We start from the raw sequence: 57,671 nt of genomic DNA, 5'->3' as shown, positions 1-57,671 counted from the left end.
TATTCCGCCTTTGCTGCGGGTGGCAGATGTAGACTTGTTAGAGGTCATTGTCGTTCCTAGATGCTCTGGTTAGGTGTGTGCGCGGTGCTTCTTCTGTTATGCACCCATTCCATTGTTCTGGTACGCATGCTTTCAAATGCTGCATACAACGGCGGGATGAAAAAAATACCCACCATTGTAGAAGCCACCATGCCGGCAAACACTGTGGTACCGATGGACTGACGGCTTGCTGCACCTGCACCACCGGCGATAACCATGGGGAACACGCCGAGGATAAACGAGAACGCCGTCATCAGCACTGCACGGAAACGGATACGTGCGCCGGATGTTGCTGCTTCCATAATAGACGCACCTTCAAGCCGTTTGTCACGCGAAAACTCAACCATAAGAATCGCGTTTTTCGCCGCCAGACCGACCAGCAGAACCAGACCGATTTGTGCGTAGATGCTAAGCGGCATCCCGCCGATCATAAGCCCTGCCAGTGCGCCGCAGGCGGCAAACAGGATGGAGAGCATAACCGGAATCGGTGTTGTCCAGCTTTCGTACTGGGCTACAAGGAAAAGATACCCGAAGAGCAGCGCAAGTGCGATCAGCACGCCCGCTTGTCCCTGAGTCTGCTTTTCCTGATAGCTCTGTCCGGACCATTCATATGTATAGCCCTGAGGCAGATTCTTTTGTGCCAGTTCTTCAAACAGGTCCATAGCCTGACCGGAACTGAATCCGGGAACAGGAATCGCCATGATCTGCGCAGAAGGGAACTGGTTGTATCTTGCATAGCTCTGAGGGCCCAGAATAGACTCGACAGTTGCGATGCTGCCAAGCGGAACCATGCGGCCGTCGTTGCTGAGAACATGCAGCCGGCGGATATCTTCAAGCGCGTCGCGGTAGTTTGCCTCGGCCTGAATGTTTACCTGAAACGCACGGCCCAGCATGTTGAAGTCGTTAACATAACGCGAACCAAGCTGGGTTTGCAATGTTGCAAAGACGTTGCTTACCGCTACGCCCATGGTCTCGGCTTTTACACGGTCCAGCTTTATGTAAGCCTGTGGTACGTTGGCGGAGTATGAGCTGAATGCCGCCATGATGCGGGGGTCGCTGTTGGCTGCAATGAGCATGGCACGGACAGCCGCGCCGAGTTCCTGCGGGCTCTGGCCTTGTGTTGCCAGAATGCGGAAGTCAATACCGCCGGCCATGCCCAGCCCCGGAATTGGCGGGGGCAGCATGACGCGGGTGTTGGCGTAAGGGATGGAGTTAAACACCACATTCATTTTTGCCTGCAGGGAAGCAGCGTGCAGCGAAGAATCGCTACGGTCTTCCCACGGCTGCAATCGTGCAATGGCAAGGGCGGAGTTGGGGTTGCTGCCGCTCATGAAACTGAAGCCGTTGATGCCTACAACTTCTTTTACGCCTTCTGTTTCCTGCAGAATCTTGCTGATCTGGCTTACAACCCGTCCCGTTCTGGGCATGGCGGCAGCATCGGGCAGCTGGATGTCTACAAAGAATGCCCCCTGATCTTCATCAGGAACAAAGCTGCTGTTGATTTTGTCCATCATAAAGAACGTGGCAATGCCTACCAGTGCAAACAGAACGCCGGAGACCAGCATTTTGCGGATAAGCCACGCGGCACCGCCTACAAAGCGGTTACGGCACTTGTCCAGCAGTACGTTGAACATGCCAAGAGGGCCATGTTCGTGCATTTTTACCGGACGCAGCAGAATGGCGCACAGCGCAGGGCTGAGCGTAAGCGCGTTGATGGATGAAAATGCAACCGCGGTGGAAATGGTAACAGCGAATTGACGGTAAATGCTACCCGTAATGCCCGAAACAAAGCCGATGGGTACGAATACAGCCAGCAGAACCAGCGTGGTGGCAATAACCGGACCGGTAACCTGCCCCATGGCCTTGATGGTGGCTTCCGGTGCGGGGAGTTTTTCTTCTTCCATAATACGCTGGACGTTTTCCACCACGACGATGGCGTCGTCCACGACAACCCCGATAGCCAGAATAAGAGCAAACAGCGTAAAGGTGTTTGCACTGTAGCCCATCGCCATAAGTACCGAGAATGTACCCAGAAGGGATACAGGAATGGTCAACGTGGGAATGAGGGTCGCCCTGAAATCCTGCAGGAAGATATAGGTAACAGCCATAACCAGCGCGAAGGTAATGAACAGCGTAAGAACGATTTCCGAAAGCGCGGCACGCACGTAGTCTGTGGTGTCGTACATCAGGTTCCATTCCACATCGTCGGGGAAGAATTTGGACAGTCGTTCTAGTTCCTTATTCAGCCCTTCGATGGTGTCCAGCGCGTTGGCTGTAGGGCTCTGGTATACGCCCAGCGCGATGGAGGGCTGCCCGTTAAACGTTGCTTCGGAGCTGTACGACTTGGCGCCCAACTCAACACGCGCTACGTCTTTAAGACGCAGAACACCGCCCGACTCGTTACTGCGGATAACGATGTTACGGAATTCTTTTTCTGTCGTCAGTCTGCCTTTGGCGCGGACCGTGAATGTAAGCTGCTGCGTGTCTGCAGAAGGAGCTGCACCCACGCTGCCCGCTGCTGCCTGAATGTTCTGCGAGCTGATGGCGCGCACTACATCATCAGGGCTTACGTTAAGGGCCGCCATGCGGTCAGGGTCAAGCCATACACGCATGCTGTAGTCTTTGGCACCGAACACGGTAACGTCGCTGACGCCGTTGACGCGGGTAAGTGCATCTTTGATGTTGATGCTTACGTAGTTGCTCAGAAAGAGTGAGTCGTGCGACCCTTTGGGCGATGTAAAGGTATATACCGCCAGCATGTCAGAAGACTTTGTGCGGATTGACACGCCCTGCTGCTTTACTTCTGCTGGCAGCACTGGTTCGGCCAGAGCGACACGGTTCTGTACGTTAACCTGCGCGATGTCGGGATCGACGCCTGAGCCAAAAGTAACCGTAAGAGAGTAGTTACCGCTGTTATCGCTGCTGGAAGACATATATTCCATGCCTTCAACGCCGTTAACCTGCGATTCGATAGGTGCAGCTACCGTATCGGCCAGCACCTGTGCGCTGGCGCCGGGGTACCGTGCCGAGACAACAATTTCAGGCGGCGTGATCTGGGGGTACTGGGCGATGGGAATGCCCATCAGCGCCACCAGACCGGCTATGCTGATAACCAGCGATATAACCATCGCCAGTCTTGGACGATTAACAAAAAGCTTAGCAAGCATTCGTTACTCCTGACCGATGGTGGCGTCGAACTTGGGCTCGACAGGTTGACCGACACGGGCCTTTTGCAGACCGTAGACAATGATGGTTTCTCCGCCATCCAGTCCTTTTTCAACAATCCAGCTGGAGCCCATGGTTTCGGCTGTCACGATGCGGCGAATGGAAACTATGTTGTCCTCTCCCACCAGCAGTACGTAACGGCCTTCCTTATCTTCCTGTACGGCCGCCTGAGGCACGACAGGACGGGGCTTGGCTTTGGCTTCACTCAGCTCAACAGTGACATAGGCACCGGGTAGAAGCAGCTGTTTGGGGTTGTCGAATTCTGCACGGATGGCAATGGTTCCGGTCTGCGGGTCAATTTCGTTATCAACAAACGAAATACGCCCCTTCGCCTGATATTCTGAACCGTCAGAAAGCAGAAGGCGGGGTACAACAGCATCCGATACTTTAATCTCGCCAGTGGGGAGAGACGAAATATGACGGGACATCTTCAAATAGTCCTGTTCGTTCAGCGAAAAGACCACACGGATGGGGTCCACCTGAACAATGCGGGCAAGCTGGCCTGTGGCAGGGGTAACAAGGTTGCCGCGGGTTACCTGCACCTTACCTATACGACCGTGAATGGGGGCGCTGATGGTTGTGTACCCAAGGTTCAGTTTAGACTGCTCCAGTGCAGCCAGAGCTTCCTGTAACTGGGCCTTGGCCTGCAGTTCATCACTGACCGCTGCATCCATATCAGCCGCGGCAACACCGCTTTTGCGGGTGGAACGCAGCCGCTGGAGATACTTCCGGGCTCTTTCAAGCGATGCCCTTGCCTTGTCAACGGCTGCAGCGTCAGCGTTTACGCGTGCGCGATATGCTGTCTGCTCAATGGTGAACAGCAGGTCGCCCGCGTTTACCATGCCGCCTTCGGTTGCGTTAACCGTTTCAAGATATCCTTCGACACGGGGCTGTAGGTCTACTGTCTGGATGGCTTCAACTCTGCCTACATAGTCTGTAGCCGGGTTGGCATCCTTTATCAGCACCTTTTCCACTGTTACGGCAGGGGCAGGCCCTTTTGCTTCGGCAGGGGAAGCTGCGTGGGCAAAGGTTGCCATTACCATGGCAAGCAGAAACACCGAAGCGCAGAGCATGGTGCTGGATGCATGAAAGCAGGGGCGGGCTACGGCCGCTTGGATTTTGTGACTATGGGTGGTCGTTTGCATGTGCTTTCCAGTTTTTTACGTTGTGATTGTTATCTTTTTTATTTGTTCAATGACAAACTGGTGATGAGAATATCAACAGCTTCAGACCATGCACGCATACGCTCTGGTCCGATGGTTTCCGAAATTTCAGCCAACTTTTCGTCAAGCAGCTGGTCGGAAGCCATCAGGTAGCTCTGCAGCGAGGTTGAAAGCGAAATCCGGATTGCCCGTCTGTCCTGTGTACAGTTTCTACGCTCAAGAATACCCTTGCGTACAAGCATATTAACCATTGTCGATGCGGACGAAGGAGAAACTTCGGCTTGTTCTGCAAGCTCTTTCAGCAACATTCCGGGGCGGCCTTCTTCTGTATGCTCGCGTATGATCATTACCATACGTATCTGCTTTTGGGTAAGATTGCTGACGGGGTCATTGCCCAGCCGCCGTGAAAGTTCGCGGGTGCTGTAATCACCCAGCAAAGCGGCAGATTTGAAATGTCGCTTCCATATAGGGTTGCGTCGTTGATTATCCATGGGCGTACTCCTGCAAAAAATAGTTTGGAAGGCCGAAATATGTCTGTAGAGAAATAATGTCAATAATATTATTTCGACATGAATGTATGTTTATTTTGCATGAAATGTAATAGGTTATTCTGGCTGCACTTTTTTTGAAAAAAAAAGCGGGCCTTCCGGCCCGCTTTTTAATGCGTTTTTGTTTTTTTACTAGCTGCGGCTTCTGCGGTAGCCGGCAAATCCCAGCAAACCGAACCCGAGGCCCAGCAGCAGCATGGTTGAAGGCTCAGGAGTTGCCACGATGCGGATGTTGGTCAAACGCTCGTTGAGTTGCCCTTCGTTAGTTACCCAGCCTACAGCATTCGCTGCGAGCAAGGGGTCAACACCGTCATTGATCAGGACCTGCTGGTAAGCAGGGCTGATGGTGTCAAAGTTACCTTCAAACGATACGGTGTACCACTGGTTGCCGATTTTGAAGTCTTCAACCATCGCTTCGGGGTTCAACAGTACGAAGACGTCGTTAGGAGTCGCGGAGCTGTTCAGGGTTTCATAGAAAGCAAACTCAAGAACAGTTGAGAACGCGGGGAACGTCGGGTAACCCACAGGGGTAAGAGTCAACGTTGCGCGAACCTTGCCGCTGACAACCTGAATGCTGTCGGAGTTGATGGTCTGGTTGTCATGGAACAGGGTCATACCGTCTTCAGTGGGGCCGTTAGTTGTCATCGTGCCTGTGCCGGCAGTGATGAACAACGAACTCATGTTGGCATCGGGAATCGCGGCGCCTAACGTGGTGCCGTTCGTTCCGTCATATACATCACCCCAGGAAAGCTTATGGTAACCGTCCTGAGTGCCACCGGGCATGGGGAAACCCCAGTTCAGACTCACCGGATCTGAGCCTGTGATACCTGTCGCCGGTGCGAGAACAGTGCCTGTTGTACCGACAGTGGTATCCCATTCAACAAAAGCCCCGTCAACTGTGTAGTCAAAGCTGGGTATAATGGCTGCCGAGGCGCTAAAGGCCATGGTAGCCACCAGAATCAGTGCTGCACCTAACATTGTGGTAATACGGGTTTTCATAGTGCTACCCTCCTCGACATTTGCCTGTGTTTATAAATTTTTAATTGAAGTCTAATCTTCGAGAATTGTAATGCATTCGCTGTGCCAATAAAAAAAAAGCTATAAGTACGGTGTGTAAGCGTTGTTATGTCGATAGGATTACCCATGGGCATGTTAAAGAACTCGACACTAAAGGCCGTGCAAGCATGCTGTCTGACAAGTTGAAGAGCTCTGTATGTGTTTTTGTGCTGTTTTTATTGAGTTATTTTTTGTCTGTAGTGAAATTCAGATCTCCTGTAATGGATTTCGACACCGCTGCTGTTAACCTGAGCCCGCGTATTCGATTATAAAAAAACTATAATTCGTAGAAGACTACAAATAACTTTGAAGGAAAAGTGACTTTAAGGTTGCCAAAAAAAGACAAGCTGACATATGTTCAGAGCATGAACATATGTCGGTGTTTGTATGCGAGCTGTAAGCAGTGAAGAAAATGAAGTAACTGCAGTCTGGAAAAAATGATGGGTAATGCATACATGCCGCAGTAACTTGGCTGTCAGATACAGCTAGGGGTACAGTATGATTATGCAAAAGTATGCTTTTGTGCTTTTTTGTTCAGCTCTTACTGCTGCTGATGTGATTTTAGTCCCTGACCGGTTATGACCGGAACGGGGCTTTTTTGTTTTCCGGAATATAGCTGAGGGCATTGAGGGGCAGGCGTATTAAAAAGGCGGGTTTGATTGTGACAGACCATACCAACGAAGAGCGCGAACTGCTAAGCCGTATAGCGTGGGCGTATCATGCCAACGGCATGACGCAGGCGGAAGTTGCAGACTGGCTGGGCGTAAGCCGTGCTCGAATTGTCAGACTTCTGCAGGTCTGCCGCGATCAGGGGTATGTGCAGATCATCGTTAATACGGACAGGGCAGTCTGCCATGAAATGGAACGCCAGCTGGAAACTGTATTCGGACTGAGACGCGCCATCGTTATTCCTGCACCTGCCAACCCCAAACACCTGAACTACAATCTGGGGCAGGCTGCCTCGCACTATCTTTCTACTGCATTGCGCGACGGGAATTCGCTGGGTTTAGGCTGGGGAACCACCGTTGCTGCTGCGGCTTCCTCTGCTCCGGCTGATTCGGCAGACGGGTTAACCGTAGTTTCCATGTACGGCGGGTTGCCGTACAGCATCATCGTAAATCCTTATGAAATTGTGACTACGTTTTCACGCAGGTTAAAAGCCTCCCAGACATATTATATTGCCGCTCCCATGTTTGCTCCCAGCCCTGAATCATGCAGGCTGCTTAAGTCTCAGGAGCTTTTCCGCTCTGTGTATGCACGTGCCATTCAGGTAGATATTGCATTGGTCGGACTTGGAGAACTGGCGGTGAATGCAACCAACATCGTGCTGGGCGCAATAACCCGGCTGGAATTCAAATCGCTGGTGGATGCAGGTGCTGTCGGAGAGGTTTTCGGCGCTTTTGTGGATGCGGAAGGCAAACCTGTGACGCATCCGAAAAATGAATGTTTTATGGGGCCGACACTGGATGAAGTCCGCACAATTCCTTTGCGGATAGCGGCTGCAGGGGGGCCCAGCAAGACAGCTATTATCAGAGCTGCACTTCTGGGCGGATTTGCTGATGTACTTGTTACGGATGAAACAACGGCCGGAACGTTGCTCGCGGCTGAAACCGGAGGTGAAATATGAACAGGGAAACGTTGCTGAGCCGCCTGAAGGCGGACAAAGAGTATGATCTTCTGGTTGTAGGGGGCGGAGCAACAGGGTGCGGCGTCGCAGTGGATGCGGCGACACGGGGACTTGACGTGGCACTGGTGGAGCGGGCTGACTATGCATCAGGTACCAGCAGCAAAAGTACCAAACTGGTGCACGGCGGGGTGCGTTACCTTGAGAAAGCGGTGCTCAAGTTGGATAAAGAGCAGTTTGACCTTGTACGGGAAGGCTTGAAAGAACGCGGCCAGCTGCTGAAAAACGCACCGCATCTGGCCCATCCTCTGAAGCTGATCACCCCCGTGCATACCGTGCGTGAAGCAGGGTACATGTACGCCGGACTTGTTATGTACGATTTGCTTGCAGGCAAGCTGGGACTTGGGCGTAGTAAGCTGGTAAGCCGTAAAAAAGCGCAGCAGCTCTTTCCCACGTTGAATCTGGACGGGTACAAAGCAGCCGTCATTTATTATGATGGACAGTTTAATGATGCCCGCATGGCAGTTACGCTTGCCCGTACTGCCAACGAACACGGTGCAACCTGCCTTAACCATGTGGAAGTGACAGGGCTGGTACGCACTCAGGGAAAAGTCCGCGGTGCTCACGTGCGGGACAACCTGACCGGTGAAGAATGGACCATCCGGGCAAAAGGCGTTGTAAATGCCACAGGCCCCATGGCCGACACTTTGCGGCACATGGACGATCCGCAGCTTCCTGATATTCTGAAAGTCAGCTCCGGCATTCATATTATGCTGGACGCAAAATTCACCCCTCCTGATCTTTCTTTAATGATCCCGAGTACAGAAGACGGACGTGTGCTGTTTATGATTCCGTGGATGGGACATGTGGTGTTTGGCACTACTGATGAACCTGCCACGCCTGATCATGACCCCGTACCGGCAGAACAGGATATCGAATATCTGCTTAAGTACGCAGCGAAATATTTAAACCGTCCGGTAATGCGCAGTGATGTTCTCTCCGTCTGGAGCGGGCTGCGCCCGCTGGTTTTTGCTTCGGGCAAGTCCAGCACTCAGGAACTGGCAAGAACCCATGTTCTGGATGTTTCACCGGCAGGAGTGCTTACCATCACCGGTGGTAAATGGACCAGCTATCGCCGTATGGCTGAAGATACAGTGGACAGAGCGGATTCGTTATTCGGGTTCAATCTGCGTCGCCCGTGCGTGACTGATACGTTGAAAGTTCTGGGTTCACGAGGGTTTGTTCCCGGAGCGCATACAGAGATGGCACGCGAGTACGGCATATCAGAGGAGCTTGCGGAATCCCTGCACAAAACCTACGGCGATGAAGCTGCAAAGGTAGTGCAGGTGGCCCGCGAAACAGGATTGACAGAGCCTTTGCACCCCGAACATGCATATATCGGGGCAGAAGTTGTCTATCAGGCCCGTTATGAGATGGCATCCCGTGTCAGCGATGTACTTGTGCGACGCTTGCCGCTGGGATTGGTCAATCTTGCCCATGCCATTGAAGCTGCCCCCGTTGTGGCGGAAATCATGGGGAATGAACTGTGCTGGGAACCGGCCCGATGCAAGGAGGAGACAGAGGCCGCCACGGCAATGCTGCAGCGTTGGCTTAAACCTGACAGCAATAAGGGTAACAACGGGGAGTGAAGCGATAGGCCCAGTAACAGCGGTGTGATTACCGCGTAACGGTATGCAAGGAAGAGGAGGAAGCATGAAGGAGCTTTCACTTGGAAAAGAACTCATCTCTGAGTTCATGGGCACTATGGTACTTATTCTGTTCGGTACCGGTACAGTTGCAATGACGGTGCTCTTCGGCGAAGGGCTGGGCATTACCTGGACAAACATAACCATCGGCTGGGGTCTTGCAGTTCTTCTGGGCGTAATGGCGGGCCTGCCCTCCGGCGCTCACATCAACCCTGCGGTCACGTTCGGCCTTGCTGTGACCGGCCGCTTCCCTTGGCGCAAAGTTATTCCGTTCAGCCTTGCGCAGACTGCCGGTGCTTTTGTGGGCGCGGCAATTGTATTCATTGATTTTAAAGCCAAATGGCTGATGGTTGACCCTAACCTTGCCAGCACGGCAGGTATCTTCTGCACATTCCCGGCTATTCCGGATACCTTCCTGCCCGGCTTTATTGACCAGATTATCGGCACCGCCATTCTGTTGTTTGGCATTCTGGCTGCCGGTGACTTTGCAGCAAAAAACAATGTAGGCTGGACTGTGCCTTTCATCGTTGCTCTGCTTGTTACCGTTATCGGTATGGCACTGGGCGCTATGAACGGATATGCCATCAACCCCGCCCGTGACTTCGGACCGCGTATGTTTGCTCTGGTCTCCGGCTTTACACAGGGTAACCTGATGGATCTGTCGATTGTCCTTACACCTATCCTTGGCCCGCTTGTCGGCGGTGCCGTTGGTGCACTGGTTTACGACATGACCACTGGTGCTGTACACAAGGCTCAGGAATAACAACATCTAACCCCCGTTTGGAGGTCAATTATGAGCAAGTATATTCTGGCACTCGATCAGGGTACTACCAGTTCCCGCGCGATTTTGTTTACCCGCGAAGGGGATATCAAACAGATTGCCCAGAAAGAGTTCACTCAGATTTACCCCCAGCCCGGCTGGGTAGAGCATAATGCCAACGAAATATTCGATACGCAGTCGTGGGTTATGACTGATTGCCTGCAGCGTGCCGGTGTTAACGCCAGCGATGTAGCTGCCATCGGCATTACCAACCAGCGCGAAACCACTGTTGTATGGGATAAAAAGAGCGGCGCCCCCATCCATAACGCCATCGTATGGCAGGATCGTCGTACTGCTGGCATCTGCGATGATATGAAAAAACGCGGCCTTGCAGATACCATCCGCGAAAAAACCGGTCTGGTTATCGATGCCTACTTCTCCGGCACCAAGGTGAAGTGGATTCTGGACAATGTGCCCGGTGCACGCGAAAAGGCCGAGCGCGGTGAGCTGTGCTTCGGTACTATCGACACATGGGTTATCTGGAACCTGACCAAAGGCAAAGAGTTTGTCACTGACGAATCCAACGCCAGCCGGACAATGCTCTTTAACATCCACAAAGGCGACTGGGATGAAGAGCTGCTGAAGATTCTGGATGTGCCGCGTTCCATGCTGCCCCGTGTGGCCGGTTCTTCCGAAGTTGTCGGCGAGACGCATCCCGAGTTTCTCGGCAAGGCTCTGCCCATCGCCGGTATCGCCGGTGACCAGCAGGCCGCGACCTTCGGTAACGCCTGCCTTGCGGAAGGCATGGCAAAGAACACCTACGGTACCGGCTGCTTTATGCTGCTGAATACCGGAACGCAGGCCCACATCAGCAAAAACAACCTGCTGACCACCACCGGATGGAATACCCCCGGCGGACGTTATTACTGCCTTGAAGGCAGCGTATTCATTGCCGGTGCTGTTGTGCAGTGGTTGCGTGACGGCCTTGGCATTATCCAGAGTGCGCCTGAAGTTGAACAGCTGGCCCTGAGCGTGCCGGATAACGGCGGCGTGGTACTGGTTCCCGCATTTGCCGGTCTTGGTGCTCCGCACTGGGACCAGTATGCGCGTGGCACTATGGTGGGCGTGACCCGTGGCACAACCAAGGCGCACATCGCCCGTGCCGCTCTGGAATCCATTGCCCTGCAGACTCTTGATATTATGGATTGCATGCAGAAAGACGCCGGAATCAGCCTTGCTGCCCTGCGTGCTGACGGCGGTGCAACCCGTAACAACCTGCTGATGCAGTTCCAGGCTGACGTGTTAGGCGTACCTGTCGAACGTCCGAAAGTGACGGAAACCACAGCACTGGGTGCGGCCTACCTTGCCGGTCTTGCTGTCGGCTTCTGGAAGAGCGAAGAGGAAATCACTGCCATGTGGCAGTTGGACCGTCGTTTCGAGCCGAATATGAAGGCCGACGTACGCGAAAAACTGGTTTACAACTGGAAGCGCGCTGTTGAGCGTGCCAAGCAGTGGTCTGAAGACTAAACGAACGCATTGAACAAACTAAGGGCGCTCCGGTACCGGAGCGCCCTTTTTTGCGGGGAAAAGTCAGAAAAAGCTGGTCGGGGCGATAGTGCATTCTTTTTTGATAATTGAAGGATACTGTTGCCTGCCGGAATAGGTTAGCCGGATAGCATCGGGTGCAATGCGGCAAGGCGTAGCTATTCAGCCATCCCCTGCCAGTTGCAATCTGCCCGCCATGATTCGTCTGTTACAACATATCAGTCTCAACACAGGCTCTGTATTTGAAGCCTGCATGCAGTTTGGTAAAGGGCGTCAGTTGCCAACGGCCCTTTTTGTTATTCGTTGCGCAGGTACGGCGCCGGACGTTTGCCGAGGGCACTAACCGTTCCTGCCAGCCCGAAGAGAAGCGCAAACATCGCTCCGGCAACTATGGTCGCTATAATTGCTACAGGCTGAATACTGAAAGGCAGCTTCATCAGCAGGCTGACAGCAGCCCATGCGGCTACTGTTCCTGTAAAAGCGCTGAAGATGCCTGTGGCAAGGCCGGAAGCCAGAAACTCTGTAATCAGCGCAAGCATGATGTCTTTACGTGTTGCTCCGCACACTTTGTAGATGACGGCGTCATATATACGCTGGTTTCTGTCTGCCATTATGGCACCGGCAAGCACCATAAGGCCTGTTGCCAGCAGGACGGCTGCCATAGCGCGAAACACTATGCCCATCCGCTCCATGAGACCGCGTACATCAGCCAGAATTTCGCGCATACTGAACACGGTGACATTCGGATAGTCCGAAGTGACATTGCGGTACAGGCGATCCATATTTTCACCTTTGCCGTAAGCGGTTACGACCCATGTGACCGGTGCATTATCCAGCAGGCCGGGAGCAAAAAGCACCGCAAACTGCAGCTGGAATGTCATCCAGTCCACTTTGCGTATGTTGGCAATGGTTGCCTTGATTTCCCGCCCGAGAATGTTGAACGTCAGCGTGTCGCCCACCGTTACGCCAAAGCCTTTGGCAAGGTCTGCCGTCAATGAGATAATGGGCGGGCCGGAGTAGTTTTCCGGCCACCATTCCCCTGCTGTGATTTCGGTTTCCTGCGGTTGTGCTGCGGCCTGACTTAACCCTCTGTCTCCGCGCACGGCCCAGCGGACGTCAGGGGAGATCTCGGCGTCGGCAACAGGTACTCCGGCGATGCGTACTATACGACCGCGGACCATGGGGCCTTGTTCCATGCGGGTTGTGCCGTACTGTTCGCCAAGGGCTGTAAATTGCGGCCGTTGGTCGGGAAGCACATTGATAAAGAAAAATGCAGGGGCGTCACGGGACAGATCGCGTTGCAGAGTGGCGCTCAGGTTCTGCTCAATCTGTGCAATGGCAACCAATGCTGTAAGGCCCAGCCCCAATGCAAACACCAGATGCACAGTCGGCGCACCGGGCCGGTGAATGGATGAAAGCCCGAGCCGCAGGCTGGGATGCCCCATGGCGGGCAGTTTTTTTGTTACAACCTGCAAGCCCCACGCGACTATTCTGAATACTCCGGTACAAAGGATGGTCAGCCCTACAAATCCCCACGCCATACGTTTGTCCGGTGTAAACAGAAACACAAGTCCTGTCAGCACGCCGAATGCGGCAAGCAACAGGAGCCTGCCTTTGGCCGTCATGGATGTTTCAGCGTTTGCAACATACCCGCGAAAGAGTACTGCAGGAGAGACGCCTCCGGCCTGCAACAGCGGACGCAGAGAGAATGCCGTAATGATGGCAAAGCCCAGCAGCGCGGCCCGCAGCAGCGCCTTGAGGTGAATGCCGGTATCAAGCGGAACGGGCAGCAGTGTGCCCAGCAGCCCGCTTGCAGCGTAAGGCACCAGTGTACCCGCTATGCATCCGGCAACTATTCCGGCTGTGCCGATAAGCAGAATCTGGATGTAGTATGTCCAGATTACTGTGGATACTCCGCCGCCCACGCATTTCATGGTAGCCATATTCTGTACTCTGCTGGCCAGATAGCCGCGTACGGCTTCCGCTATTCCCAGCCCGCCTATAAGCAGTGCAGCAAGGCCGATGAGCATCAGGTCCATATCAAGCCTGTCCAGAATGGAACGTATGCGCGGTGCCGCGCGGGTGTATGGCTCCACACGCCAGCCGTGGTCGTCAAATTTTGTACGGGCTTCCTGCGTAAAATCTCCAACTTGCGTTTCTGTTGCCGGTCTTCCGGTCACAGTGTCCAACCGTATGCGCATGCGGCTGTGCAGCAGGCTGCCGGGTAAAATAAGGCCTGTCTTATGCAGCGACTGAAGCGACATGATGATTCGCGGACCAAATGTAACACCCTGAAATGCTCTGTCCGGTTCACGGATGAGAGCTGCTTTGACGATGAATTGCTGCGTACCGATGCGCAGGATTTCACCAACATTGATTCCTAAGCGCGTGAGCAGCAGTTCGTCTGCGATTACAGCGGGTAGGGTTGCAGGCGTGGAGGAATACTTTGATGTTTTGTCCTCAGGTACAGTTGGTTTTTGCGGGCGTTCGCTTTCTTTGTCGTTTTTTAAGATTTTACTGTCGGCACCGGACAAAAGGTGACTCAGCGGAGTTGCGGCAGAGAGCTCCGGACGCAATTCTACGCTGCCGTATAACGGATATGCATGGTCCACGCCTTTTACAGAAACCAGTGCTGATTCACCGTTTTCAGCGCGGGCAATGCCGCGCAGAGTGATAGTATGGCTTGTGGTGCCGTATTGCTGCAGCCACGCCACTTCATCGGCTGACGGTTGCGGCGTCGCCAGCTGGATGGCGGCATCACCGCCCATTAATACACGGGCATCACGGGATATAGCGGATCTTGCGGATTCTGAAATGGAGCCCACAGCAGCAATGGCAAATACGCCCAGAAAAAGACACAGCAAAAATACGGTAAACCGACGTTTTCCGGAACGTAGCTCGCGGGTAGCCAGAGTAAGAGCGAGGTGCATATCTTTGAGTGTCATGGTCAGGCTCCGGTGTGTTAGTGCATTGCACTTATGTGCGTGTCAGTTTTTTTGCCGGTTCAGAAGTATTGGCGGGAAGCGACGGCAACATCATTTTGCAGAAAATTGCCCTGTTATTTTCTGCAAGCTATGTGGGCAAGCTTATCGATAGCTGTGCAATCAGTGCGAGCCCGCCGTGTCTAGTCAGCATGCACTGAAGCTATGTGACAAAGTTGTCGACTTACCTTTGTAGAATGGGCAGTCTGTTGGCTGTTATTGTACGTTTGCATCTGTAAGTAGCGCTATCCTGTTGGTATAGTGGAACAGCATTTCGCGAGGCATTTTTTCAGGTGCATCCAGTAAGGAGGCACTGCAGTCCGTTGATGCTTTCAGCTATAAAGCAGGCTGTTGCGGTAATACTGCAGTAACTTTATCCTGACCGGAGGAGGCTGCATCAGGCAGCAAAATGCCGTCTTCCATGCGGACCTGTCGCGAGCACTGCGCCGCCAGCCCTTTATCGTGTGTTATCAGCACCAGCGTTGTGTCCAGTTTCTGCTGCAGGTGAAACAGATGGTCTACCACACGTTTGCCTGTTTCTGAATCAAGGTTACCTGTGGGTTCGTCTGCCAGAATTACACGGGGCTCGCCAGCAAAGGCGCGGGCTAAAGCGACTCGTTGCTGTTCTCCGCCGGAAAGCTGTGCCGGATAGTGTGCGGCACGTGATTCCAGCCCTACGGCTGCCAATGCCTGCATGGCACGTTCCCGTGCACCGTGAACATGTCCGAATTCCAGCGGCAGCGCAGTGTTTTCCAGTGCGGTCATGGTGGGCACAAGGTGAAATGACTGAAAGACAATGCCCAGATTGATTCGCCGGAAGCGGGCCAGAGCATCTTCATTCATGTCTGAAAGGGTATGACCTGCAACGCGGACAATGCCGGAAGTGGGTTTTTCCAGCCCTGCCATAATCATGAGCGTGGTGGTTTTACCGGAACCGGAAGGCCCGACTACAGCCAGAGTTTCGCCCTGTTCTACCTGCAGATTAACACCGCGCAGAATGTTGACCTCGCCGGACCCGCCCATTAATGTCAGATATATGTCAGAAAGCTCAATCATGAGGTTATTCATGCTTAATATCCTTGTTCAAAAAGTGTGCACCGTTACAATGCGTGTCTGCGGACATTGCGCTTCTGCCGGTGCGTTTTTTATCGTTCTGGCTGGTTTACTGCTCGCCTTGCCGGTTGCCGCTGTCGCATCGGCCGGTACGTATGATGGTAATCAGTCTGCACCTGCTGGCAATGAAGCAGCGCATGATAGTGAAACTATAATCCATATTCTGGCGTTAGGCGACAGTCTGACTGCCGGTTACGGATTGGAAGAGGCAGATAGTTATCCAGCTGTGTTGCAGCGCAAGCTTACCGAATCCGGCTGGCCGGTAAAGGTGGTTAATGCCGGCGTATCGGGCGACACCTCCGCTGGCGGTCTGGCGCGGGTAGGCTGGGCTTTGGGGGCTGTGCCGGAGGGTAAGGTTGACCTTGTCATTGTCGGGCTGGGGGCAAACGATGCTTTGCGCGGGTTGCCGCCGCAGGCCCTGAGGAAAAATCTTGCAGGGATAGTGGAACAATGCCTTAGTCATGGTGCTCGTGTACTGCTGGTCGGGATGCAGGCTCCGCGTAATATGGGGGCCGATTATGCGCAGCAGTTTGATGCCGTGTATCCTGATCTGGCAGATAAGTATAATATTGCACTGTATCCGTTTTTGCTGGAAGGCGTTGCTCTTGATCCTGATATGAATCTGAAGGATGGTATGCATCCTAACGCAGAAGGCGTTAAGGAAATCGTAAAGCGATTGTCGCCCGCTGTTGTAAAAGAACTGGAGAAGTTGTGAGAATGTGCGCTTGTTCTGTATAAAGTTTCTTTGCATGAAGATACTACTACAGGTAAATGCAAAGTGAATGTATTGTGTAGTAATAAAAAAAGGCGGCCTGAGCCGCCTTTTTAATGTTCTCTTATATTCTACCACAGAGTGCAGATGTAGAAAGAAGAAGCAAAAACACTACCGTACATTACTGAGAAACCAATTGCATACTTGCGCATTTGAATGATCCTTTTTCCCTTGCGGGTTAGAGGTTCGAAAAAAATAAAGCGATTATGTACTAAAGAAAGAAGCATATGCACATTCTCTTGTACATAATCGCAATATACACCCTACGTGGCTCTAAGCCTAACAGGCATGAGCTTTAATGCAATGTTTGTATTATTAGTGTTTCAAAATGTTTTATATTCAATGTGGCATACTGGATTGTGTGTTTTTAAAAATATTAATTGTTGAATAAGCGAAGAATAACATTTTCAGGCTGTTAATGTAATGCCCCATGCCTCGGGGTACGTTTCGGCACAGCGGTAATACATTCGTCAAATCGCATCGTATGCATGATACCTGTGTGAAAAAAGATTGCATGTGTGCACGGGCTGCACCTTTCACCGTATTAGTGTGCGGGAGCGGGCGCAACGTTAGGTGCTGACATTTTGTGGCACCCTGTCAGTGGCTGTGCAGGATTGGCCCGCGTTGGCGGCACTCTGGCAAAATCTGACGGCTTGAACGTTGCAATCAGTGAGAGGAAAGGGCTGATGTGATCAGGCCACGGGGAGTGATGTGCCTTTTCTTGGCGGGGGAGTTACAGGTAACCGGATTATGAAGCGGGTCCAGTTGCCTTGCGAAGAGTACACTTCCATAGCTCCCTGATGCTGTTCCGTAATGATGAAGTACGAAACCGACAGGCCAAGGCCAGTGCCTTTGCCTACGTCTTTTGTCGTATAGAACGGTTCAAAAATTCTTTTGCGTGTTGTCTCGGTAATGCCGGGGCCGTTGTCTTCTATCTCTAGAATAACCTGCCCGTCTGATGTATGCATTCGTATGGTGAACTGCGGGTGCTTGTCGGTGTATATCTTTTCCGACATGGCTTCTGCCCCGTTTTTCAGCAGGTTCAGTAGTACCTGTTGAATTTCATTCCCTTCGCAGTGAACCATAGGGATAGCATCGGCATAGTCTTTTATGATCTCTATTTTTTTAAAGTCATATTCCTTGTGGAGGTTGTAATCGTTTGCTGCCAGCTCCAGTGCTTTTTCCATGATTTCTTTCATGTCATAGTTGGCGAAACGTTTATCGCTTTTGCGGCTGAAGCTGAGCATGTTGCTGACAATGGATGCAGCCCTGTTGCCGGATGCAATGATGCCTTCGATCATGCGGGGAACGCCGCGCAATTCCATATAGCGCCGGATGGATTCAAGGTCTGCGTTGCTGACTTGCGCCGCTTCAATATTACTGCGCATATCCGCAAAAAGCCTTTTACGCAGGTTCTGGGCATACCCCAGGATGGCAGCAAGGGGGTTATTTATCTCATGTGCCATGCCTGCCGCTAATCCGCTGACAGAAGACATCTTTTCGCTCTGGACAAGCAACTCTTCCAGCTGCACATGCTCGGTTATATCATCAACCAGTATGACCGCCCCGTGAATCCCTGCGCCTGTCAGCGGGAACATTGTCAGGCTCTCGTGGCGTTTTTCTCCGTCCACAATATGACTCAGCAAATGGTTTGAGCTGGGGGCGTCTGTGTTATGCGAACGGTAGATGCGGTCCACCTCTGCTGCAATTCTGGGGAACACGGCTGAAAGCGGACGTCCGCTTGCGTTTTCTTTCGAAATGCCGGTGACGTTTTCTGCCTGCATGTTCCACTGGATGACATTGCCCTGCAGATCGATGGCAATAAGGACAGAGGGCATTGAGTCCACAATGTTGCGCATAAGCAGCCGTGACTGTCTGAGCTGATGCACCGTGTCTTCGAGAAACGTCCCCAATGTGTTAAATTCCGTCACAGGCCCGTGGACATACGCTGCATCATGCTTTCCGTCACGGATTTTTTCCGCGTAGGCCAGCAGGCGCCGGAGTGCCGGATAGGTGGCGCACCGGATAAATATGAATGCGTAGACCAGAAATACTGCAAAGAAAAAAAGCAGACCGGCAATGGTGGCCATATACGTTTGCCTGATGCCGGTAAGCGTTGCGGCTTTGGTGCCTAAGGCCATCACCAGCGGCGTATCTCTGTCAAGAATGCGCAGCGGGATATACCCGATAGCCAGCCCGTTGCTGGCGTTATCAAGAATGATGGTCCGATAGCCGGAAGCTGCGGGAAGGTTGGCTTCAAGAATGCCGAGCAGCAGTGGGTCATCGTTTTTTACCGCTGCCCCCATGAGCTGACCGCCACTGAAGAATGCTACCGCCTCTGAATGGGTATGATCGTTTATGGCGCTGAGCAAAGAAAGGTTGTCATTCAGAACGGTAGCCCCGACGAGACACCCGAGGATTTTTCCTGAAACAGGAGACACTATTTGTTCTGTAGCCAGTAGCAGGGTCTGCCCGTTAAGGGTGTAAATGCTGCGCTCAAAGCTTATTCCGGGTCCCGGCTTGTTTATAAAGGTCTTTTCGGGGATGTCGTAAAATGGAGAGCCATTGTCGGTAAAAATTTTACCATCCGGCAAGGTGACAAGCAAAATGTCCAACGTATTGCCTTCCATGTTTACTTGTATTTCGTTCAGACTATCTTGAACGGCTTCCCTGTCCAGTCGCCCGAGGCTTTTGATCAAAGCCTGATTCCGGCCATTGGTGGCAAGAAGCTGGCTTATGCGTTCAAGTTCTGCAGAAAAAAGAGCGCTGACAATAAGGTGCCGTTGCTCAAAGCGTTGACTGAGCTCTGTATTTAAAAGAGATACCGATTTTGAATATGTCCACCATAAAAGTAAGGTTGTAAAAAGCAGCAAAGGGATAGCCAGCGGCAGTCCGAGAAGTGCAAAAAGTCGGTAGCTTTTGCGGGGAGCTTCCATGTGTGTCTCTGGTTACTGCAGGTTTTTTGAATAGCGAAAAGCCTTGCTTTTTAACTCGTTAAGTCGGGCTTCGCTTACGCCTTTGCGGATCAGGGTAAAATCACCGGAATAGATACGCGGAATTTCGTCATTGCGGCCTTCCAGGTCAAGACGAATGGCTTCTGCCATGGCAACGCCGTTGTCGTCGTTCATCCGCATTACGGTTACGTCCAGTTTGCCTTTCTGGATGGCTTCCAGTTCGGGGCTGCCGCCTCCCCATCCGTTGATTACAACTTTACCAATCATGTTTGTCTGTTGCAGCGCTTCTATAGCCCCAAGCGCAACATCAGTGGCACATGTATACAGTACGTCTACTTTTTGAGTCGATAAAATGTCCAGCGTTGCATGCTTTGCTTTGTTTTTGCTGCCATCTGTATAATAGGAACTTTGTTTTATCCACTGTGGCGGCAGGAGCCTTTCAAATGAATCCCCACGCATTGTGCTTATGTATCCTTTTGAAAAGTATAAGAGAGCATAGCTTGCGCCGGATGGGTATTGCAGTTTGAAGTGCTCAGCCAGCATTCTGGTTCCCTTCACATGGTCAAAGCCGACATAAAGAAAGGGCTGCTGTCCTTCCCAGGCGCGAAGGGGAGTCGTAATATTCTGCATAATGACTTTCGGGCGTTTTTTAGACAACAGGCGCTCTACAAGACGACGGTGCCGCCCTACGTCCAGCGTGAAGACTATGTAATCAGGATCACTGGCGAGGGCTTCGCGTATCTGAGCTTCCTGTAGGCGGATGTCCATGCTCGGGCGCGTAAAGAAATTGAGCATTTCATAGTCCACACCTATTTCGTCCATTCTTCCCTGAAACGATGCCACACTGCGACGCCAGTAGTCTGAAGCCTGTATTCCCGGATAAATGAATGCGATGCGCACCTTGGGCATCTGTCTGCCCAATGGCAACCCCGCAGCACGTACCCTTGTCTGAAAGCGCAGCATCGTGCGCCGTTGGGCGGGATGCTTATTCTGATATTCTTCCACCGTGTAGTAATCTGCCGGCGTCAGGTCTGCGGCAGAAAGCCCTTCGGGTACGCAGAGTGCGCTCATCAGCAGAGTTATGATTAACGCAACCAGATATATGTCGGAGCATAAGGGAGTATTCTGAGTTTGCCGGCAGCCAGCGCGGACAGGTTGTACTGTGCTGTTTTTGATCTTACCGGCAGGTGTGCAGGCGGTGTTATTGTATTGTTGGGTGTTGGTTATGCAAATTTCCGGCATGGCTTCTGCTCGCTTTGGGGCAATTTCAAGACTCATTATTGTATCAGGCTGACAGTATCTGGTCGAGCCTGCCGCGTTGCTGCTGACGGAGGAAAGCCTGTACGCATTCTGGCTGTGTTTGTGTTCATCTGCCGAATGAACATTGCAAGTGGTGATAGCTGTATGGCGTATCATAGCGGTAAATCTGTTGTTTTCGCGTATCTTGCTTTCTCAGATGAGTAGTGTTGTTGTATTATTGGTGCAGCATGAACCACTTGTATGCCTTGTAGTGGTATGTATGCGTTTTTAAAGGAATATAGTCTGACTATATAATAAGTCTATGCGGGGAGCCAGGCTGTCGCAATGATAGTTAGGAAATGTTTCAGATGCTGTGAGGCGGCGATGGAAATAATCGATGGGCAGTATCTGGCTCTTGCTGCATAGGCGGGATGTTTCTTGCTTTGAAGCCGTCAATTGCTTTGCCGTCAGCGGGTGTTGATATTTCTTAGTTAGTCGCTACTTCATTTGTGCATCTATAAAGATCACGATTATGTGGCTCGCCTTGTACCGTTGATAACAGCGGCGTGAATATTGAGACGAATGTTGTGATGTCATGTTTTATGCTCATGATAACAGCTTAAATGGCGTGTACATTATTTGTTGTCGATGTATACATGTCGTGTAGTTTTTTGCATAAAAGTTGAAATATTTATCATGCATATTTTGTTTTTGCGCGCAGTGTGTTTTGTGTGATTTTTAATAGAAATATTGTATTTTATATAAGTTGTAATTTTTGATGTTAAGAAGATGTTGTTATATCTAGATTTTTTGATTTTACAAAGTGCATTTCGACATGAATTGCCATTGAATTGTGATAGGTACAAGGGAATTCATTAGCGATGTGTGGTATGCATATGAGTATTGAAACGCGCGGTCTAAAGTGAATGCTGTGTAATTTTGCTATAGAAATTTGAACACGGAATATTGTGATATATAGCGGGCTTTTTAGTATGAGTATTGACTCAATTTTTCTTTATGTGCATTTATAAGCACAATAAAGGGAGGTTGAAATGAAACGGCTGATTCTGACATGTCTGCTTGTGCTGTGTTTGCCTGTGCTGAGCTTTGGTGCGGATTGCAAAGCTATTTACGGAAAAGGCTCTACAACACTGGTGCTTGCAACCGGCAGCCCCGGCGAACTTGGTTTGCTGGGCGAACTTGCGGATGCATTTAATGCAGAGCACGACACAACCCTGTGCTGGGTGAAAGCCGGTTCGGGTAAATCTTTGAATCTGCTTAAAGCAGGCAAAGTCGACCTTGTAATGGTGCATGCGCCTGCGGCGGAAAAGCAGGCTGTAAAAGATGGTTGGGCTGCCAAGCGTGCCCTGATCGGTTCCAATGAGTTTTATGTTGTAGGCCCTGTTAATGATCCTGCCGGAATTGCATCTGCCGCTACCGTTGCAGAAGCATATTCACGCATTGCAGAGAAGCAGGCGTTGTTTTTTTCACGCGGAGATAACTCCGGTACTCATAAGAAAGAACTGGCTATCTGGAAAAATACAGGCGTAACTCCCGAAGGCAGCTGGTATCAGGTCACTAATGATTTTATGCAGGCTACCCTGCTGAAAGCAGACAGTGAGAGCGGATACTTTATGACGGACTCCTCTACATGGGTTGCGACCAAGGCTAAAGTCAAAAATCTTAAAATACTGTTTAAAGGCGACGTATTTTTAGTGAATACGTACCACGCGTTGTTGGGGAGTAACGGACATAATGCCGAACTGAGCGCGAAGTTTATTGATTTTCTGATAAGCGAAAAAGGCCAGAGTCTGTTCGCGGACTATGGAAAGAATCTGTATGGTGAAGGCATGTACAATGATGCGGCCTATGCCAAAAAGTATGACCACTAGTAGTCTTTCATAGTATCAGAAAAGCTGCTGCCACGTTGAATGTAAGGGCCGGACACTCTGCTGTCCGGCTCTTTTTGTATGCGGAAAACTCCCGCCTAGCGGGGGGCCGCATACAAAAAAAGCGTAGCAAGGTAGCTTGCGCTTATGGTGTGTCTTTATAGATTGCGTGCAATAAGCATAATGGCGCTTAATGCAGAAAGTATAAACACAATATGACGGGTATATCCCCCATCGCAAAAAGCAGCGGCTTTGCGTGAGGCAAAGAATCCAAGCGCTACAGCGGGGCTTAGCGTAAGTGCCAACATAGCCTCGCGTATTCCTATCTTGCCAACGAATACCAGTGCGATCTGAGCCATGATTATGGAAATAAAGCCTACGAAAGCGAGTGTACCGCGTAGTCTCGGGCCGGGTTCATGCTGCAGGGCGATGGCAAGGGGAGGCAGCCCTACGCCGCTGACCGTACCCATAAATCCGCCCACGATACCGGCAGAAAAAAGCGTTCCGCTGTTGCTGGGAATGCGCATGCCGAATGCGCTCATGCCGACAGCTGCCAGAATAAGGCCCGCAAGCAGGAACGCCGTCTTACGTTGGGGCAGTATGCTGATAACCGACGCCGCAATGACAGTGCCGATCAGATAGCCACCGATGGTGCGCTTTACGCTGGGCATACTGACATCGTTGCGGCCTTTGTATGCCATCAGCGCAGTAATAATGCTGACCAGCATTACAACAGGGCCGGGAAGGAATACCGGATCAATAAGAATGAGCAGTGGCCCGATGAGAAGGGCAAGGCCGAAGCCCGCCACCGCCTGCGCAAATGCGCCACAAAAAACAATGACAAATGCGAGCACAAGGCTCTGCAGGGGAAGACCAAGTTCAAACATAGTAGTGAGTGTGTCGGAGTGTGTTAAAGTGTGGATTGGTGTGCCGTGTGTGCAGGTGCTAGCGTTACTTCTGCGTTCTGTCAACGGGGTGCGGTAAAAAACAGCCAGTACTCTGATTTCGGATATACACAAGGATATACCGTCTGCATTTGGTTTGCTGCACGTTTATGCCCACTTATCAGATAGAGATTTGTGGTTGCGGCCTGCTGCTGAGCAGTGCTTCTGCTGCAAACAATGTCTGCGCCTCCCGGCAGGTAGGTGTGCTTTGGTTGTATTGGTAATTATACAGCGAATTATGTGTATCAGCCGCAATGAGAAATTGCGCTGCGGTTTGTGCCGGTGCCGAAGCCTATGCCAATGATTACAGCAAAATTGAACCATGTTAGCAAGGCTGCGCAAGTCACTGCGGGCTGTTGCCTGCCGCTGTTGTCGTGGCTGATGAAGCGTGTTGTCACCATACTGGAACAAGTGGAAAACAGCTGCCCGTCACAATTCCCTGTTTTGTTATCCTTTCCTCTCTCGGCGGTTGTGCCATGCCATAATCGCCTTGCATCTGTGACTTGTGCCTTTGCCGTGCTGCTTGTTTATTGGCGTGGATTGTTGTTTTTTATGATTGTAATGATATCATGTTTTGTCTGTTTGAATAGTCTGTTGCATGCTGCGGTGTTACTGTATGTGTAGACAATGCTATTGACGTGGGTTGACGTTATACTGGCGCGGGATGTACCTTGCCGTCCACTGTGAAGGGGATGGTGCAGGTGAGCGGGCTTGTACCTGAACACGCATAGCGGAAATGACGTTCTGGCTGTGACGGAGCCACAACGCCTCCGGTCCCTTGCGGGCCTTTTTCGTAATGCTTGCCGATCTGGCACCGACTGCTGCTGCGCCGGACTATTACCGGTTGCAGCCGTATGTAGGCGGGGCGGGCATGTGCCTATTCGTACCTTTTTCCCCTTGTATATTCACAATCTATTGCATGCAGGTTTCAGCGTCTGGTTTGTGCGGGCTGCTGTTCTCTGCTGTGCGCCATGCTTTGTGGCGTATCAAACAAGGGGTGTATGATGCTTGATTCAAAACATACGGGCGCAGCCTGTATTGTGGCGGGTACCGCCATTGGTGCGGGTATGCTCGGCCTGCCTATGGTTATCGGTCCGCTGGGCTTTATTCCCGGAACGCTGCTGATGGTGGCAGTGTGGGCTATGGCTCTTTTTTCTGCTTTGCTGTTGCTCGAAGTAAACCTGAAGGTTGGTGCCGGTAAGAATTTTAACAGCATGGCGCGTGAAGTGCTGGGGCGCGGCGGACAGATTGTTGCTACCGGCAGTATGGCTTTTCTGCTGTACGCGTTGCTTGTTGCTTACCTTACAGGGGTAGGCGGACTTGTTGCCCGTACCGGTGCCGCGGCGGGGATGGCTGTATCGCAGCAATCCGGTACAATTCTTTTTGCCTTGCTTGGCGGAGTTGTTGTGCTTGTAGGCACTGCTCTGGTCGTGCGGGTGAACAAAGTGCTTTTTTACAGCATGCTTGCTGCAATGGTAGTCGCCTTCGGCAGTCTGGTGCCTTCAGTCGAAGTGCCTAACCTGACCGTGGCTGAAACCAAAGGCTCTCTGGTGCTCGCCTGTCTGCCTGTGCTGTTTACATCTTTTGGTTTTCATACCGGCATCCCCAGCATTGTCCGCTTTCTGCAAAGTGACGCCCGCAAGCTGCGCAAGGTCATTCTGGTAGGCACTGCGCTTCCGGTTGTCTGCTATCTACTGTGGCTTATAGTGTCGCTGGGCGGACTGTCTGTTGCTCAGATCGCCAGAATGGGTGGAAATGTTGATACGCTGGTGTCTGCACTTGCCGGTGATTCCGCGTGGCTTGGCACTGTGCTTTCCATCTTTGCCGCACTGGCCCTTTTTGACCTGCTTGCAGAAACGTTCAGTCTTTCTGATTCCACCTTGCATCGCGCCATTACAGCTGTGCTTGTTTTTGCACCGCCGTTAACGGCAGCACTGCTTTCTCCCGGTCGTTTTATTCAGGCTCTTGCCCATGCGGGCGCGGCTCTGACCATTCTGGCAGTATTTTTGCCGTGTGCCATGGCTTGGAAGCTGCGCAGAGAAGAGTCCGGCGTTTCGTACCAGGTGCGTGGCGGTACACCCGCACTGGTGGCAACATCGCTTTTCGGGCTTGTGATTGTGACAGCCAGTTATCTGTAAAAAAAAGCCAAGTTGAGTAGAGGCGCTTGCGGGGGTACCCGTAAGCGCCTTTTTTCTATTATATCTCTGGATGGTATACTCTGCCTCCCGTATGGCACTTTTTGGTGCGTACTTGACGATTGAGTGCCGCAATATAATATTGCTGTAACACTTGAAATAGGCTGCTAAAGGCAGCAGATGTTGTTGTTAGTGCGGTAACAGCGGCAGTTTTTACATTGTCATTTCATACAGGAGACAAATTCATGACAAGGCTCACAGAAGAATTGCAGGCACTGCAACAGGCTGCAAAAGAACGCATTCCGGCAGATGCATTATCAGTTATGGGGGATGAAACAGCAAAGCTTAAGGCCTCGGGCATTGAAGGGCAGGCACTGAAAGCTGGTGCCGCTGCCCCTGATTTTGTGCTGCAAAACCATATCGGCCAGTCGCGTACCCTTTCGGGATTACTGGCAGAAGGTCCTGTTGTGCTCAGTTTTTACCGCGGTGGCTGGTGACCTTACTGCAATCTGGAGCTGGTAGCTCTGCAACGTTCACTGTCCCGTATCGAAGAACTGGGTGCCCGCCTTGTGGCTGTCTCTCCTGAACAGCCTGATAATTCACTGAATACCATTGAAAAAAACAACTTGTCGTTTGACGTGCTTTTTGATCAGGGCAACAAGGTTGCTGATTCGTTCGGCCTTTCGTTTGTTCTGGCAGAAGCGCTACGGCCTATCTATAAAAAGTTTGGTATTGATGTGGAGGGCTCAAATGGTGACGGTACGTTTACGCTGCCTGTACCTGCCACATATGTTATAGATAAGGACGGGGTTATAGCCTACGCATTTGCTGATGCTGATTATACAAAACGCCTTGACCCTGAAGAGGTTATCGCTGCGCTGGAAAAGCTGACGCAAGCGTAACTTTGTAAGCTGACGATACTTTGTGACCGGAGCAACTTCTTAAGGATGTTGCTCCGGTTTTTGTTTTGTCCTGATTGAATGATTTTTACTGAAATAGCCTTTTCAGCATGCTATCTTCGTAAAGCTGGTATTTGATGGTGCCATACAAAGGGCTGCTTACCTAATAGGCTGACTATACCGTTGTTCATGGGGCAAGCTGCGATGAAGTGAAAACCATAGCGGAAGATAACGCACGTAAAAGCTTGCATCTGCGCAGTACAGTTGGCGGGTGAACTGCTTCCGACAAAAAGCATAACGGTATCTCACTGTGCGAAAGCCAAGGAGGAGAATATGAAAAAGTTTGTTTTAGTGCTGGCGATTTTTTTGATGACCACTGCTGCGTATGCTCAGCCTTGGAATGTCGATACCGATCATTCTGCCGCACACTTTAGTATCGAACATATGATGATAGCCAAAGTACGCGGGGCGTTTCATGACCTGCAGGGAACAGTAACCTTTAATGACGGAAAGCCTGTTGCCATTGATGTGGTTATTGCGGTGGGCAGCCTTACGACCGGAGTTGAAAAAAGGGATGAGCACCTTGAAAGTGCAGACTTTTTTGATGAAAAGGCATTTCCGGTGATGCGTTTTGTCAGTACCTCCGTGTCTCCGGCAGGCTATGATTATTATGCAGAGGGTGAACTGACCATTAAAGGCGTGACAAAAGTTGTCACGTTTGCTCTGTCCGGGCTTGATACTGGAATCGTAGACCCGTGGGGCAATACCCGCCGTGGCGGCAAGGCTACGCTGAGCATAGACAGGCGTGATTTTGATATTTCGTGGAATGCTCCGCTAGGAAATAGCGGCTTGCTGGTAGGCAACGAAGTGGAGATTGTTGTTGATTTTGAAGTTATCAGCCCTGCGGCAAGCAAATAGTTTTTTTGTGCTGGCGGTTAGCTGCCACTGGTTCCGTTATATAAGTATAACAGCAGGTTGCTGGTTCGCAGGCAGATGTTCTGTATTTATACGCTCCCGGGAGAATATCCCTCGGGAGCGTATTTTGTTTGTACCAGAAATTTGTAAAGCCAAGCGTAATCCGGTGCGTGTAATTAATTTTGTTATGTGACAAAAAATGTAAGCTGCTGAATTGTAAAAGATGAAAGTGTATATTTCACAGTCATGCTCATGTTGTTAATATCATTACAATTGATGTGGAAGGATTATTGGTATGTGCTCTTTTATAGTGCTGCTGTTTTGTGTTTGTATATGTTATTGCGTATTTTTGTGTAAATTTTATCTTGCATGTTGGTATATACTTACTGTTAATAGCAAGCAGCACATGCGCTGAAGATAGTATGGGATTGTAGTGGGCAATGGTGTTGCTGCAAGTTGAAGTGCAAAACTTGTAAATTGCTATAACGTGTTATAGAAAATTGTATAATGCGGGGGAGACGCATGTTTAAAAATCTCAGGCTTATCTGGAAAATTATGATCATTCTGGTTGTGGCTGTGCCGGCTATGCTGGGGCTTACTTTGTATATGACCAATGCTTTTACGGTGCATATGGAAGAGTCTGCCAAAGTGCAAAGTCTGGAAATGGCAAACCGTTATGCCAATAAAATTGATGCGGATATGAGCCTTGCCATGATTTCGGCACGTTCGTTTGCGCGACTGACAGAGACGATGATGGGGCATGCTGATCGTCCTTCGCGTGAGGCGCTTCGTGAAAGCATGGAAAATTTTTTACAGGATAATAAAAATCTGCTGGGAATTTTTGCCACGTTTGAGCCGAACGTGTTTGACGGTATGGACGCTGAGTATGCTGGCGCTCAATACCACAACAAAGACGGTCGGTTTGCTCCGTGGGTGCACTATGAAGGCAATAAAATAGAAACCATACCCAGCGTTGGCTATGATGTGGATAATGCAGACGGTGCCTGGTACCACCTGCCGCGCAAGACGGGCAAAGAAATCATCATGGAACCCTGGGCATATGAAATTGCCGGTAAAAACGTGATGATGGTTGATATGGTTGTACCGATGAGAAAGAACGGGCGCTTCATGGGCGTTGTCGGCATTGATTACCCCATGGGTACCATTGATGAATTTGTGCGGGAGATAACCGTTTTTGACTCCGGTTATGGTTTTTTGCTGTCGGCAACGGGGACATTTTTAGCGTATCCTGACCAGAAGCTGGTGGAAGAGACCGCAAGTATTTTTGATCTGCCTTCAACCACACAGGAAATGAGCGATGGCATTAAACGTGTCATGCAAGGTGAAGAGTTTTCCACTGTCATTGAATACAAAGGCGAATCCCGCCTTGTAACTTGTGTGCCGCTGTTTATCGGCAGGGCTGATAAGCCTTATATTTTCGGCCTCAGCATTCCCATGAGCGAAGTTCTGGCTGCTGCCAATCAGATGCGGACCAACGCACTGCTTATCGGGTCTGCGGCATCTGTTTTGCTGCTGCTGGTTATCCTGCTTATTTCACGGGCCATTGTACGCCCCATTCAGGAAACAGTAAGTGCTGTAGAAGGTATTGCTTCCGGCAATCTGGCCGTACGCTTGCCGGCTGATTCATGCGACGAAGTCGGACGCATGCAGACCGCAGTGAATAACATGGCCGAAGAACTGAAACGAAATATCGACGAAATCAAGAAGCAGCAGCAGGCAGCCGAAGAAAAAACCCGTATGGCAGAAATTGCCACTGAAGAAGCGGAAGAAGCGCGCAAGCAGGCTGAAAATGCCAAGCGTGAAGGCATGCTTATGGCGGCAAACAGGCTGGAGGCGATTGTCTCGCACCTTTCGAGTGCATCAGAAGAGATTTCTGCCCAGTCCAACGAGATACGCCACGGGTCCGAGATTCAGCGTGACCGCATAGCCTCAACTGCCACAGCAATGGAAGAGATGAACGCGACAGTTCTGGAAGTTGCCAGAAATGCGGCAGAAACTGCGGAACAGGTTAACGATTCGCGTTCAACTGCACTTGAAGGTGCAGAAGTTGTTCATCAATCCGTGGAAGCCATGACTGCTATCAAGCGGAATGCCGATGACCTGAACAGCAATATGAACAAGCTGGGTGAGCAGGCTCAGTCAATCGGTGCGATTATGACCGTTATTGAAGATATTGCCGATCAGACCAACCTGCTGGCGCTTAATGCTGCCATCGAAGCCGCACGGGCAGGTGATGCCGGCCGCGGGTTTGCTGTAGTAGCAGACGAGGTGCGCAAGCTTGCAGAAAAAACCATGGGGGCCACCAAAGAGGTGGGCCAGTCCATTAAGGCCATCCAGCAAGCCGCAAAGCAGAACATTGCAGCGATGGACTCTACTGTGGAGCGCATTGATGCTGCGACCAAGCTTTCCACCCGTTCCGGAGAAACGCTGCAAAGCATTGTTGCAGGTGTTGAGCAGTCTGCCGACAGAGTGCAGAGCATAGCAACTGCTGCGGAACAGCAGTCCGCAACGTCTGAAGAAATCAACAGTGCCATTGAAGAAGTAAACCAGATTACACTGGATACGGCACAGGCCGTCAGCGAAGCTGCACAGGCTGCGGAAGAGTTGGCACGGCAGGCGCAGGAACTGCGCATGATTATCGAAGAGATGAAAAATCAGGGCTAGTTTGCCCGATCCATACCGTACGAAACGGCCTTGCTGTAATAGCAGGGCCGTTTTTAAATTTTATACTGAGTTGAGTACGATAGTTAAAGGTGTGGCTGGCGGCGTGCGAACCCCTTGTAGCAAAGTGACTTTTGCCTTCAGCTTTTGAAAAAACGCCTTGGAGAGAGGCCTGCACGTCTCTTAGAGAAGTGAGGTGCCGAGCCGTGGCGTTCGTCGATTTGTGTCTGAGGGTTGTCTGTATCAACAAAAGGGGTACACCTTTTCTGGCCTTCCCCCATAAAACTTTTACAAAAGAACAATGACGTAACCACCCTAAGCCAATTCTCTTATGAGTTACCCTTTACTTCTTTCTCATGTAGGAGAGCGTGTAAGTTTTTTCACTCATGTATTGCTCCACGCTCATTTCCCGATAGGGGGAGATAACAACTTGGTCAATTGTAATATTGTTTTCATTTAGTAAGCTATCTACAATGTTTCGTAGAGGCGTGTGGTCGAAAAAGGCATGATTGCAGTACTTGCTGAAATCGAAATCAGCCCAATAGGCATGTTCTTCGGCTGTTTCACTCAAGATGATAAAGCTGTAATTATAGAAAACGTAGCCTTTAACAGCAAGTGTTTCCCCTTGCTTGTCCTTAAGAGCATGGTGGCGACTATCGAACAGAGGAAACCCATATTGAGGGTTGCTAGTGTAAGAGTAGCCGATTGATTCTGTATTATTTGCAAATACAGAACCTTTTTGAGCTTTGACATCGCTCTCTATGAGCATATAAAGTTGTACTCCCAAGTCTTCGGGGGTGAAATTTCCTTCCGCATTGTTGGGTAGGCTGTCGGGAACTATTACCGAGGGCAAATATACTCGCGTAACGTAAGGCCGCTCCTTGTCGTCAAATTTGGGCAGTTTCAGACCATAGACCTTAGGGTCGTTTTGCAGCTCATCAAAAGAAATGGAGTAGAAATCTTCTTTTTTGCCCGAGAGCTCAGTCTCCTCCATTACCTCCGACAGGGGAGTGGCATACTCGATGATGTCGCTGCAATATATGTTGTAAAAATGGCCTCCGCCGTGGCATTTTATCACCTTTCTATCTTTGTAGAGGGTAAGTGCGTTTGTGGGGCCTGCAGTTGCAGGTGGCGACAGGGTAAAAATGGAAAGCAGCATCATCCCGTCGTCATGCCTTACATAGAGGCTGTCTTTATATTTTTTTAGTAGATCCTCGTCTTCGATCCAAAACTTTTGGTCTTCGCGGGTTATCATAAGTGCAAAATCGCCTGAATTGAAATTTACATCGGCAAGAAAAGGTTTCTCCTCAGAACAGCCGTATAAAAAAATAGTTAGGAAAGAGAATATACAGATGAAGGATGTTTTGTGTTTTGTCATGTCTCTCTGTTTTTACACCGAAAATAATGTGCTCAGTAGTATGGCAAGAGTGGGAATAGGTGGTGGTGTTGCATAAGTCGTATGAATTATATACCCGAAAGATGTATAAACAAATCCTGAATATTGCATTTTGATAGACCAAAACTATACTTTTCGCCAGTTCTTCGTCACATTCAACTCTTTCTGCCGGCAAACCAACAAAAAGCTGCACAAGCAAGCGAAGCTACGGCATAAGTCGCAGGCAAGTGCTGATAGGGCATCTCCTTATACAGGAGCGTGACCATAATAAGTGCGGGTATAAAAATTGCGGATATCAGCCTCGCCCAGACCTCCATGTTGTTGTCATGATTTTTCTATTGTTGTTTTGTTCCACTGTTAGCCTAAAGCTTCTTGTGAACTCCCCCCAGCTTCACTGGAACTCCTGAGCCTTGAAAAAAGAGACCCTAGGAGAAAGCGATGAACGACAAGCGGTACACTGACCAGTTCAAAATTTAAGCAGTTAAACGGATCATCGAGAACGGTTATACTGTTCAGGAAGTTGCCAACCGGTCCGTATCTCCCGCATGCAATCCAGTTCCACACCTCCAGCTTCCAGCAGTTCAGACCAGCGGGAAAACCACCATTCAGATTTGATAGCAGCGTCGTTATAAACAATAATGCCATAGAATAAATCGGTGCCGTCGAATCCGGCAACGTACCAATGTGTGTGGTCTGGTTGAAAAAGGCAGCCACAACTGGCGGCTGACTGATGGCGATAAAAGTGACTCACCTGAACTAGGTGAATCAGGGTGCATGTTAGGTGGACAGAGAAAATAAGTTTTAAAATACCAGAGCGTGATGTTTTGCAGCCTGCTGTAATGGCAGGGCCGTTTTTATGTGCTCTGGCAGGGCGGGCTGTGAGACCATGTAATTTCAGCAGAACATGCCGATGCAGCACTTGATCTGCGGGATGTGCAACATGACCTGAAAGAACGGGTAGGCGCTTGTCACGACTCATTATTTATGATGGAAGAACCGGTTCACGGCTCTTGTATTGTTGATGATGTGTTCCGGAGGTTTTTTTATGAGCGATATCGAAGTTCAGTCCATACGTGCCTTGAACTATGCACGGAATGTGATTGCGCAAAGCCGTGTTGTCGAGCTTTGGCAGGATGCAGGTGCAATCGTGCATCAGGTAGGCTCTGTGCGTACGGGGCTGCTTTTGCATAATCGTGACATTGACTTTCATATCTATTCAGATGTGGTGGATGTGGAGAACAGCTTTGCAGTGGTAGGAAGGCTTGCCGCAAATCCGCGTATCACCCGTGTGGAATTTAGAAACAATCTGAATACGGATGAAAAATGTGTGGAGTGGCATGCGTGGTATCAGGATGATGAAGGTAAAGAGTGGCAGATAGATATGATTCATATCCGCAACGATTCACCATTTGCGGGATACTTTGAAAATGTGGCAGAGCGCATCAGCGGCGCTCTTACGCCGGAAACACGCAAGGCTATCCTTATTATTAAAGATGCGTTGTACAATGTTCGCAAGGTGCAGAGCATTGCCGTTTATCGGGCTGTGCTTGAAGGGGGAGTAAGGACTCCGGCAGAATTTGATGCATGGTGTCAGTCGAATCCGGCAGATGGCATTATCGAGTGGATGCCATAATCCTGCTACCATGAACCGACAGCCTTTTAAGGCGGTCTTATGCGTACCCCATGTGTGCGCTGGTTAGTGCTGATAATAGCACCGTCGTCCGTATTCTTTCTACAGCACAAGTAAGGCGTCGGGCCTTCAGGTTTGAAGGGGCTGATCACCGATTACTCCAAGGTTGCCATCCCTTCTTCCATTGGATCAGCTAGTCCTGTTGACTACGTATGGATAGCATCAGCGGGGTTTCGTTGCCATCATTGACGCTTGATGGCGGATGCCCTTCGCATAGCGTGTTTGTCTGATTTTTCGTTAGGTTGTTAAGCTAACAGTTTTTTTAGCGGCGTCGTTACTGTAACGGTGTCGCTTTTTTATATATTCAACCGGCTCTTGGTGATTAGGTTGAGGGAGAGGGAAACGCTGACAGGTGTGGAATCTTGTAGTATGTATTACTATGATAAATTGGCATGATACTGTTGTTTTGTCACACAGGAGACACACTTATGGAATGTAAGCTACTGCAAGAAGAAGAGGCTACAGGAGATGTTGCGCTGCTGTATAATGAAATACACGCAGCTTTCGGTATGGTTCCGAACTTTTTTAAAGCACAAGCAGCTGTTGATCCGGCCTGGGCACGCTTGAACTGGGAGCGCGCACGGCAAATTATGTTTGCCTCCGGCGCCTTGGATCGCAAGACGAAAGAATTAGTCGCCATGGTTGTTTCCATGATGAATAACTGCCAATACTGTCATATGGCGCATAAAACATCTGCTATGATGGCTGGTGCGACTGATGCGGAGCTGGCAGAGGTGGTAAAAATTATGGAGCTGTTCCAGAGCTTCACAGCGATAGCTTCCTCTCTGGAAGTGCCGTGCGACATTATGCCCGCCATGGCTAAGAAGCAGGCGTAACGATAGCGGAAACGAAGTAGCCCCTCCGGATAAGTGCTTATCCGGAGGGGCTTTACTCGTTTGTAATCAGTGCCCTTGTCTGCTTGCCTTGATGTGCCGTTGTATCAGCAACAGGCTGCAAAGACCTGCGAACAGCAGGAATATGGTGGAGGGCTCGGGCGTGGGAGTCGGGCCTGATGCCGGAATGCCCATCTGCGCCCTGTCCCAGTTTATGTACCAGTCAAGGTCTGTAAAGGTGACTTGCGTAAAACTTTCTTCCGGGGAAACTACTCCCCAGAAGTGACGGTCCCCGTCGTACGAGCCGCCAACAGGGTTGGGTATATTAAAATCGTAATTGTTGATCAGCGCGTGCATGTCTACACCTTGGTCAACATCTCCCATAAATATGCCGAACGCAAAAATCGGTACGTTAAAGCTGATCGTCAAGTTTCCGGTATGTCCTGTCTGCCACAGGCGGACTCCGTCAATGGCAGAGGATGCGCTGGTGACTATTCTGCCTGCACTTAATGCCCCCGTGACGCCGTTTCCGAAGTCAATATCGGGCGATGCTTCAAAATCCTCAAAGTACACCACGGACAAGGCCTGCTGAAACGCAGCCTCGGCTTGAAGGTGTGTTATCGCAGCTCCCCAGTTGTTGCCGTAAAAAGTGATGGGAGCTGCCATAAGCTGGCTACAGAGTAACAGTAGAGAACCAAAAGTAGCGAGAACCCGGACCGGAATACGTTTCATGGTAACCTCCTGCTTGGTTTCGTGCAAAGGAGGCAATATCCGTGCCTGTTGTCGGCATAATGATGTCAGAGTGTTACCGTCTGCAGTTGTAGCAGCGCTGTAAATATTGCCGACGTTTTTTCGGGTATCAAGACAGATTTTCTTTTTATATTAGATAGATGAATATGCTAATTGTTTGTATTAAGTGTTTTTTATTTTGCTTTTTCAGCAGGTCAGCAATGAGCACGAGCTATTGCGTAAAAAGTGAAATCTGGCGGCTGCAGATGCGTGCCAGCAACGCGGCATCGTGGCTTATGACCAGCATGCCTATATTACGGCGTCCGGCCGCATCAAGCACTGCCTTCCAGATGGCCGCCTGTGTAAGCGCATCAAGCATGGAGGTGATTTCGTCGCAGATAAGATAGCGCACGCGGTTATCCAGCGCCCGTACAAGGCATACCCGTTGCAGCTCTCCGCCGGAAAGTTCGTGCGGGTATCTGGCAAACCATGCGGGGTCAATCCCGAGAGCCGTCATCAAGGCGGAGTCGGGCGTACCGGCTTCGAACAGAATTTTTTCAATAGTCCATCTGGGGTTTACTGCCAACTCAGGATGCTGGAATAACAACTGAACAGGGCAGAACGTACCGGATGTAAAAAGAGAGTCCGGTTTTGAATCCAACCTGATAGTGCCGGTATGCGGCTTCAGATAGCCGGAAAGAATTTTTCCCAGCGTTGATTTGCCATTGCCGCTAGGTCCGGCCAGTCCTGCAACCTCACCCTCAGTCACCGTAAGGTCGATATTTTGTAAAATCCACGGCGAGCGGTTGTTATAGCGGAAGGAGATATTTCGGGCTTCAAGCATTGTGGCACCGTACTTTGCCGTTTTGCATGGTTCGCATTTCAGGAAGAGCGGCCGTGCACAACTCTCCGGCATTGCAACAGCGCGATGAATAAGGACAACCGATGGTCTGGTCTGCTTTTGAAAGCGGAACGGCTGTATTTTGCGGGAGGCTGAATCCATTGGCCGGAAGCGAGTTCCAGAGAGCTTGTGAATATGGATGTCTGAGTGCGCCTTCATGAGAAAAATCAGACACCTGTGCTTCCTCCACAGTAACCCCGCCGCAGAAGATAGAGACGGTATCAGCTACCGTCAGTGCGGATTCAATGTCATGTGTTATCAGCACTACGGCTTTACCTGTGTCTGCAAGCTGGCGCAGGTGCGCAAGTGCTTCTGCTGTCCGGCTTGGGTCAAGGCCGTTTGTAGGCTCATCCGCAACAATCAGATTGGCACCGCCGATGGTCGCAGAGGCTGTCATTACCCGCCGTGCCATGCCGCCGGACAGTTCGTGCGGATAAAGGCGGGCGACCTCCTGCTGCAAGTCATATCTGCCGAAAGCCTCCAGCGTGGCTTTAAGAGAATGACGCTTCTGTACGCCGCCCAGTTCTGCCGCACGGGCTACTTGTACGCCCACATACAGCAAGGGGTTCAGGTGTGTGACAGATTGCGGAACCAGCGCAATTTCCTTACCGCGAAGTTGTGTCATACGTTGGCGGGTAAGAAGCGCGTCTTTATAGAGCAGCTCTCCCCGCATAGATGCATTGGAGGGGAGAATGCCAAGCAAGGCATGGGCCAGCAGGCTTTTGCCCGCGCCGGATTGCCCTACGACAGCCAGTATCTGGCCGGAATCGACAGTCAGATCAAGGCTTCGGATTGCAGTCACTTCATGCCGCCTCAGCCCCGCGGCATAGCTGGAAAAGCATATGGAAAGCTGTCTTACTTTAAGCATAGTCTTTCTCCGGCATGGAAGTATTGGCTAATCCCGACATGTACGCGGGTCCATCAGGGCGCGCGCATTATTGCCGAGGATGTCGAACATTTTCACGGTAATCACCAGCATCGCTCCGGGTGCTACGGCAAGCCACCACAACCCCATGGAAAGGTATCGCATGGAATCCGCCAGCAGCACGCCGATGGCGGCACTGTGCGGTGACATGCCGAATCCCAGAAACGTAAGTGCCGCAGCATGCAGAATCGCATGGGGGAAGAGCAGTAACAGACCTACCATGAACTGCGGAATAACGTGCGGCAAAAGGTGGTGTCGTGCGATATAGGCATTGCTTTTGCCCAGTCGTTTTGAAAGTTGCACGTATTCTGCCTCGCGCAATTGCAGTATTTCTGCCCTGATAACACGGGTAAGCGAAGGCCAGTGCGATGCTGCAACGGCTATGATCACCCCTTTTGCCCCGCCGCCGCAAGCGAACGAAATCAGAATAAGCAGTACAAGATGAGGGGTTGCCATGGCTACATCAACAAGCCATGTGACAATACGGTCTACAGCTTTGCCCAATGTTGTGGCTGCCAGCCCCAGTGCGAGGGCTATTACGGCAGAGCATGCCGCAGCGGTCAGCCCCACGCCAAGACTGACACGCAGCCCCTTCATTGTACGGGCCAGCATATCCCTTCCCAGCCAGTCTGTACCGAAGGGGTGTTCCATACTCGGGGCCAGCTTGCGCTGCATCAGGCTGGTTACTTCGCCTTTGTCTCCATACAGCCACGCACAGACAAAAATGACTGCGAAAAACAGCAGGCAGAAGGCAACCCACAGCAGTGTGCGTGTCCGGCGGTCAAATGCGCGATTGCCGGACAGCATGGTCAGCGAGTTCATGCTGCCTCCTCTGCCGGTCGCATTCTGGGGTCGATGATACGATACAGAATGTCAGCCACTGTGTTGCCGGTAAAAACAAACACGGTGCTGAAAAGGACAATGCCCAGCAGCAAGGGGATGTCTCCCCGATATCCGGCTTCAACCGTTGCCATGCCCAGACCGGGATAAGAAAAAACCTGCTCCGCCAGCACTGCCCCGCCGAAAAGTTCGCCCAGCGAAGCAAACTGCAAAGTGATGGCCGGAAGAGCGACGTTACGAAGTGCGTGACGAAAGGCAATGCCGATTTCGCTTTCGCCCTGTGCTCTGGCAAACTGGGCATAATCACTGTGCATGGCCTTAATCGTTTTTTCACGGGTATGCAGGGCTATCTGCGCTGTGCCGATAAAGGACAGCGTGACGGCGGGCAGAATCAGGTGGTGAATCCGCTGACCCAAGGTTGCTTCTTCTGGACTTAAGCCCACAGGCCATGCAAGTCCTACAGGCGCCCAACCCAGATGAATGGAGAAAATACTCAACAGCACCATACCCACCCAGAAGGTAGGCGTGGAAGCCATGGTGTAGGCATACATGCCGATAAGTTTGTCCGCTGTGCGGTTTTCGTATGTGCCCGCCAGTACACCCAGCATGAATCCCGCAATGCCGGAAATGCTCCACGCCAGCAACATCAGCCAGAATGACGTGGCAAAGCGTTTGCCGATAACCGTAAGCACGGGCTCGTTAAAGATGGTTGATACGCCGAAATCTCCCTGCACCAGCTGTGCGCCCCACCGCAAAAAACGTTCTACGGGCGGCTGATCAAGGCCCCATCTTTGGGATATTATGTCGCGCTGTTCCGGCGAAACTTTAAGTACTGCGGGGCCGAGATACGCATCTACAGGGTCAATGGGCGAGACGTTGACCAGCGTATAAGAAAGGGCCGCTACAGCAATCAGCAAAAGCAGCAGACGTAGCGCCTTTTGAATACAGAAAGAGCAGAAATGCGCAGGGGAAAATGGCATGGATATCCTGTCTGGCGGCCCGTGTAACCACAGGCCGCCGGCAAACTGTTATGAGGCTAGTCGCAGGTCCACTGCCATTCATTGACGTTGGTTGTGATGGGCCAGCCGTGGCCGTGCGGTTCCATCTGCGATTTGCCCACATCAAGGCAGGAGTTGATAAAGTAGGTATGGTCGAGGTTCACCATCCACGCCCATGCAGCATCTCCGCGGGTAGTGAAGCCTGTTTGCCCGTCCCATTGTGCTTTCTTCCAGTAGGGGATGGCAGCTTCCGGTGAGGGAGCTTTTCGTGCGCTTTCCAGATAGCCGTCAACGACAGGATTGGAGTAGAAACCGGCGTTCCAGTACATAGGGTCGGGGCTGGAAGGGGTGTGGTACAGTTTGTACATTTCCAGCGGGCTATGATCCCCGAAGCCGTAAACAACCACCATGCTGTGGGTCAGTTGTGTTTTTATTCTGTCCCAGCTTTCGCCACGCGGAATGGCGTTGATGCCCACAGGGCGCAGCATGTCGGATACCGCAAGGGCAAGCCCCTGACGCAGCGAATCTTTGGCGTTATAGACCACTGTAAACTCTGCCTTGGTTCCGTTCTTTTCGCGGATGCCGTCTCCGTCAGACTCTCTCCAGCCTGCTTTTTCCAGAATGTCTTTTGCCTTGTCCGGATCATTATCTGTGATGCGGGCTTCAGGGTTGTCCCACGGCAGATCGTCCACAACCCCAAAGGCGGGTCTGCCGAAGCCGTCCAGAATACCTTCCACAAGAGCCTGCCTGTTGATGGCGTAGTTCACGGCCTGACGAATGGCGAGGTCTGCGGACACATCATTGCCTATTGCAAGCCCTGCGGGCGTTTTTTTGCCTTCATCCGGCACCATAGGGAACATGAGGCCACGGTTATCTACGCTTTTCACCACATGCAGGCGCATTCCGGGAAGCTGCTGGCGGGCAAGGCTGGAAGGAACGCCAAGCACGTCAACCTGTCCGGCGCGGGCAGCAGCCAGAGCGGCGTCTTCTTCTGCAAACAGGAAGATAAGTTTGTTAATGGCGGGTGCTTTCCGTAATAGAGTTCGTTTACAGCAACAACCATCTGCTGGCCTTCATCCCAGCGGACCAGTTTGTACGGGCCGGACCCAATGGGCTTGCGTGCGTAGTTTGGACTATAGGCATGTTTGGGGACAATACCTAATGTAATAAAGTGTTGAATAAATGTGATGTCGGGGTGTTGCAGGGTGAAGACGATGGTTGTGTCATCTTTGGCGGCAGCGGCTACAAGCGGAGAAAGATCCACTTTGCCTCCCGCTTCAAGGCCTTTGCTGAACGTAAATGCCACGTCTTCAGCCGTGAGCGGGGTGCCGTCAGAAAATTTTGCATCATCACGTATGGTTACCGTCCAGACAAGTGCATCATCAGAAAGCTGCCATTTGGTGGCAAGGTCGCCATTGATGTTCATGTTGGCGTCACGCTTCAGCAATGTGCTGTGAAAAAGCGGATTGCCGTACAGGCCCCAGCCGAGCAGCGGATCGTAACCTTCGGCGTTTTCTCCGCCGACTGCCAGCACAATGCTGTCTTTGGCAGCCAGTGCCGGAACTGCGAGCATGCATACAAGCAGGCAGCACAGCAACGTGCGAGCCAGACGCTTAGGAAATGCAAAATTTGATGACATCGTCTCCTCCTGACTATTTGTATTTGATTGTTATTCGAGAAGTATTACGAATGTCAATTTTGTATTACTAAAAATATAAAAAATGAGAATTAGTTGGTCGTGCAGTGAAGAGTCTGTAGTGGAAAGGCAGTAGCGCAGCAGACGGTATTGCAAAAAAGTAGTTGCCAGCTACAGGAAAGAGCAGTTGAGGTCGCTGAATTTCAAGCCCCTTAACTGGCTGTGGCAGATTGGTTGCGCCTTGGCAATGAATGAAAAGGGACGTGTGTAAGGTTCAGATTTTGGCGAAGTCGAAGCCGGAAGAGATTTCGTAATCGGCAGCCATGGGGCAGGTTGGTAGACGTTTGTTGCCAAGGAGTAGAAAAGGCTTCGGGGGAGTGTCTGGTTTTTTGCACCAGACTGCCCGCAGTTTGTGGGCTTTCCATCTACAGCGCGGACAGCCTGTTAAACGGATAATCCGTGTTACGCAGTTTCGTACTGATTAAAACTGTGCATACGGCAGGCAGCCTTGCCAGCACCTTCTGGCGGGAAAACTGGATGCGCTTTTGTGCAGGACCGGCCTGAAACGACTGTATCCCTGTGCTACGCGAGCAAAGAAACGTCTCCGGCATCGTATACCAGTATTACATTGCATGGCAGGTCTACAATGTGCTGCAATTGTTCTTTTACGCAGGCCATCGGGTTATCGTCTGCAGGGTTGAAACCTGCAAAAAGAACAGCAGATTCACCCATGTTATCCCGCACGGCGTGCAAGGGGGCGTCAGTGGGGATGATGACAAGCTCTGCTTTGATTCGCGCACTTGCAAGCATCAGCTGCATATCTTTGGTAATATTATTCACATCAGCCTTCAGCGCTACAGGCCGCAGAATACGTAGCGGCTTATCAGCCCATTCGTTATTGGTTTGTAGCAGGTAGGCCAGCAGCATCATCAGGTCGCCGCTTTCCGGGGGGCTCCACCACAGGTTGATGGCACCGGCAGGAGCTTCGTGGAGGGTGCATTCTTCCCCGCAGCTGACTATGACCAGATTACGTTTCATTCTTTTGGCAATGGCCAATGTTTCGCGGAATACTCCTGTTTTATCAGGGTCACTGCTCCAGCCCAGCATTACGGTGTTGGGGCTCATACCGCCAATGCCGTGGCATTGCAGCAACGCCTTGACTGCTGCGTGCATATTGTCTTCCACCATGACGACAGGAAAGGCAGGAAATTCTTCTTTCAACAGAAATTTTCTCAGAATGTTTTCAGCTTCATTGCGGCGTACCAGCAGGTTTTCAAGTTCACCGTGGATAACTTGTCCGACTGAAACCACACCTCGCCCTGCAGTAAGAAGGCACGCGTATTCGCACAGGTGGCGGCGGATGTGCCCGCTACCCACCAGTGCCAGAATGGAAGGTCGCCAGTTTTTGGGATGATATTGTTCTTGTTGCAGCTTCAGTAACGCTTTCAAAGCGTTTTGGTACGCAAGCCCGCTGTCCAGATCGCCCCATTTTGATGTGATTTCTCGGCGGGCTATCAGATAAAAAAGTCCCGCAGCAAGCACTATGGCTATGCCTGCCCATACTGCATTGATCAGAAACATTACGGCGAGACAGCCCAGCGCACCTGTAAGAGCTACCGACCAGTGATTAAGCCGGAATGTAGGGCGAAAGCTGGGGTTGTTGGAGCGTCCTTCGTAAAAACATGCAAGATTAACCGTGCCGTAAGTCAGCAGAAAGAACATGGTGATGATGGGGGCGACAGTATTAAGGTCGCCTGCAACAATTCCAATCTGCGCGATGATGAATGTGAGCACGATGCCTCGGCGCGGTTCGCCGGACTTGCCGCTGCCAGCGCCAAACCAGCGCAGCCGGGGAAAAATATTGTCGCGGGCAAACGCCTGCAGAATGCGCGGGGCACCCATCATGCTGCCAAGTGCCGACGACAATGTGGCACAGAATACCCCTGCATAGATTAAAGAAGGCCACAAAGCCATGTCCCGCATGACAAATGCATCACTCGTCAGTTCACTACGGGCTGTTCCGCCAGCCAGCATAATGGCGATAACCAAATACAGAAGAGCTGAAAATCCGATACTGGCAAAGGTTCCTCTGGGTATGGATATGCTCGGCTCTTTCAGGTCGCCGGACATATTCACGCCTGCCATAATGCCCGTAACGGCGGGGAAAAAGAGCGCAAAAACGGCAAAGAATGAATATTCTGCAGTCCATTGCGAGCCCATGTTCGCGTTAAGCGTCTGCATGGAAAACTCTGCAGAGGCACCGGCAAAAAAGGACACCATGGAAAGCATAAGCACAGCCAGAATGCCGTATTGGAGCTTTATGGTCCATCCTGCTCCTATGTAAACACATAGAAAAATCAGTATATTGGTGAATGTGGATACTGCCAGCGGCGACATCGTGATGGATGGAAAAGCAGAGAAGAGAGCTTCCGTGAAACCTACTACATACAACGTGACGGCAACTGCCTGTGCAATAAAGAAGAATATGGCGATTACTCCGCCGAATTCCACCCCCAGGCTGCGGCTGATCAGAAAGTACGCCCCGCCGCCTTTGACACGCATATTGGTTGCAATCGAGCTGAGAGAAAGACCTGTGATTACTGAAATTGCTTTGGCTGCAGCAAGGATGACCAGCGTGTATCCAAGCCCGGCATATCCCACAACATTAGAGAGTCGCAGAAACATGATAACGCCGAGAATGGTAAGCAGGCTCGGCGTGAATACGCCGCCGAACGTGCCGAACTTATGAGGTGCGCCAGTTGAGCGAGCCACTTTTAAAGTATCCATAATACCCTGTGCAGTTTCAGAAGTTACTTTTGCGTAAGTAAGAAGCCCCGATGTAAGAGCATTTTACCGCGCCGGAGTTATTACGCAACTGGTTTGTTGAACATAAGAAGAAAGAAGTGCTTACGCGTATGAGAAAAAGACGGGGCAGGCGGACATACTGGATAAATGGTGCCGGTATGACGCAGACCGCCGCATGCGGATGGAGAATTGTGTGCACCCCATCTGAAGCGATATTCCGGAAGAACGTATTAGGGGTGCATATTCTCTGGCAACGTATGCTGTTACGGAATGAAAATGGCCCTCTGCGCTGAAAACGGCAGAGGGCCAAGTTATTGGAACTAGCGAATGGGGACGAGCCTGAAGTCTGTTTTATTCTCTGAAGTGGGATTTTTGATTATGCTGAAAAGCATAGTATCTGCATATTCCTCAGGCAGGTGTTCTTTGAAAATATTCTGAAAGCAGTCAGTATTGGCGTCAATAGTCATAAGATATTTGCGCTGCTCGGCATATTTTATCAATTTTTTATTGTAGTTGGCGTATTGTTCCTGATCTTTGCATATGTCGACAGAAGGCTGAAACTCTTGCAGTCTGACTGGGAAATAATGGTACGAAGTGAGGTCCCATATTTCTTTAACAGGGCGAACTGTAATGAAGAGTAATTCATCGTCTTTAAACGTTATTCCTGCCTGTTCCGCAAAAGCATACGCGTTTTGGTAGGCTGTTACATTGTCGCGCCATTCTTTTGAAAGATACCGGAAGTAATAACCCGGAGTATCCCAGAGGTAGAGCAGGGCCAGTAATAGTGCAAAGCAGGATGCAGTAATCCGCCCTTTTTTTACTTCAGAACCGGCTTGTTGGCAGTCTTCGGTCTGTGCAACTTCAGTGCGCGAAGGACCAAGCAGCAGGCTTACCGCGAAGAGAAAATAAGCCATCAGAAATACCCCTGCATAGCGGGGCATGGACATGACATTTAGCCCTTCATACGTACTGAAGATGAAAAGCTGCAGGTAGAGAATGCTGAGAAGATAAAATAAGCAAAATCCCGTCAGTATACTCCACGTAAGCAGAATGTCTTTGCGATGGCCTTTCTTGCGCCTTAGTGCGGCCAGCATGAATATTAACGAGATGCAAACAAGCCAGCCCACCACATGCAGCTTTGGTATCTTTCTATAGTCAGCATCAAATCCAAGAGCTTCTATGGCCTTGTAAACGAACCTGTCAGAGTGAGAAATATTATTGATGGGGTATGATGAAAGCGCCTTCATAAAGGCGTCAACAATCTGCCCGTCGTGTCCCTGAGGACTGCCAGACAACAAAGCCGCTATCCGTTCTGTCGGAGTCGTAAAGGGAAGTTGTTTTGTAATGTGCAGGGATTCGTTACGTATTTTCCAGCTGGTGGAAATGGCCATAGGCATGGCAACCATAAGAATTAAAGCAAGAAGAGCCGCACTGCGTGCTGCAGAGCGACTGAATATTTCCTTTCGCCATACCAGAGCTCCGAAAATCACTGCCATAATGACAAGCACGATGCCTGCGCTTTTGATGAATGTGATGGCGCAAGCTGCAAGCGTAATGCTGATTGCTTGTACTTTGTCAATCCGGACCCGGTAGATGAATACCAGTAAGGACGCAAAACCTAGTCCAAGAAAACCATCTACGAACAATTTAAACAGAACGCCGCGGCCCGGGCCTTGAACAGCAATAAAAAGGCTGAGCAGCATGAGCACCAAGGTACTTTTGCGTCGCCAGTGCAGGCTGGTGAAAAGCGGCGCTGCTATCATACCTATCATTATCGCATGGCCGAAGTAGAGCGTGCTGTCTGCCATGGGCATGACAGTGAGGCAGAACCTGTGAAAGAGGGCTGCACCGGGAAAGTACTCTTTCCATCCTACCGGAATTTCATTTGTTACATAGCTGTTGAAAAAGTAGAGCGCTTTTGAGGCCTTGCCCCAATATTGTCCTTCGGAAGTGTAGTGGGCAAATGCGTTATGGTTAAAAAGCCAGTAGAGGACGATAAACAGTAGCGGCAGAATGACTTCCGGCAAGGCGATCAGGCGCACATGTCCTTTTTTGGCCAGAAACCAGATTGAAAACGGCAGCAGCATGATACCGACGAATAGTATCACCCATGCCCACTGAAAAGCATGGAGGAAGCCAAGCGGGTACATTGCCAGCAGGATCAGGCCGACTGCGGCAAAAAGATTTATTCCGGGGTTCTTTTTAGTAATACACGTAAGACTGAGGCCGTATCCTGTAACCGAGGCCAGAGGAAGAGCGGCGGAGAGAACGGACGTTTCCATAACTATCTCGCCTAGGATGCAGAGAATTTAAAAATAAATGAGCGCTGTACGACAAAGTTGAAGAAAAACAGGAAGGTTTCAGCAATCAGTTTAGCTATGATGACATCTATGCCTGCTGCATGCATGGCCCTGATCAGCAGGTAGCTGATAACTCCGGAAAAGAGAACGAGCGCAAGATACTTTGGAATGGAGGAAAGAACGTTATCGTTACTGCGAAACACAGTATTACGATTAAGGATGTAATTAAGGCATAGTGAACCTAGTCTGCCGACAATCTGACTGCCTGCGATATTGGGCCAGAATAAAAAAACGATGGCAAAGAGCAGATTGTCCACCACTGCGGAAAGCATGGATGAAAATACGAACCGGAGCATCACAAGGTAGATGCGCATAGAGTCCATGATGGGGTTGAAATGTGATGTGGCGTTCCCGTCGATGTAAATGGTTTGTATTGGTACCTCGACAATGGAATAGCGTCCCTTGCTCTGGATGAGCATGTCCATTTCAAATTCATATCCTTTTGCATCTGACAGGAGAAGCTGCGGGATGAAACCTGCCGGAATGCCGCGTAGTCCTGTCTGGGTATCGGTAACAGCCTGCCCTGTCAGAAAGCGCATTAAATTGCGGGTTACTATATTCCCCAGCTTACTCCGCAAGGGAACGTTGTTACCAAAATTGCGGACACCTAAAATAAGATGGTTACGATGTGTAGCCAGTGCCTTGGCGGTCTGTACTATGTCGTATACCGCGTGCTGCCCGTCAGCATCTGCTGTGACAACGCCGATTGTTTCGCCATTTTCCTGTGCAGCACGCAATCCGGTTTTGAGCGCTGCCCCTTTCCCTTTGTTTTGCTTATGGTACAGCACGGTTACTGAAGGCAGAGCCTCAATGGCAGCGAATATATGATTACAATCGGCAGAGCTGCCATCATTGACAACAAGTACGCCGGAAAAAATATTTTCTGTAATAATTTGTGTAACCACTGCAGGTAAGGTGGGCGATGGATTGTATGCGGGAATAAGCAGGTGCATTGTTGTTCCTCGAAGTACCCGAAATCGTGCTCCTTAGCATCCCTTATATAGCCAATGATCATAAAAACCGTTGGAAAACTTTGGGGAAAAGTAAGGAGATTTGCATGTTGTTTGTGCTTTGGAGAGGTTATCGGGTGCTGCATACCTGATTAGCTTGCAGCTTGTAAACGTGGAATCTGTAGTTGATGTGCTGTGTCTGAATAGCATTATACATTCTTTAGTGTATGTATAATCGTAGTAAATTATTATTACATACAAAAATTCTTGGATATAGGTCGGAGGTCCCTCTATGGCCAGTAGGGTGTATCAGAAAAATAAGGCTGTTATGGACGAAAGTTTTATTGAAACTTGAAAGTGCGCACATTTGGTAGTGCATAAAAAAAGCCTGATCCGGTATCGAAAAAGTACCGGATCAGGCGGAAATGTGAGCCGCTGAAAAGCGTGGATTTGTTAATCCGAGATAACAGCTGTCTGGCGAGAAGCTTTGAGCATTACTTCTGTGACGAATTTTGCGTCGTTTCTGGTTGTCCAGTAATCAGTCACATAGCGCTCATACGATTCGTCACCGATAGAGTATCCGTGATGGCGAGCCCAGCGGCGGATTTTTTTGTAGGTTTCACCGATGGTTTCGTGCGGTCCGATGTGGTAGCACGACACCATCATGTGGCCCCCGATAATCGTGGTGTGTTCGTCTGTGCAGGGCATCAGGGTTTTCTGGATGATCCTGATGTCTTGCTCCTTGTCTTTCATTCTTGCTTCGTGTGAAGGGAAGTTCAGAATGACGGGACCGGTAATTTCATTGGCCAGACTTTCGACAAAGTTTGTGAAGTCGATATTGATAATGGCCGCCTTGATATTGGCGTCGTAGTGCTGGTTTAAAAACAGGTAGCTGGAAGGTTCCACATACTTGATGGAGACTTCCTGAATATTGTTGTCGATGACCATTTCCGCTTCCAGAATAAGGTCATGCCAGTCTTTCACCGAAATGTATTTGCGGCGGATTTCTTCCTGTTCTTCTTCCAGTTCTTTAATTTTGGTAAGAAACGAATTTCTGATGGCACGGTATACATTGGCCGTGTTGCCCTCAATAAATTCACGCATTTCTTCCAGCTTAAAGCCCATCTGTTTGTAATATTTGATGACGGGCACAGCCAGTAGGGATTCCTGCGTATAGTAGCGGTAGTTGTTATAGTCCTGCCGCTGCGACGTGATAAGGCCTATTTTGTCGTAATAGCGAAGCGCTTTTTTGGAAATATTGCAAATCTGGCTTACATCGCCGATGGAATATCTGTTCTGTTGCTTCACAGCCTTTTCTCCTTTCACAAAGGTGCATCCTGCCCGAATACAACGGTGTCATCACTATGCAGTATACCTGCATATGGGGACGGATGACAGCAGCTGTTACAACCTTTGTGCTCAGTACGAAAACTCGCGTTCAGACAGCTTCCATTATGGTGCCTGTCGGCAACTCTTCCTTATTCTCACATAGAAGCCGTCAGAAATGAAACAAGAGCCTGCTTATTGTAGCGCAGGCCTGCAAAAGAAAAATCCGGGGATGCCCGGTGGGCATCCCCGTTATACAGACAACAGCCTGCGATATTAGTCTTTGATGTAGCGGTTGATAGTGTCAGCGCCTTCGGCGTGAGCACGGAAGTACACCCGCAGTTCGTTTCTGCCGTCCATGTCAAAGCGGGATTCTTCCAGAAGGCCGTTGGCTTCTGCAGTCATCAGTGCGCTGAGGATGGAGTCTTTTTTGAAAGCTTTAAAGTGACCGTACTGGTCTTTCAGGGCTTCCATTACTTCGCATGCGCTGGCTTCTTCAACTTTGGTGAAATGCTTCAGGATAGCGTAGTTAAGCGGCTTCATATGGTTAGTTCCTTTTTTTCAGCAGGTCCATGGGGTTCATGGAAATGAGGAAGATACCGGCAACCATTACGACTGCAGCAGCCCATGCGATGGGGGGCATGGACCAGCCGTCAAGGCCGAAAGCAACGCCGAGAATGATCCAGCAGCAGAAGGGGCCCCAGAAAGAGAAGGTGCCGTTGCAAGCCATGCCCAGAGCAGCACCGCACATTGCGTTACCCTTGTACCAGAACATGAAGGTCAGGTATGCGCTAAGACCGGCGCAGGCAAACCAGATCATGGAAGTGCCGTCACCGAAGGCGGTGGCAACCATGGTCACGGGGTTGATGTCGGAAATCATGCTGAACAGGGGCACCAGGATGATCAGGTTGGAAAGACCGGAGGTCACCTGACGGATGGTGATGCCGATTTCAGGGTCGATCATGGAAGTGCCGTAACCGCATACGCAGCCTTCGATACCCCAGCAAAGAGCGGCGATAAAGCCGAAGAAAATACCGGTAAGCAGGCTGGGCGGTGCTTCTGCACCCATGCCGGTGCTGCCGATCATGGCGCTGGCTGCAAAGCAGATGGTGATACCCATCATCATGCGGGCATTGAGTTCCTGCTTAAAGAGAACGCGGCCGAGGATAGCGCCGATGGCAGGGCATAGTGCGCTGATGGGAACGACAATGGAGCCAGCCTGCTGCAGGCCTACAACGTAGGCTGTGCTGGCCAGAGGGCCGCCGATGATGGCAGCGGCTACCATTACCATGCCGGGTTTGGTTTTGATGCAGCGCAAAAAGTCGCTGAAACGGCCGCGGATGCCCGCAATGCTCATGGCCCAGAGAGCGCTGGAGCTGTCAGTTACGGCAGCACCGAGTGCGGCGAGCAGGTACATTACGGCAAAAGCGGAAAGGCCGGAGTTTTCACCGTACCATTCTACCCATACGCCGGTGGACATGCCCAGGGTCATGAATGCGGTATAAAAACCGTACAACAGACCGGAAAGCAGGGCGATGATGATGCCCTTGCGGCGGAAGTCAGTCGCCAGTTTGTGTTTGGCAGTCAGCGCTGCCGGGTTAGTCATTACTGCTGTTTGCCCCATTAGTTTCTCCTTGCACCTTGGTTGGTCTTTATAAAAACTCCATCCTAATCAGACCCTTGCGTGAGTCTCCGCTCAAGCAAGGTACTCCTATTATCTGTTTAGCATTCCCCTTAAGGGGAAGGTCAACGCGAAAATGCTCGTTAGGGGCAATGTGGAGTTTAACGGTGCGTCTTTGAGGTGTAACCCGCTGTTTTTATATGTGTAAGTTTTTGTTAAATAATTGTGAAAAAAATATCTTGGTTGTACATTCAACCAACTCAACCTTCCTCCCACCGGAAGCTCTAGCCGGCAGTTCATGATTCGATTTTTCATTTTCTGTTTGAATAGCGCAGCGATAGTTGCTGGTGCTTATAACGGGTTGTCGTTCTGTGCATTTTTTTGATTGCAGATTACTTTTTGGTGCCGATTCAGGCAGTTGTGAATGCTGAATGCAGTCGCGTTTTAGTGTTGTGTGGTACTCACTTTTATAATTTGCTGTTTTAGTGTTTTTTCCATTCCTTCAAAACGTAATGGCCAAGCTTCTTTTGTCTCGTCCGAAGATATTTCCACCAGCCGGAAAACAACACCGAGCACACAGTTTTAGTCTGTTAAAGTAACAGGCTGTGTGCTTGCTTCTTTACCTTCACTACATCCTTCCCACACATCAACTCTCCCCTTAAGGAGTTACCTTCGGGAGGAGGTTTTCTGGCGTGTACAGGTTGGTCAGACACGCAGGAAATGCCTTTTTCGGCCTTGTTATGGTTAGTAATTTCAGCCTCTGGAGGGGAAATGTGAATAAACAAGCTTTGTTATATTTTTCGCAAACTTTTTTCAAAAGGGTGTTGACTTTCCCCTTCGGGGGAAGGGCTACGCTTTATTCAACCTGGGAAAAGTAGACCGGAGGGGATGGACCCGAAGGGTGGATTTACAGCAACGAATGAGGGAGCAGCGGTATGGGTGAATACATCAGGTATCAAGGGGAAGAGGCGCTGGGACTGATCGAGACTCTCGGTATGGTTCCTGCCATCTACGGCGCTGACAGCATGCTTAAGGCAGCCAATGTGCAACTTATTTCTTATGAAAACGTGGGCTCCACGCTGGTAACCGTTATGGTTAAAGGCGATGTAGCTGCGGTTCAGGCCTCCGTTGACGCAGGTTCTGTAGCAGCCGGCAAAATCGGCAAGCTTACTGCTCACAACGTGATGCCCCGTCCTATCAAGCCTATCGGCGATATTGTTTCCGTACACGCCATCACCGACGACTCTGACGAGCCCGCAAGCGGCGAACGTCCCAAGGCCATGGGCCTCATCGAAACGTTCGGAATCGTATACGTGCTCGAAGCTGCAGACGCAATGCTTAAAACCGCAGACGTCGAGCTGATCGGTTACGAAAACGTGGCTTCCGGTTACATTTCCGTGCTGATTCAGGGTGATGTGGCCGCTTGTCAGGCTGCTGTGGAATCCGGCGTAAAGGCCGTGCAGGAAATGGGCGCAGAGGTTTACAGCTCTGTGGTTATTCCTACTCCGCATCCTGACGTGGCGAAGATCACCAAGCGTTACGCTCTTGAGAACCTGCTGCCCTAGCCGTGCGGTGGTCGGGAAGCAGGCAGAGGATAAGGCACCGGATTCCGGTTCGGACACAGGAACGGCAAAGGGGTAGATGATGATAGTCGATAACGATCTTCTCTCCATACAGGAAGCCAGAATTCTGGCGGAAAATGCAGGGCGCGCTCAGCGTACGTTTGCTGCGTTCCCGCAGGAAAAGCTGGATGAGATCGTCGAGGCCGTAGCCGAAGCAGTCGGGCAACAGGCAGAGGCGCTTGCCGCGATGTCTCATGAAGAGACTGACTACGGCAATCGCACAGACAAGCAGGTGAAAAACCGCTTTGTGTGCTGTCAGGTACGCGAAAAACTGCGCGGCATGCGCTGTGTCGGCGTCATTGACCGTGATGAGCACAAACACACCATGGACATCGGTGTGCCCATGGGTGTCATTGCCGCTCTGTGTCCTGCCACAAGCCCTGTTTCAACAACCATTTACAAGACGCTGATTGCCATCAAATCCGGTAATGCCATCGTCTTTTCTCCCCATCCGCGTGCCGCAAAAAGCATTGCCGCCGCTCTCGACATTATGATCGAAGCTGCACATGCACACGGCCTGCCGGAAGGGTGTCTGTCGTACATGACCACGGTGACCAAAAGCGGCACCGCGGAATTGATGAATCATGCGTGCACGGCGCTTATCATGCTTTCGGGTGTACCCGGCATGATCAAGGCTGCCCGCTGTAGCGGCAAGCCCGTCATTTACGGCGGCACCGGTCACGGCCCTGCATTCATCGAGCGCTCCGCAGATGTCCGTCAGGCGGTTAATGATATTATCAGCAGCAAGACCTTTGACAACGGTATCGCCCCTTCAGCCGAGCAGTCCATCGTTGTCGATGCCTGTATCGCTCAGGATGTGCGGCGCGTCTTGCAGGATAACGGTGCCTACTTCATGTCTGAAGAAGAGTCTCTGCGACTTGCGGATATGCTTTTCTGTGCAGACGGGCGCCACAAGGCGGGCATGATAGGTGTGTCCGCAGACGTTCTTGCGCGCAGGGCAGGCTTCAGTGTGCCTTCCGGTGTGAAGGTGCTGATCGCAGAACGCAAATACGTTTCCGAGACAGACCCGTACTCGCGGGAACTGCTCTCTCCCGTCCTTGCCTATTACGTTGAAGATGACTGGATGCATGCCTGCGAAAAGTGCATCGAACTGCTTCTTCATGAGCGTAAAGCCCACACCCTTGTGATTCATTCCCGTGATGAAGACGTCATTCTGCAGTTTGCCCTCAAAAAACCTGTGGGCCGGCTGCTGGTGAACACTCCCGCTACCTTCGGCGGGTTGGGTGTGACCACCAACCTTTTCCCCTCTGTGACGTTGGGGAGCGGTTCCGCAGGGCAGGGCATCACAGCCGACAACGTCTCTCCGATGAACCTTATCTACAGACGTAAAGTCGGCTACGGCGTCAGGCATCACAGCGGCATTGCGGCCGCACCTTGTGCAGTTCCGCAGGCCGCTCAGCAAGACGGCAAGCACACTCACGATACCCAATCTCAGCAAATGTATGCGCTCCAGCGGATTCTGACGGAAGTCATCGAAGCCATGGGCCGCGATACAGACAGATGATGAAAATTATCCGTTAAGGGAGGATGCATATGGATCTCCAAGATTTTTCGAATAAACTCGCAGAAGCGACCAAAAACCTCACAGCTGAAGAGCGCGCTTCGCTGAAGAAGATTTTCGAAGGCGTTTCCGCCGAAGTCTTCAGCAAGCCTGCAACTGTTTCTTACGTGGCAACCGAGGGCGGTCCCGGTATTCCCGACGGCCCGACCCCCCGTCACGTCAAGCTGAAGGAGAACTTCCTCAAGCAGGTGCCCAGCATCACAATTCACCGTGCTCGCGCCATTACCAAGCTTGCAAAGGAATTTCCCGGTCTGCCCAAGCCGCTCTTGCGCGCAAAGACCTTCCGCTACTGCTGCGAAAATGCTCCGCTGGTGATTCAGGACCACGAGCTGATCGTCGGTTCTCCCAACGGCGCACCGCGTGCGGGCGCTTTTGCGCCTGACATCGCATGGCGATGGCTGCAAGATGAAATGGAGACCATCGGAACCCGTCCTCAGGACCCCTTCTACATTTCTGAAGAAGACAAAAAGATCCTGCGCGACGAGATTTTCCCCTTCTGGCAGAACAAGTCCGTGGACGAATTCTGCGAAGGCCAGTACCGCGAAGCCGGTCTGTGGGAAATGTCCGGTGAATCCTACGTATCCGACTGCTCTTACCACGCTGTGAACGGCGGTGGTGACTCCAACCCCGGTTACGACGTTATCCTGATGAAAAAGGGTATGCTGGATATTCAGGCCGAAGCCCGCGAAAAGCTGGAGCATCTGGACTACGCAAACCCCGACGACATCGACAAAATCTACTTCTACAAGTCCGTCATTGAGACTGCAGAAGGCGTGATGATCTACGCTAAGCGCCTGTCCGCTTATGCTGCCGATCTGGCTGCAAGGGAAACCGATCCCAAGCGCAAGGCTGAACTGATCAAGATATCTGAAGTCAACGCCCGCGTTCCCGCCCACGCCCCCAGCAACTTCTGGGAAGCCATTCAGGCTGTGTGGACCGTGGAATCTCTGCTGGTTGTGGAAGAAAACCAGACCGGTATGTCCATCGGCCGTGTTGACCAGTACATGTACCCCTTCTACAAGGCAGACCTCGAATCCGGCCGTCTGACCGAGTACGAAGCATTCGATCTTGCAGGCTGCATGCTTGTGAAGATGTCTGAAATGATGTGGATCACCAGCGAAGGCGCTTCCAAGTTCTTTGCCGGTTACCAGCCCTTCGTTAACATGTGCGTAGGCGGCGTTACCCGCGAAGGCCACGACGCGACCAACGGTCTTACCTACATGCTGATGGACGCTGTGCGTCACGTGCGTGTTTACCAGCCCACTCTGGCTACCCGAGTACACATCAAGTCGCCCCAGAAGTATCTGAAGAAGATCGTGGACGTTATCCGTTCCGGTATGGGCTTCCCTGCCGTGCACTTTGACGACGCTCACATCAAGATGATGCTCGCCAAGGGCGTAAGCATTGAAGACGCCCGCGACTACTGCCTGATGGGCTGCGTTGAGCCTCAGAAGTCCGGCCGTCTGTACCAGTGGACTTCCACAGGTTACACCCAGTGGCCCATCTGCATTGAGCTGGTTCTCAACCACGGTGTGCCGTTGTGGTACGGTAAAAAGGTTACTCCCGATATGGGCGACCTCAGCCAGTACGACACCTACGAGAAGTTTGAAGCTGCTGTAAAAGATCAGATCAAATGGATCACCAAGAACACCAGCATCGCTACAGTGATCTCTCAGCGTGCTCACCGCGAGCTTGCTCCCAAGCCGCTGATGTCTCTGATGTACGAAGGCTGCATGGAATCCGGTCTGGATGTTTCCTGCGGCGGTGCCATGTACAACTTCGGCCCCGGCGTAGTCTGGAGTGGCCTTGCCACCTACGCAGACTCCATGGCTGCCATCAAGAAGCTGGTATTCGACGACAAGAAGTACACCCTGCAGCAGCTTAACGAAGCTCTGAAGGCGGACTTCGTTGGCTACGACAAGGTCTTGGCAGACTGCCTTGCCGCACCCAAGTACGGCAACGACGACGACTACGCCGACATGATCGCTGCCGATCTGGTGCACTTCACCGAAACTGAACACCGTAAGTTCAAGACCCTGTACTCGGTGCTCAGCCACGGCACGCTGTCCATTTCCAACAACACTCCCTTCGGTCAGCTGCTTGGCGCATCCGCCAACGGCCGCAGAGCGTGGATGCCGCTTTCCGACGGCATCAGCCCTACTCAGGGTGCGGACTACAAGGGCCCCACGGCTATCATCAAGTCCGTTTCCAAGATGTCCAACGACAGCATGAACATCGGCATGGTGCACAACTTCAAGCTGATGTCAGGTCTGCTGGACACTCCCGAAGGTGAAAACGGCATCATCACTCTTATCCGTACTGCCTGCATGCTGGGCAACGGTGAAATGCAGTTCAACTACCTTGATAACGAAGTGCTGCTGGATGCCCAGAAGCATCCTGAAAAGTACCGTGACCTTGTTGTACGCGTGGCCGGTTACAGCGCCTTCTTTGTTGAACTGTGCAAAGACGTACAGGATGAAATCATCAGCAGAACAATGCTGCATGACTTCTAATTAAACTGATCCATGGTAATGCCCTCGGGATTTGAGAACCGTTAAACAGCAGAGTCGACACAGTGATTGAAAGAAAAGCACGTATTTTCAACATACAGAAATACAATATGTATGATGGTCCTGGAGTGCGTACTCTGGTGTTCTTCAAGGGGTGTCCCTTGCGCTGCAAGTGGTGCTCAAATCCCGAAGGGCAGCTTAGACAGTATCAGGTACTGTATAAAAAAGACTCTTGCATTCATTGCGGTGCCTGCGTGCCCGTCTGTCCTGCAGGCGTGCATCGCATCTCCGAATCAAAGCTGCTCCACGGGTTTGTGGAAGGGGCGGAATGCATCGGTTGTCGTAAATGTGAAGAGGTCTGTCCTTCTTCTGCTCTGGCTGTTGTTGGCGAGCAAAAGTCCATCTCCGAGCTTCTTGATATCATCGAAGAGGACAGACCTTTTTACGAAACTTCCGGCGGCGGCGTAACGCTGGGCGGCGGCGAAGTGATGATGCAGCCCGAAGCTGCCGTCAACCTGCTGATGGCCTGTAAACAGCACGGCATCCACACCGCCATGGAAACCTGTGGCTACGCCAAGGCTGAAGCGTATCAGCAGGCAGCGCAGTATACGGACCTGTTTCTGTACGACATCAAGCACATGGATTCCGACAGGCACTACGAGCTTACCGGAGTGCGCAACGAGCTGATTCTCAGCAACCTCACATGGCTGCTGGAAAACAAGCACAATGTGAAAATCCGTGTGCCTCTGCTTAAAGGTGCAAACGACAGCGAAGAAGAGCTGCGCCTGATGATTGATTTCCTGAAACCATATCAGGATTACAAAAATTTCAAAGGCATTGATCTCTTGCCCTATCACAAGATGGGCGTGGGCAAGTACAGCCAGCTGCGCTGGGAATATCCCATTGAGGGCGACCCTGCGCTGAGCGATGCAGACCTTGCACGTATCGAGGCATGCATCAGCAAATATGACTTTCCGGTTTCGGTGATCCGCCATTGATGGAAACAGACGGTTCGCATCCGCTGTGAACGAGGAGAATCACGCTTATGACGGCACTTGGAATGATTGAAACAAAAGGGCTTCTGACAGCCATTGAGGGTGCTGACGCCATGCTCAAGGCTGCAGATGTGCACCTTTTGGAAAAACACCTCGCCAGCGGGGGGCTGGTTACCATCACCGTTGCGGGCGAAGTTTCCGCAGTGCGGGCAGCAGTGGACGCCGGTGTTGCCGCCATCCGCCGTATCAGCGAAGCCACGCTGGTTTCGGAGCACGTCATCGCGCGTCCTGACAGCGGTCTGGACTGCGTGGTTACGCTGAAGCCCAAGCAGGCTGAAGAAGCCGTGCAGCAGGGTACCGCATCACAGGAAGCCCCTGTACAGGAACCCGAACCTGAAGTCCGGCCTGAAACAGTAAAGCCCGTAGCTGAAGAACCTGCAGAGCAGGTCGAGGCGGAACAGGTTGAATCTGTAGGCGCTGCACCTGAAGCGATGTCTGAGCAGAAGGCTGATAAGCCCGTAAAGACGGAGCAGGTACGGTACGAAATTTCTCAACTGAAAAAGATGAATGTCAACAAGCTGCGTCAGATAGCACGCGGCATCAGCGGTCTTTCCATTGCCCGCGAGGCAGTCAAGTCTGCGAACAAGAAAGATCTGATTGAAGCGATCATCAATTCATACAGGCAGATAGAGGAGTAGTCCAATGGTAGATAAGGATTTATTGTCCATTCAGGAAGCCCGTGCGCTGGTACGTGCCGCAAGAGCCGCCCAGCCTGACTTTGCCCAGCTTGGACAGGAACGCGTCGACGCCATCATCAAGGCAATTGCCGACGCAACCGCCGCTCAGGCAGAGCCGCTTGCTGCTTTGGCAGTGGAAGAAACCGGCTTTGGTCGTGTGCAGGACAAAAAGCAGAAGAACCTGCTTGCCAGTGTCAAACTGCACGAAGCCATCAAGGATATGAAAACCATCGGCGTGCTGTGCGAAGACAAGACTCAGAAGCTTGTCGAGATTGCCGTACCCATGGGTGTTATTGCAGGGATTGTTCCCTCTACCAACCCCACGTCTACGACCATCTATAAGTCCATGATTTCGCTGAAATCGGGTAACGCTATCGTGTTCACCCCGCACCCCAGCGCTAAAAAGTGCATCGCCAGAACCGTGGAAATCATCCGCGGTGCACTGGCACAGTGCGGCGTATCCGAAGATCTGGTCAGCGTAATGAGCGTGCCCACCATCGAAGGCAGCGGCGAGCTGATGCGTCAGGCTGACCTGATTCTGGCCACCGGCGGCCCCGGTATGGTCAAGGCTGCTTACAGCTCCGGTACTCCTGCTCTGGGCGTAGGCGCAGGTAACGTGCCCGCGTACATCGAGCGTACCGCGAATATCGAAGATGCCGTAACCAAGATTTTTGCCAGCAAGACCTTTGACAACGGCACCATCTGCGCATCCGAGCAGGCCATTGTTACCGAGTCTGCCATTGCAGACAAAGTACGCGCCAGCCTGATTGCTCATGGCGGCTACTTCCTTGAAGGCGAAAAGCTGGAAAAGGTAAAGCTCGTCATGGAACGCGGCAACGGTTCCATGAACCCCGCCATTGTAGGCCGCGATGCCCAGTACATTGCGCAGCTTGCAGGCATCGAAGTTCCTGCTGGAACCCGTCTGCTTATCTCCGATGAGCCTGGCGTAGGCCACAAGTTCCCCTTCTCCAAGGAAAAGCTGACTGCTCTGCTTGGCTTCTACGTGGTGGAAGATTGGAAGGAAGC

The 57,671-nt window shown here is 51.2% G+C and carries 41 protein-coding genes and 3 pseudogenes (2 of these 44 cut by a window edge); 20 read left to right on the top strand and 24 right to left on the bottom strand.

From position 1 onward, the window contains the following. From ACK5LI_RS10140 to ACK5LI_RS10120, 5 genes are all read right to left on the bottom strand, one after another. Positions 1-48 carry the 5' end (the start) of an efflux transporter outer membrane subunit gene (locus tag ACK5LI_RS10140; RefSeq protein WP_416948860.1) on the bottom strand. Its footprint begins 1,443 nt before the window's first position, so only the first 48 of its 1,491 coding nucleotides appear in the window; the start codon lies at positions 46-48; its stop codon lies off the left edge, out of view. An 8-nt stretch (positions 49-56) separates the two neighbouring features. Beyond that, the gene (locus tag ACK5LI_RS10135) at positions 57-3,206 is read right to left on the bottom strand and encodes an efflux RND transporter permease subunit (protein WP_416948857.1); all 3,150 of its coding nucleotides are present in this window, start codon (positions 3,204-3,206) and stop codon (positions 57-59) included. 3 nt (positions 3,207-3,209) lie between these two features. After that, the gene (locus tag ACK5LI_RS10130; protein WP_416948855.1) at positions 3,210-4,409 is read right to left on the bottom strand and encodes an efflux RND transporter periplasmic adaptor subunit; all 1,200 of its coding nucleotides are present in this window, start codon (positions 4,407-4,409) and stop codon (positions 3,210-3,212) included. A gap of 38 nt (positions 4,410-4,447) precedes the next feature. Further along, positions 4,448-4,918 (bottom strand): MarR family transcriptional regulator, encoded by a 471-nt coding sequence (locus ACK5LI_RS10125; RefSeq protein ID WP_416948853.1) that lies wholly within the window; start codon positions 4,916-4,918, stop codon positions 4,448-4,450. Between the two features lie 189 nt (positions 4,919-5,107). Further along, positions 5,108-5,974, bottom strand: a complete 867-nt coding sequence (locus tag ACK5LI_RS10120; protein WP_416948851.1) for a THxN family PEP-CTERM protein — start codon at positions 5,972-5,974, stop codon at positions 5,108-5,110. A gap of 718 nt (positions 5,975-6,692) precedes the next feature. Here ACK5LI_RS10120 and ACK5LI_RS10115 point away from each other — a divergent pair. The 4 genes from ACK5LI_RS10115 (at position 6,693) to glpK (ending at position 11,648) form a co-directional block, all read left to right on the top strand. Continuing rightward, entirely contained in the window at positions 6,693-7,658 is a 966-nt protein-coding gene (locus ACK5LI_RS10115; protein WP_416948849.1) for a sugar-binding transcriptional regulator, read from the top strand. Then, a complete protein-coding gene (locus ACK5LI_RS10110) occupies positions 7,655-9,304 on the top strand; it encodes an FAD-dependent oxidoreductase (RefSeq protein ID WP_416948847.1) in 1,650 nt (549 codons plus the stop codon). Before ACK5LI_RS10115 ends, ACK5LI_RS10110 begins: the two co-directional genes overlap by 4 nt. Positions 9,305-9,368: 64 nt before the next feature. Next, positions 9,369-10,124, top strand: coding sequence for an MIP/aquaporin family protein (locus tag ACK5LI_RS10105; RefSeq protein ID WP_416948845.1), 756 nt, complete (start codon positions 9,369-9,371; stop codon positions 10,122-10,124). A 30-nt stretch (positions 10,125-10,154) separates the two neighbouring features. Beyond that, positions 10,155-11,648 (top strand): glycerol kinase GlpK, encoded by a 1,494-nt coding sequence (glpK, locus tag ACK5LI_RS10100; RefSeq protein ID WP_416948843.1) that lies wholly within the window; start codon positions 10,155-10,157, stop codon positions 11,646-11,648. A gap of 314 nt (positions 11,649-11,962) precedes the next feature. Here glpK and ACK5LI_RS10095 read toward each other — a convergent pair whose 3' ends face one another. Together ACK5LI_RS10095 and ACK5LI_RS10090 are read right to left on the bottom strand one after the other, a co-directional pair. Beyond that, entirely contained in the window at positions 11,963-14,611 is a 2,649-nt protein-coding gene (locus ACK5LI_RS10095; protein WP_416948841.1) for an ABC transporter permease, read from the bottom strand. A 372-nt stretch (positions 14,612-14,983) separates the two neighbouring features. Further along, complete coding sequence (locus ACK5LI_RS10090) at positions 14,984-15,715, bottom strand: ABC transporter ATP-binding protein (RefSeq protein WP_416948839.1); 732 nt, start codon at positions 15,713-15,715, stop codon at positions 14,984-14,986. On the opposite strand from ACK5LI_RS10090, the gene ACK5LI_RS10085 reads away from it, so the two are divergent. After that, on the top strand, positions 15,714-16,475 hold the full coding sequence (locus ACK5LI_RS10085; protein ID WP_416948837.1) for an arylesterase: 762 nt from the start codon (positions 15,714-15,716) through the stop codon (positions 16,473-16,475). The genes ACK5LI_RS10090 and ACK5LI_RS10085 overlap by 2 nt on opposite strands. Positions 16,476-17,224: 749 nt before the next feature. Here ACK5LI_RS10085 and ACK5LI_RS10080 read toward each other — a convergent pair. Together ACK5LI_RS10080 and ACK5LI_RS10075 are read right to left on the bottom strand one after the other, a co-directional pair. Beyond that, positions 17,225-19,468: an ATP-binding protein gene (locus tag ACK5LI_RS10080; protein ID WP_416948835.1), complete on the bottom strand. Its 2,244-nt coding sequence runs from the start codon at positions 19,466-19,468 to the stop codon at positions 17,225-17,227. A 12-nt stretch (positions 19,469-19,480) separates the two neighbouring features. Beyond that, complete coding sequence (locus ACK5LI_RS10075) at positions 19,481-20,764, bottom strand: substrate-binding domain-containing protein (RefSeq protein ID WP_416948833.1); 1,284 nt, start codon at positions 20,762-20,764, stop codon at positions 19,481-19,483. 1,013 nt (positions 20,765-21,777) lie between these two features. On the opposite strand from ACK5LI_RS10075, the gene ACK5LI_RS10070 reads away from it, so the two are divergent. Then, a complete protein-coding gene (locus ACK5LI_RS10070) occupies positions 21,778-22,617 on the top strand; it encodes a substrate-binding domain-containing protein (RefSeq protein ID WP_416948830.1) in 840 nt (279 codons plus the stop codon). A gap of 155 nt (positions 22,618-22,772) precedes the next feature. Here the strand turns inward: ACK5LI_RS10070 and ACK5LI_RS10065 are convergent, their stop codons facing one another. Then, positions 22,773-23,468, bottom strand: coding sequence for a sulfite exporter TauE/SafE family protein (locus ACK5LI_RS10065; protein WP_416948828.1), 696 nt, complete (start codon positions 23,466-23,468; stop codon positions 22,773-22,775). A gap of 1,094 nt (positions 23,469-24,562) precedes the next feature. On the opposite strand from ACK5LI_RS10065, the gene ACK5LI_RS10060 reads away from it, so the two are divergent. From ACK5LI_RS10060 to ACK5LI_RS10040, 5 genes are all read left to right on the top strand, one after another. Continuing rightward, positions 24,563-25,696, top strand: a complete 1,134-nt coding sequence (locus ACK5LI_RS10060; RefSeq protein ID WP_416948826.1) for an amino acid permease — start codon at positions 24,563-24,565, stop codon at positions 25,694-25,696. Between the two features lie 242 nt (positions 25,697-25,938). After that, positions 25,939-26,190 (top strand): hypothetical protein, encoded by a 252-nt coding sequence (locus tag ACK5LI_RS10055; protein WP_416948824.1) that lies wholly within the window; start codon positions 25,939-25,941, stop codon positions 26,188-26,190. A 12-nt stretch (positions 26,191-26,202) separates the two neighbouring features. Next, entirely contained in the window at positions 26,203-26,595 is a 393-nt protein-coding gene (locus tag ACK5LI_RS10050) for a peroxiredoxin-like family protein (RefSeq protein WP_416948983.1), read from the top strand. A gap of 330 nt (positions 26,596-26,925) precedes the next feature. Next, a complete protein-coding gene (locus ACK5LI_RS10045; protein WP_416948822.1) occupies positions 26,926-27,510 on the top strand; it encodes a YceI family protein in 585 nt (194 codons plus the stop codon). A gap of 519 nt (positions 27,511-28,029) precedes the next feature. Further along, positions 28,030-30,192 (top strand): methyl-accepting chemotaxis protein, encoded by a 2,163-nt coding sequence (locus ACK5LI_RS10040; RefSeq protein WP_416948820.1) that lies wholly within the window; start codon positions 28,030-28,032, stop codon positions 30,190-30,192. 340 nt (positions 30,193-30,532) lie between these two features. Here the strand turns inward: ACK5LI_RS10040 and ACK5LI_RS10035 are convergent, their stop codons facing one another. Beyond that, positions 30,533-31,567, bottom strand: coding sequence for a hypothetical protein (locus tag ACK5LI_RS10035; RefSeq protein WP_416948818.1), 1,035 nt, complete (start codon positions 31,565-31,567; stop codon positions 30,533-30,535). A gap of 508 nt (positions 31,568-32,075) precedes the next feature. Then, positions 32,076-32,564, bottom strand: a complete 489-nt coding sequence (locus ACK5LI_RS10030; RefSeq protein WP_416948816.1) for a hypothetical protein — start codon at positions 32,562-32,564, stop codon at positions 32,076-32,078. Between the two features lie 66 nt (positions 32,565-32,630). Between ACK5LI_RS10030 and ACK5LI_RS10025 the strand changes: the two genes are divergently transcribed. Next, positions 32,631-33,218 (top strand): hypothetical protein, encoded by a 588-nt coding sequence (locus ACK5LI_RS10025; protein ID WP_416948814.1) that lies wholly within the window; start codon positions 32,631-32,633, stop codon positions 33,216-33,218. A gap of 485 nt (positions 33,219-33,703) precedes the next feature. Continuing rightward, positions 33,704-34,111 (top strand): carboxymuconolactone decarboxylase family protein, encoded by a 408-nt coding sequence (locus tag ACK5LI_RS10020; protein WP_416948813.1) that lies wholly within the window; start codon positions 33,704-33,706, stop codon positions 34,109-34,111. A 66-nt stretch (positions 34,112-34,177) separates the two neighbouring features. Here ACK5LI_RS10020 and ACK5LI_RS10015 read toward each other — a convergent pair whose 3' ends face one another. The 12 genes and pseudogenes from ACK5LI_RS10015 to ACK5LI_RS09960 form a co-directional block, all read right to left on the bottom strand. After that, positions 34,178-34,840, bottom strand: a complete 663-nt coding sequence (locus tag ACK5LI_RS10015; RefSeq protein ID WP_416948811.1) for a PEP-CTERM sorting domain-containing protein — start codon at positions 34,838-34,840, stop codon at positions 34,178-34,180. 229 nt (positions 34,841-35,069) lie between these two features. After that, positions 35,070-35,681 carry an ABC transporter ATP-binding protein gene (locus ACK5LI_RS10010; RefSeq protein ID WP_416948809.1) on the bottom strand — a complete coding sequence of 204 codons (612 nt, stop codon included), beginning with the start codon at positions 35,679-35,681 and terminating at the stop codon, positions 35,070-35,072. After that, positions 35,674-36,606 (bottom strand): ATP-binding cassette domain-containing protein, encoded by a 933-nt coding sequence (locus ACK5LI_RS10005; RefSeq protein ID WP_416948807.1) that lies wholly within the window; start codon positions 36,604-36,606, stop codon positions 35,674-35,676. The genes ACK5LI_RS10010 and ACK5LI_RS10005 overlap by 8 nt, the downstream gene beginning before the upstream one ends. Positions 36,607-36,633: 27 nt before the next feature. Next, positions 36,634-37,485, bottom strand: coding sequence for an ABC transporter permease (locus tag ACK5LI_RS10000; RefSeq protein WP_416948805.1), 852 nt, complete (start codon positions 37,483-37,485; stop codon positions 36,634-36,636). Next, on the bottom strand, positions 37,482-38,483 hold the full coding sequence (locus tag ACK5LI_RS09995) for an ABC transporter permease (protein ID WP_416948803.1): 1,002 nt from the start codon (positions 38,481-38,483) through the stop codon (positions 37,482-37,484). The genes ACK5LI_RS10000 and ACK5LI_RS09995 overlap by 4 nt, the downstream gene beginning before the upstream one ends. Positions 38,484-38,539: 56 nt before the next feature. Continuing rightward, positions 38,540-39,927: pseudogene (locus ACK5LI_RS09990) on the bottom strand (ABC transporter substrate-binding protein). A 792-nt stretch (positions 39,928-40,719) separates the two neighbouring features. After that, positions 40,720-42,924 carry an amino acid permease gene (locus ACK5LI_RS09985; RefSeq protein WP_416948801.1) on the bottom strand — a complete coding sequence of 735 codons (2,205 nt, stop codon included), beginning with the start codon at positions 42,922-42,924 and terminating at the stop codon, positions 40,720-40,722. A gap of 338 nt (positions 42,925-43,262) precedes the next feature. Next, positions 43,263-45,224, bottom strand: a complete 1,962-nt coding sequence (locus tag ACK5LI_RS09980; protein WP_416948799.1) for a hypothetical protein — start codon at positions 45,222-45,224, stop codon at positions 43,263-43,265. Positions 45,225-45,235: 11 nt separating this feature from the next. Beyond that, a complete protein-coding gene (locus tag ACK5LI_RS09975) occupies positions 45,236-46,255 on the bottom strand; it encodes a glycosyltransferase (RefSeq protein WP_416948797.1) in 1,020 nt (339 codons plus the stop codon). A gap of 450 nt (positions 46,256-46,705) precedes the next feature. Then, entirely contained in the window at positions 46,706-47,560 is an 855-nt protein-coding gene (locus ACK5LI_RS09970) for a MerR family transcriptional regulator (RefSeq protein ID WP_416948795.1), read from the bottom strand. 294 nt (positions 47,561-47,854) lie between these two features. Continuing rightward, entirely contained in the window at positions 47,855-48,121 is a 267-nt protein-coding gene (locus ACK5LI_RS09965) for a hypothetical protein (protein ID WP_416948793.1), read from the bottom strand. A gap of 4 nt (positions 48,122-48,125) precedes the next feature. Next, positions 48,126-49,202: a hypothetical protein gene (locus tag ACK5LI_RS09960; RefSeq protein WP_416948791.1), complete on the bottom strand. Its 1,077-nt coding sequence runs from the start codon at positions 49,200-49,202 to the stop codon at positions 48,126-48,128. 932 nt (positions 49,203-50,134) lie between these two features. On the opposite strand from ACK5LI_RS09960, the pseudogene ACK5LI_RS09955 reads away from it, so the two are divergent. The 7 genes and pseudogenes from ACK5LI_RS09955 to ACK5LI_RS09925 all read left to right on the top strand — a co-directional run. Further along, a pseudogene (locus tag ACK5LI_RS09955) lies at positions 50,135-50,335 on the top strand (BMC domain-containing protein); the annotation flags it as partial. Between the two features lie 144 nt (positions 50,336-50,479). Then, positions 50,480-50,764, top strand: coding sequence for a BMC domain-containing protein (locus ACK5LI_RS09950; RefSeq protein WP_416948981.1), 285 nt, complete (start codon positions 50,480-50,482; stop codon positions 50,762-50,764). 76 nt (positions 50,765-50,840) lie between these two features. Further along, complete coding sequence (locus ACK5LI_RS09945) at positions 50,841-52,346, top strand: aldehyde dehydrogenase family protein (protein WP_416948789.1); 1,506 nt, start codon at positions 50,841-50,843, stop codon at positions 52,344-52,346. 29 nt (positions 52,347-52,375) lie between these two features. Continuing rightward, the gene (cutC, locus tag ACK5LI_RS09940; RefSeq protein WP_416948787.1) at positions 52,376-54,916 is read left to right on the top strand and encodes a choline trimethylamine-lyase; all 2,541 of its coding nucleotides are present in this window, start codon (positions 52,376-52,378) and stop codon (positions 54,914-54,916) included. Positions 54,917-54,978: 62 nt separating this feature from the next. Continuing rightward, positions 54,979-55,911 carry a choline TMA-lyase-activating enzyme gene (gene cutD / locus ACK5LI_RS09935; RefSeq protein ID WP_416948785.1) on the top strand — a complete coding sequence of 311 codons (933 nt, stop codon included), beginning with the start codon at positions 54,979-54,981 and terminating at the stop codon, positions 55,909-55,911. Between the two features lie 47 nt (positions 55,912-55,958). Beyond that, a pseudogene (locus ACK5LI_RS09930) lies at positions 55,959-56,222 on the top strand (BMC domain-containing protein); the annotation flags it as partial. A gap of 388 nt (positions 56,223-56,610) precedes the next feature. Continuing rightward, positions 56,611-57,671: the 5' portion of an acetaldehyde dehydrogenase (acetylating) gene (locus ACK5LI_RS09925; RefSeq protein ID WP_416948783.1), read on the top strand. Its footprint extends 403 nt past the window's final position; the window shows 1,061 of its 1,464 coding nt (coding positions 1-1,061); the start codon lies at positions 56,611-56,613; its stop codon lies beyond the right edge, outside the window.

Origin of the sequence: Oleidesulfovibrio sp. (assembly GCF_047973035.1) — a bacterium.
Classification (GTDB): domain Bacteria; phylum Desulfobacterota; class Desulfovibrionia; order Desulfovibrionales; family Desulfovibrionaceae; genus Oleidesulfovibrio.
Note: the sequence above shows the minus strand (reverse complement) of the source record. Positions and strands in the feature narration are given on the sequence as shown.

What these genes read in the sequence shown, in the direction of transcription:
- ACK5LI_RS09945 (WP_416948789.1), top strand. Translation starts at nt 50,841, where the DNA reads ATGATGATAGTCGATAACGATCTTCTCTCCATACAGGAAGCCAGAATT.
- ACK5LI_RS10075 (WP_416948833.1), bottom strand. Translation starts at nt 20,764, where the DNA reads ATGAGTCTTGAAATTGCCCCAAAGCGAGCAGAAGCCATGCCGGAAATT.
- ACK5LI_RS10105 (WP_416948845.1), top strand. Translation starts at nt 9,369, where the DNA reads ATGAAGGAGCTTTCACTTGGAAAAGAACTCATCTCTGAGTTCATGGGC.
- ACK5LI_RS10095 (WP_416948841.1), bottom strand. Translation starts at nt 14,611, where the DNA reads ATGACACTCAAAGATATGCACCTCGCTCTTACTCTGGCTACCCGCGAG.
- ACK5LI_RS10135 (WP_416948857.1), bottom strand. Translation starts at nt 3,206, where the DNA reads ATGCTTGCTAAGCTTTTTGTTAATCGTCCAAGACTGGCGATGGTTATA.
- ACK5LI_RS10080 (WP_416948835.1), bottom strand. Translation starts at nt 19,468, where the DNA reads ATGGAAGCTCCCCGCAAAAGCTACCGACTTTTTGCACTTCTCGGACTG.
- ACK5LI_RS09995 (WP_416948803.1), bottom strand. Translation starts at nt 38,483, where the DNA reads ATGCCATTTTCCCCTGCGCATTTCTGCTCTTTCTGTATTCAAAAGGCG.
- ACK5LI_RS10090 (WP_416948839.1), bottom strand. Translation starts at nt 15,715, where the DNA reads ATGAATAACCTCATGATTGAGCTTTCTGACATATATCTGACATTAATG.
- ACK5LI_RS10070 (WP_416948830.1), top strand. Translation starts at nt 21,778, where the DNA reads ATGAAACGGCTGATTCTGACATGTCTGCTTGTGCTGTGTTTGCCTGTG.
- ACK5LI_RS10085 (WP_416948837.1), top strand. Translation starts at nt 15,714, where the DNA reads ATGCTTAATATCCTTGTTCAAAAAGTGTGCACCGTTACAATGCGTGTC.
- ACK5LI_RS10030 (WP_416948816.1), bottom strand. Translation starts at nt 32,564, where the DNA reads ATGAGTCGTGACAAGCGCCTACCCGTTCTTTCAGGTCATGTTGCACAT.
- ACK5LI_RS10130 (WP_416948855.1), bottom strand. Translation starts at nt 4,409, where the DNA reads ATGCAAACGACCACCCATAGTCACAAAATCCAAGCGGCCGTAGCCCGC.
- ACK5LI_RS09985 (WP_416948801.1), bottom strand. Translation starts at nt 42,924, where the DNA reads ATGGATACTTTAAAAGTGGCTCGCTCAACTGGCGCACCTCATAAGTTC.
- glpK (WP_416948843.1), top strand. Translation starts at nt 10,155, where the DNA reads ATGAGCAAGTATATTCTGGCACTCGATCAGGGTACTACCAGTTCCCGC.
- ACK5LI_RS10110 (WP_416948847.1), top strand. Translation starts at nt 7,655, where the DNA reads ATGAACAGGGAAACGTTGCTGAGCCGCCTGAAGGCGGACAAAGAGTAT.
- ACK5LI_RS09950 (WP_416948981.1), top strand. Translation starts at nt 50,480, where the DNA reads ATGGGCCTCATCGAAACGTTCGGAATCGTATACGTGCTCGAAGCTGCA.
- ACK5LI_RS10060 (WP_416948826.1), top strand. Translation starts at nt 24,563, where the DNA reads ATGCTTGATTCAAAACATACGGGCGCAGCCTGTATTGTGGCGGGTACC.
- ACK5LI_RS10015 (WP_416948811.1), bottom strand. Translation starts at nt 34,840, where the DNA reads ATGAAACGTATTCCGGTCCGGGTTCTCGCTACTTTTGGTTCTCTACTG.
- ACK5LI_RS10025 (WP_416948814.1), top strand. Translation starts at nt 32,631, where the DNA reads ATGAGCGATATCGAAGTTCAGTCCATACGTGCCTTGAACTATGCACGG.
- cutC (WP_416948787.1), top strand. Translation starts at nt 52,376, where the DNA reads ATGGATCTCCAAGATTTTTCGAATAAACTCGCAGAAGCGACCAAAAAC.
- ACK5LI_RS09960 (WP_416948791.1), bottom strand. Translation starts at nt 49,202, where the DNA reads ATGGGGCAAACAGCAGTAATGACTAACCCGGCAGCGCTGACTGCCAAA.
- ACK5LI_RS09980 (WP_416948799.1), bottom strand. Translation starts at nt 45,224, where the DNA reads ATGGAAACGTCCGTTCTCTCCGCCGCTCTTCCTCTGGCCTCGGTTACA.
- ACK5LI_RS10020 (WP_416948813.1), top strand. Translation starts at nt 33,704, where the DNA reads ATGGAATGTAAGCTACTGCAAGAAGAAGAGGCTACAGGAGATGTTGCG.
- ACK5LI_RS10000 (WP_416948805.1), bottom strand. Translation starts at nt 37,485, where the DNA reads ATGAACTCGCTGACCATGCTGTCCGGCAATCGCGCATTTGACCGCCGG.
- ACK5LI_RS10120 (WP_416948851.1), bottom strand. Translation starts at nt 5,974, where the DNA reads ATGAAAACCCGTATTACCACAATGTTAGGTGCAGCACTGATTCTGGTG.
- ACK5LI_RS09975 (WP_416948797.1), bottom strand. Translation starts at nt 46,255, where the DNA reads ATGCACCTGCTTATTCCCGCATACAATCCATCGCCCACCTTACCTGCA.
- ACK5LI_RS10040 (WP_416948820.1), top strand. Translation starts at nt 28,030, where the DNA reads ATGTTTAAAAATCTCAGGCTTATCTGGAAAATTATGATCATTCTGGTT.
- ACK5LI_RS10005 (WP_416948807.1), bottom strand. Translation starts at nt 36,606, where the DNA reads ATGCTTAAAGTAAGACAGCTTTCCATATGCTTTTCCAGCTATGCCGCG.
- ACK5LI_RS10125 (WP_416948853.1), bottom strand. Translation starts at nt 4,918, where the DNA reads ATGGATAATCAACGACGCAACCCTATATGGAAGCGACATTTCAAATCT.
- ACK5LI_RS10045 (WP_416948822.1), top strand. Translation starts at nt 26,926, where the DNA reads ATGAAAAAGTTTGTTTTAGTGCTGGCGATTTTTTTGATGACCACTGCT.
- ACK5LI_RS10055 (WP_416948824.1), top strand. Translation starts at nt 25,939, where the DNA reads ATGACAAGGCTCACAGAAGAATTGCAGGCACTGCAACAGGCTGCAAAA.
- ACK5LI_RS10010 (WP_416948809.1), bottom strand. Translation starts at nt 35,681, where the DNA reads ATGCTTGAAGCCCGAAATATCTCCTTCCGCTATAACAACCGCTCGCCG.
- ACK5LI_RS10035 (WP_416948818.1), bottom strand. Translation starts at nt 31,567, where the DNA reads ATGACAAAACACAAAACATCCTTCATCTGTATATTCTCTTTCCTAACT.
- ACK5LI_RS09965 (WP_416948793.1), bottom strand. Translation starts at nt 48,121, where the DNA reads ATGAAGCCGCTTAACTACGCTATCCTGAAGCATTTCACCAAAGTTGAA.